General features: G+C 62.5%; 63 protein-coding genes and 2 tRNA genes (2 of these 65 cut by a window edge). 25 read left to right on the top strand and 40 right to left on the bottom strand.

Features of this window, described 5'->3' with window-relative positions:
- The 5 genes from cofG to ACNO8S_RS02095 all read right to left on the bottom strand — a co-directional run.
- Positions 1-743, bottom strand: the 5' portion of a protein-coding gene (gene cofG / locus ACNO8S_RS02075; RefSeq protein WP_014039498.1) for a 7,8-didemethyl-8-hydroxy-5-deazariboflavin synthase subunit CofG. It extends 364 nt beyond the left edge of the window; 743 of the gene's 1107 nt are visible here — the first part of the coding sequence; the start codon lies at positions 741-743; the stop codon falls past the left edge of the window.
- Positions 744-776: 33 nt separating this feature from the next.
- Positions 777-1400, bottom strand: coding sequence for a 2-phospho-L-lactate guanylyltransferase (cofC, locus tag ACNO8S_RS02080; RefSeq protein WP_014039499.1), 624 nt, complete (start codon positions 1398-1400; stop codon positions 777-779).
- Positions 1400-2176, bottom strand: coding sequence for a hypothetical protein (locus tag ACNO8S_RS02085; RefSeq protein ID WP_050007444.1), 777 nt, complete (start codon positions 2174-2176; stop codon positions 1400-1402). Before ACNO8S_RS02085 ends, cofC begins: the two co-directional genes overlap by 1 nt.
- Positions 2154-3335, bottom strand: a complete 1182-nt coding sequence (locus ACNO8S_RS02090) for a tubulin/FtsZ family protein (protein WP_005536054.1) — start codon at positions 3333-3335, stop codon at positions 2154-2156. Before ACNO8S_RS02090 ends, ACNO8S_RS02085 begins: the two co-directional genes overlap by 23 nt.
- A gap of 137 nt (positions 3336-3472) precedes the next feature.
- On the bottom strand, positions 3473-4372 hold the full coding sequence (locus ACNO8S_RS02095; RefSeq protein WP_050007445.1) for a complex I NDUFA9 subunit family protein: 900 nt from the start codon (positions 4370-4372) through the stop codon (positions 3473-3475).
- 139 nt (positions 4373-4511) lie between these two features.
- Here ACNO8S_RS02095 and tmk point away from each other — a divergent pair, with 139 nt between their 5' ends.
- Complete coding sequence (gene tmk, locus ACNO8S_RS02100) at positions 4512-5099, top strand: dTMP kinase (protein ID WP_050037539.1); 588 nt, start codon at positions 4512-4514, stop codon at positions 5097-5099.
- Here tmk and ACNO8S_RS02105 read toward each other — a convergent pair.
- Complete coding sequence (locus ACNO8S_RS02105) at positions 5096-5416, bottom strand: hypothetical protein (protein ID WP_014039503.1); 321 nt, start codon at positions 5414-5416, stop codon at positions 5096-5098. The genes tmk and ACNO8S_RS02105 overlap by 4 nt on opposite strands.
- 52 nt (positions 5417-5468) lie before the next feature.
- A complete protein-coding gene (locus ACNO8S_RS02110; protein WP_008310913.1) occupies positions 5469-5699 on the bottom strand; it encodes an Lrp/AsnC family transcriptional regulator in 231 nt (76 codons plus the stop codon).
- A gap of 140 nt (positions 5700-5839) precedes the next feature.
- On the opposite strand from ACNO8S_RS02110, the gene ACNO8S_RS02115 reads away from it, so the two are divergent.
- Both ACNO8S_RS02115 and ACNO8S_RS02120 read left to right on the top strand, forming a co-directional pair.
- On the top strand, positions 5840-6526 hold the full coding sequence (locus ACNO8S_RS02115; RefSeq protein ID WP_146417959.1) for a potassium channel family protein: 687 nt from the start codon (positions 5840-5842) through the stop codon (positions 6524-6526).
- A gap of 2 nt (positions 6527-6528) precedes the next feature.
- The gene (locus ACNO8S_RS02120) at positions 6529-6759 is read left to right on the top strand and encodes an Lrp/AsnC family transcriptional regulator (protein ID WP_014039505.1); all 231 of its coding nucleotides are present in this window, start codon (positions 6529-6531) and stop codon (positions 6757-6759) included.
- A 39-nt stretch (positions 6760-6798) separates the two neighbouring features.
- Here ACNO8S_RS02120 and ACNO8S_RS02125 read toward each other — a convergent pair whose 3' ends face one another.
- The 14 genes from ACNO8S_RS02125 to ACNO8S_RS02190 form a co-directional block, all read right to left on the bottom strand.
- Positions 6799-7311 (bottom strand): DUF5813 family protein, encoded by a 513-nt coding sequence (locus ACNO8S_RS02125; protein ID WP_420182401.1) that lies wholly within the window; start codon positions 7309-7311, stop codon positions 6799-6801.
- Between the two features lie 215 nt (positions 7312-7526).
- Positions 7527-7611: transfer RNA gene (locus ACNO8S_RS02130), tRNA-Leu, on the bottom strand.
- A gap of 148 nt (positions 7612-7759) precedes the next feature.
- Positions 7760-8284 (bottom strand): DUF7529 family protein, encoded by a 525-nt coding sequence (locus ACNO8S_RS02135; protein WP_050037542.1) that lies wholly within the window; start codon positions 8282-8284, stop codon positions 7760-7762.
- 37 nt (positions 8285-8321) lie between these two features.
- Positions 8322-8729: a DUF7555 family protein gene (locus ACNO8S_RS02140; RefSeq protein WP_420182402.1), complete on the bottom strand. Its 408-nt coding sequence runs from the start codon at positions 8727-8729 to the stop codon at positions 8322-8324.
- Entirely contained in the window at positions 8722-10059 is a 1338-nt protein-coding gene (locus ACNO8S_RS02145) for an ABC transporter ATP-binding protein (RefSeq protein ID WP_044951665.1), read from the bottom strand. Before ACNO8S_RS02145 ends, ACNO8S_RS02140 begins: the two co-directional genes overlap by 8 nt.
- Positions 10052-11272 (bottom strand): ABC transporter ATP-binding protein, encoded by a 1221-nt coding sequence (locus ACNO8S_RS02150; RefSeq protein WP_050037544.1) that lies wholly within the window; start codon positions 11270-11272, stop codon positions 10052-10054. The genes ACNO8S_RS02145 and ACNO8S_RS02150 overlap by 8 nt, the downstream gene beginning before the upstream one ends.
- The gene (locus tag ACNO8S_RS02155) at positions 11269-12726 is read right to left on the bottom strand and encodes an ABC transporter permease (protein WP_079891631.1); all 1458 of its coding nucleotides are present in this window, start codon (positions 12724-12726) and stop codon (positions 11269-11271) included. Before ACNO8S_RS02155 ends, ACNO8S_RS02150 begins: the two co-directional genes overlap by 4 nt.
- Positions 12726-13766, bottom strand: a complete 1041-nt coding sequence (locus ACNO8S_RS02160; protein ID WP_014039512.1) for an ABC transporter permease — start codon at positions 13764-13766, stop codon at positions 12726-12728. Before ACNO8S_RS02160 ends, ACNO8S_RS02155 begins: the two co-directional genes overlap by 1 nt.
- Before the next feature lie 111 nt (positions 13767-13877).
- Positions 13878-15728 carry an ABC transporter substrate-binding protein gene (locus tag ACNO8S_RS02165; RefSeq protein WP_420182780.1) on the bottom strand — a complete coding sequence of 617 codons (1851 nt, stop codon included), beginning with the start codon at positions 15726-15728 and terminating at the stop codon, positions 13878-13880.
- A gap of 265 nt (positions 15729-15993) precedes the next feature.
- Positions 15994-16335, bottom strand: coding sequence for a ferredoxin (locus ACNO8S_RS02170; RefSeq protein ID WP_008310891.1), 342 nt, complete (start codon positions 16333-16335; stop codon positions 15994-15996).
- 57 nt (positions 16336-16392) lie between these two features.
- A complete protein-coding gene (locus ACNO8S_RS02175) occupies positions 16393-17178 on the bottom strand; it encodes an MOSC domain-containing protein (protein ID WP_420182403.1) in 786 nt (261 codons plus the stop codon).
- 39 nt (positions 17179-17217) lie between these two features.
- Positions 17218-17766 carry a peptidylprolyl isomerase gene (locus ACNO8S_RS02180; protein WP_008310888.1) on the bottom strand — a complete coding sequence of 183 codons (549 nt, stop codon included), beginning with the start codon at positions 17764-17766 and terminating at the stop codon, positions 17218-17220.
- A gap of 166 nt (positions 17767-17932) precedes the next feature.
- A complete protein-coding gene (locus ACNO8S_RS02185) occupies positions 17933-18865 on the bottom strand; it encodes an alpha/beta fold hydrolase (protein WP_014039517.1) in 933 nt (310 codons plus the stop codon).
- A gap of 57 nt (positions 18866-18922) precedes the next feature.
- Entirely contained in the window at positions 18923-20008 is a 1086-nt protein-coding gene (locus tag ACNO8S_RS02190; RefSeq protein ID WP_014039518.1) for an anthranilate phosphoribosyltransferase, read from the bottom strand.
- A gap of 109 nt (positions 20009-20117) precedes the next feature.
- Between ACNO8S_RS02190 and ACNO8S_RS02195 the strand changes: the two genes are divergently transcribed.
- The 3 genes from ACNO8S_RS02195 to mptA all read left to right on the top strand — a co-directional run bounded on the left by ACNO8S_RS02195 (position 20118) and on the right by mptA (position 22863).
- Positions 20118-21155 (top strand): AsnC family transcriptional regulator, encoded by a 1038-nt coding sequence (locus ACNO8S_RS02195; protein ID WP_014039519.1) that lies wholly within the window; start codon positions 20118-20120, stop codon positions 21153-21155.
- Between the two features lie 72 nt (positions 21156-21227).
- Positions 21228-21827, top strand: a complete 600-nt coding sequence (locus ACNO8S_RS02200; protein WP_023843125.1) for a response regulator — start codon at positions 21228-21230, stop codon at positions 21825-21827.
- A 97-nt stretch (positions 21828-21924) separates the two neighbouring features.
- Complete coding sequence (gene mptA, locus ACNO8S_RS02205; RefSeq protein ID WP_050037546.1) at positions 21925-22863, top strand: GTP cyclohydrolase MptA; 939 nt, start codon at positions 21925-21927, stop codon at positions 22861-22863.
- 210 nt (positions 22864-23073) lie between these two features.
- Here the strand turns inward: mptA and ACNO8S_RS02210 are convergent, their stop codons facing one another.
- Positions 23074-23880 (bottom strand): TrmB family transcriptional regulator, encoded by an 807-nt coding sequence (locus ACNO8S_RS02210; protein WP_008310877.1) that lies wholly within the window; start codon positions 23878-23880, stop codon positions 23074-23076.
- A 76-nt stretch (positions 23881-23956) separates the two neighbouring features.
- A complete protein-coding gene (locus ACNO8S_RS02215) occupies positions 23957-25570 on the bottom strand; it encodes a DUF255 domain-containing protein (protein WP_420182404.1) in 1614 nt (537 codons plus the stop codon).
- Positions 25571-25651: 81 nt separating this feature from the next.
- Here ACNO8S_RS02215 and ACNO8S_RS02220 point away from each other — a divergent pair, with 81 nt between their 5' ends.
- The 5 genes from ACNO8S_RS02220 to ACNO8S_RS02240 all read left to right on the top strand — a co-directional run bounded on the left by ACNO8S_RS02220 (position 25652) and on the right by ACNO8S_RS02240 (position 30055).
- A complete protein-coding gene (locus ACNO8S_RS02220; protein WP_420182405.1) occupies positions 25652-27028 on the top strand; it encodes a cytochrome P450 in 1377 nt (458 codons plus the stop codon).
- A gap of 73 nt (positions 27029-27101) precedes the next feature.
- A complete protein-coding gene (locus ACNO8S_RS02225; protein WP_420182406.1) occupies positions 27102-27668 on the top strand; it encodes an FxsA family protein in 567 nt (188 codons plus the stop codon).
- Between the two features lie 81 nt (positions 27669-27749).
- A tRNA-Ile gene (locus ACNO8S_RS02230) sits at positions 27750-27823 on the top strand.
- Positions 27824-28240: 417 nt separating this feature from the next.
- Positions 28241-28990, top strand: a complete 750-nt coding sequence (locus tag ACNO8S_RS02235) for a class I SAM-dependent methyltransferase (protein WP_420182407.1) — start codon at positions 28241-28243, stop codon at positions 28988-28990.
- A 207-nt stretch (positions 28991-29197) separates the two neighbouring features.
- Positions 29198-30055, top strand: coding sequence for a hypothetical protein (locus ACNO8S_RS02240; RefSeq protein ID WP_420182408.1), 858 nt, complete (start codon positions 29198-29200; stop codon positions 30053-30055).
- Here the strand turns inward: ACNO8S_RS02240 and ACNO8S_RS02245 are convergent, their stop codons facing one another.
- On the bottom strand, positions 30056-30472 hold the full coding sequence (locus ACNO8S_RS02245; RefSeq protein WP_050037550.1) for a low molecular weight phosphatase family protein: 417 nt from the start codon (positions 30470-30472) through the stop codon (positions 30056-30058). It abuts the gene before it with no gap.
- Positions 30473-30662: 190 nt separating this feature from the next.
- Here ACNO8S_RS02245 and ACNO8S_RS02250 point away from each other — a divergent pair, with 190 nt between their 5' ends.
- The gene (locus ACNO8S_RS02250; protein ID WP_420182781.1) at positions 30663-30824 is read left to right on the top strand and encodes a DUF7560 family zinc ribbon protein; all 162 of its coding nucleotides are present in this window, start codon (positions 30663-30665) and stop codon (positions 30822-30824) included.
- A gap of 105 nt (positions 30825-30929) precedes the next feature.
- Positions 30930-31796 (top strand): DUF4013 domain-containing protein, encoded by an 867-nt coding sequence (locus ACNO8S_RS02255; RefSeq protein WP_129756029.1) that lies wholly within the window; start codon positions 30930-30932, stop codon positions 31794-31796.
- Positions 31797-31838: 42 nt separating this feature from the next.
- On the opposite strand, the gene nreA is transcribed toward ACNO8S_RS02255, so the two are convergent.
- On the bottom strand, positions 31839-33128 hold the full coding sequence (nreA, locus tag ACNO8S_RS02260; RefSeq protein ID WP_050037552.1) for a DNA repair protein NreA: 1290 nt from the start codon (positions 33126-33128) through the stop codon (positions 31839-31841).
- Between the two features lie 100 nt (positions 33129-33228).
- On the opposite strand from nreA, the gene ACNO8S_RS02265 reads away from it, so the two are divergent.
- The 3 genes from ACNO8S_RS02265 to ACNO8S_RS02275 are packed head-to-tail and all read left to right on the top strand — an operon-like array spanning position 33229 to position 34815.
- On the top strand, positions 33229-33624 hold the full coding sequence (locus ACNO8S_RS02265; RefSeq protein WP_050037553.1) for a hypothetical protein: 396 nt from the start codon (positions 33229-33231) through the stop codon (positions 33622-33624).
- A 47-nt stretch (positions 33625-33671) separates the two neighbouring features.
- Positions 33672-34268 (top strand): ribonuclease HI, encoded by a 597-nt coding sequence (gene rnhA / locus ACNO8S_RS02270; protein ID WP_014039529.1) that lies wholly within the window; start codon positions 33672-33674, stop codon positions 34266-34268.
- The gene (locus ACNO8S_RS02275; RefSeq protein ID WP_014039530.1) at positions 34261-34815 is read left to right on the top strand and encodes a DUF7108 family protein; all 555 of its coding nucleotides are present in this window, start codon (positions 34261-34263) and stop codon (positions 34813-34815) included. Before rnhA ends, ACNO8S_RS02275 begins: the two co-directional genes overlap by 8 nt.
- A gap of 83 nt (positions 34816-34898) precedes the next feature.
- Here ACNO8S_RS02275 and ACNO8S_RS02280 read toward each other — a convergent pair whose 3' ends face one another.
- The gene (locus ACNO8S_RS02280; protein WP_004518536.1) at positions 34899-35258 is read right to left on the bottom strand and encodes a PadR family transcriptional regulator; all 360 of its coding nucleotides are present in this window, start codon (positions 35256-35258) and stop codon (positions 34899-34901) included.
- A 297-nt stretch (positions 35259-35555) separates the two neighbouring features.
- Here ACNO8S_RS02280 and ACNO8S_RS02285 point away from each other — a divergent pair, with 297 nt between their 5' ends.
- The 3 genes from ACNO8S_RS02285 to ACNO8S_RS02295 all read left to right on the top strand — a co-directional run bounded on the left by ACNO8S_RS02285 (position 35556) and on the right by ACNO8S_RS02295 (position 37776).
- Positions 35556-36089, top strand: a complete 534-nt coding sequence (locus ACNO8S_RS02285) for an inorganic diphosphatase (protein ID WP_004593839.1) — start codon at positions 35556-35558, stop codon at positions 36087-36089.
- A gap of 131 nt (positions 36090-36220) precedes the next feature.
- Positions 36221-36346, top strand: a complete 126-nt coding sequence (locus ACNO8S_RS02290) for a hypothetical protein (protein WP_004593838.1) — start codon at positions 36221-36223, stop codon at positions 36344-36346.
- Between the two features lie 86 nt (positions 36347-36432).
- A complete protein-coding gene (locus ACNO8S_RS02295) occupies positions 36433-37776 on the top strand; it encodes an alkaline phosphatase family protein (protein WP_014039532.1) in 1344 nt (447 codons plus the stop codon).
- 47 nt (positions 37777-37823) lie between these two features.
- On the opposite strand, the gene ACNO8S_RS02300 is transcribed toward ACNO8S_RS02295, so the two are convergent.
- The gene (locus tag ACNO8S_RS02300) at positions 37824-38897 is read right to left on the bottom strand and encodes a tubulin/FtsZ family protein (protein WP_014039533.1); all 1074 of its coding nucleotides are present in this window, start codon (positions 38895-38897) and stop codon (positions 37824-37826) included.
- Positions 38898-39025: 128 nt separating this feature from the next.
- Positions 39026-39301, bottom strand: coding sequence for a MarR family transcriptional regulator (locus ACNO8S_RS02305; RefSeq protein WP_014039534.1), 276 nt, complete (start codon positions 39299-39301; stop codon positions 39026-39028).
- A 142-nt stretch (positions 39302-39443) separates the two neighbouring features.
- On the opposite strand from ACNO8S_RS02305, the gene ACNO8S_RS02310 reads away from it, so the two are divergent.
- A complete protein-coding gene (locus tag ACNO8S_RS02310; protein ID WP_014039535.1) occupies positions 39444-39974 on the top strand; it encodes a type II toxin-antitoxin system RatA family toxin in 531 nt (176 codons plus the stop codon).
- A gap of 15 nt (positions 39975-39989) precedes the next feature.
- Here the strand turns inward: ACNO8S_RS02310 and ACNO8S_RS02315 are convergent, their stop codons facing one another.
- Positions 39990-40658 carry a halocyanin domain-containing protein gene (locus ACNO8S_RS02315; RefSeq protein ID WP_014039536.1) on the bottom strand — a complete coding sequence of 223 codons (669 nt, stop codon included), beginning with the start codon at positions 40656-40658 and terminating at the stop codon, positions 39990-39992.
- Between the two features lie 127 nt (positions 40659-40785).
- Here ACNO8S_RS02315 and ACNO8S_RS02320 point away from each other — a divergent pair, with 127 nt between their 5' ends.
- Positions 40786-41535: a hypothetical protein gene (locus ACNO8S_RS02320; RefSeq protein WP_014039537.1), complete on the top strand. Its 750-nt coding sequence runs from the start codon at positions 40786-40788 to the stop codon at positions 41533-41535.
- A 47-nt stretch (positions 41536-41582) separates the two neighbouring features.
- Positions 41583-41765 (top strand): DUF7333 family protein, encoded by a 183-nt coding sequence (locus ACNO8S_RS02325; protein ID WP_014039538.1) that lies wholly within the window; start codon positions 41583-41585, stop codon positions 41763-41765.
- Positions 41766-41794: 29 nt separating this feature from the next.
- On the opposite strand, the gene ACNO8S_RS02330 is transcribed toward ACNO8S_RS02325, so the two are convergent.
- Positions 41795-42544, bottom strand: coding sequence for a hypothetical protein (locus tag ACNO8S_RS02330; protein ID WP_050007457.1), 750 nt, complete (start codon positions 42542-42544; stop codon positions 41795-41797).
- 78 nt (positions 42545-42622) lie between these two features.
- On the opposite strand from ACNO8S_RS02330, the gene ACNO8S_RS02335 reads away from it, so the two are divergent.
- Positions 42623-42928, top strand: a complete 306-nt coding sequence (locus ACNO8S_RS02335) for a nucleotide pyrophosphohydrolase (RefSeq protein WP_420182409.1) — start codon at positions 42623-42625, stop codon at positions 42926-42928.
- Here the strand turns inward: ACNO8S_RS02335 and dnaJ are convergent, their stop codons facing one another.
- Complete coding sequence (gene dnaJ / locus ACNO8S_RS02340) at positions 42929-44083, bottom strand: molecular chaperone DnaJ (RefSeq protein ID WP_050037554.1); 1155 nt, start codon at positions 44081-44083, stop codon at positions 42929-42931.
- A 246-nt stretch (positions 44084-44329) separates the two neighbouring features.
- Between dnaJ and ACNO8S_RS02345 the strand changes: the two genes are divergently transcribed.
- Positions 44330-44848 carry a hypothetical protein gene (locus tag ACNO8S_RS02345; protein ID WP_420182410.1) on the top strand — a complete coding sequence of 173 codons (519 nt, stop codon included), beginning with the start codon at positions 44330-44332 and terminating at the stop codon, positions 44846-44848.
- Between the two features lie 86 nt (positions 44849-44934).
- Here the strand turns inward: ACNO8S_RS02345 and ACNO8S_RS02350 are convergent, their stop codons facing one another.
- Entirely contained in the window at positions 44935-45243 is a 309-nt protein-coding gene (locus ACNO8S_RS02350; RefSeq protein ID WP_420182411.1) for a HalOD1 output domain-containing protein, read from the bottom strand.
- Between the two features lie 729 nt (positions 45244-45972).
- Between ACNO8S_RS02350 and ACNO8S_RS02355 the strand changes: the two genes are divergently transcribed.
- Entirely contained in the window at positions 45973-46686 is a 714-nt protein-coding gene (locus tag ACNO8S_RS02355) for a TrmB family transcriptional regulator (protein WP_420182412.1), read from the top strand.
- Between the two features lie 37 nt (positions 46687-46723).
- Here ACNO8S_RS02355 and ACNO8S_RS02360 read toward each other — a convergent pair whose 3' ends face one another.
- The 8 genes from ACNO8S_RS02360 to ACNO8S_RS02395 all read right to left on the bottom strand — a co-directional run.
- The gene (locus tag ACNO8S_RS02360) at positions 46724-47041 is read right to left on the bottom strand and encodes a DUF7344 domain-containing protein (RefSeq protein WP_008310829.1); all 318 of its coding nucleotides are present in this window, start codon (positions 47039-47041) and stop codon (positions 46724-46726) included.
- Positions 47042-47496: 455 nt separating this feature from the next.
- Positions 47497-49401 (bottom strand): molecular chaperone DnaK, encoded by a 1905-nt coding sequence (gene dnaK, locus ACNO8S_RS02365; protein ID WP_050037556.1) that lies wholly within the window; start codon positions 49399-49401, stop codon positions 47497-47499.
- 165 nt (positions 49402-49566) lie between these two features.
- Positions 49567-50253, bottom strand: a complete 687-nt coding sequence (locus ACNO8S_RS02370) for a nucleotide exchange factor GrpE (RefSeq protein ID WP_014039547.1) — start codon at positions 50251-50253, stop codon at positions 49567-49569.
- 75 nt (positions 50254-50328) lie between these two features.
- A complete protein-coding gene (locus tag ACNO8S_RS02375) occupies positions 50329-50520 on the bottom strand; it encodes a DUF1328 family protein (protein WP_014039548.1) in 192 nt (63 codons plus the stop codon).
- A gap of 44 nt (positions 50521-50564) precedes the next feature.
- Entirely contained in the window at positions 50565-51185 is a 621-nt protein-coding gene (locus ACNO8S_RS02380; protein ID WP_014039549.1) for a hypothetical protein, read from the bottom strand.
- A gap of 90 nt (positions 51186-51275) precedes the next feature.
- Positions 51276-52166 carry an RNA-guided pseudouridylation complex pseudouridine synthase subunit Cbf5 gene (locus tag ACNO8S_RS02385; protein ID WP_014039550.1) on the bottom strand — a complete coding sequence of 297 codons (891 nt, stop codon included), beginning with the start codon at positions 52164-52166 and terminating at the stop codon, positions 51276-51278.
- Positions 52167-52170: 4 nt separating this feature from the next.
- Positions 52171-52749, bottom strand: coding sequence for a (d)CMP kinase (gene cmk, locus ACNO8S_RS02390; RefSeq protein ID WP_129756038.1), 579 nt, complete (start codon positions 52747-52749; stop codon positions 52171-52173).
- Between the two features lie 45 nt (positions 52750-52794).
- Positions 52795-53365, bottom strand: the 3' portion of a protein-coding gene (locus tag ACNO8S_RS02395) for a DUF106 domain-containing protein (RefSeq protein WP_014039551.1). The gene runs 320 nt beyond the window's last position; only the last 571 of its 891 coding nucleotides appear in the window; its start codon lies off the right edge, out of view; its stop codon occupies positions 52795-52797.

The following is a 53365-nucleotide window of genomic DNA, read 5'->3' on the forward strand; positions in this document are numbered from 1 at the left end:
GCCAGGTCGGGAGAGCCGCCCTGCCAGCGCTCGTTCTCGACGACGGGCTGGACGATGACCTCCTGGATGTGGTCGTAGCGCTCGTGCAGTTCACGGATGGCGAGCAGGCTCTCGGCGCGGTGGTGCCAGTCCTCGCCGATGCCGACGAGGATGCCCGTCGTGAACGGCACACCGAGTTCGCCGGCCACGCGGAGGGTGTTCAGCCGCTGGCCGGGGTTTTTCGCCCGCGGACCGCCGTGAGCCTGCACCTCAGTGGTCGTCTCCAGCATGACGCCCATCGAGGCGTTCAGGTCGGCGACGTGGGCCATCTGTTCGCGCGTCTGGTCGCCCGGATTCGCGTGCGGGAGCAACCCCTCTTCCAGGGCGATTTCGCAGGCCTCCCGGAGGTACTCGTGGATGGAGTCGTGGCCCCACTCGGCGAGCTGGTCGTGGACGGCGGTGTAGCGGTCGTCCGGGTCGTCGCCGAAGGTGAACAGGGCCTCGGTACAGCCGGCGTCGGCCCCGCGGCGACAGGTCTCGCGGATCTCCTCGCGGTCCATCAGCTCCGCCTGCCCCGGCGGGTCGTAGTACGTGCAGTAGGTGCAGGTGTATCGGCAGGCGGTCGTCAGCGGCAGGAACACGTTCCGGCAGTAGGACAGCGCCGACGCGGCCTCGACGTCCCCGGGCATCACCGACAGCAGTCGCTCGATGTCGGCGTCCGGGATCTCGATGTCGATATCGTGCGCGTCCGTGCCGGGTATCACGTCCCGGGGTGTGCACCCCACGAACAAAAACCTTCACTCGCGGCTCACGGTGACACGGCCGTCTGTGAGCGACAGACTGAAACCGGCGTCAATGAGCCAGTCCGCGGCCGCGCCGTCGCTGTGTAGCAGCACTTCAGCGAGGTCGCCCGGTTCGTCGATGTCGGTCGCGAGCCGCCGAGAGTCAACTTCGGTAACGCTGGCTCCCACGTCCCGGGCAATCTGCCGGTGGTCACGTATCGACGCGCCGTGGTAGTCGACCCTGAACTCGGGGTGGCGACAGACGAAGGCGTTCGTCCCGCCGCCCAGACCCGGGGCCAGCACGACGTCGGCGTCGGGGGCGAGCAGTCGCTCGATACTTTTCGGCGTTACGAGCGGCAAATCCGCCATCACGACGGCAAGTGCGCCATCGCCGTCAGTCACTATCGACGCGAGCAGGTCGTTGACGAGCGGGTCGAGCCCGCGGTCGTCGACAGTGAGCGGTGCGGCACAGTCGAGCGGTGCCGTCGAGATAACGTCGGGTTCGTGGCCCGCCGCTGTCACTGCGTCGACGACGTCTGCAAGCATCGCTTCGGTAAAATCACGGCGCTCGTCGGGAGAAAGAACGGACGCAAGTCGCGTTTTGGGGTCAGACCCCGAGACGGGGACGACGAGACGCATTACAGCTTGGAGTACTCGTCCTCACTCATCTGGGTGTACGCGTAGTAGCCGCCACCGACCAGCAACAGGAGGACGATGAGTCCGCCGCCGACCAGCAGGAGCGTTCGCTGGGTCTGAGCGCTTTGCTGGGCCTGCTGTGCCTGACTTTCGGCCTCCTCGGCGAGGTCCTGGGCGTTCTGGAAGTTCCCGTTCTCGTAGGAGGAGATAGCGCTACTGACTAGGTCCTCGGCGTCTTCGTTCCCACCGGCTTCGTCGATTGCGGCCTGCGCGTCGTCGATTGCCTGTCTCGCTGACTGGCTCTCTTCAGTGTAGTGACGGGCGGTGTCGTTGCGGAACTCGTCCTCGTTGCTCCCGCTGATACGACTGAGAGAGGCGACCTGATAGTTCTGTGCCGGGTCGTACGTGTAGTTCGAGATGGCCGGCGTCGTGCCGACGAGCTCGACGCGAACCTGGTCCCCGTTATTGTCGATCTCCAGGTCCTGCTCGAAGGACTGGTCGCCGTAGGTTTCCTGGCTCACCTGGCTACCCGCACGCAACACAGTGACCGTCCAGCTAACGTCCTGGAGTTCGGTCGAGCCGGCGAGCGTCCACTCGTTCGGTGCGTCGGTGAACGGGTCGTCAATCGTGTACGTCACCGACACCTCTTCCTCGACGGCTGTCTCGCTCGGGACTCCCTCGGCAGAGACAGAGAACGCACTCGCTGTGCCGGCGGTCGCGAGCAGCGCGACAACACAGAGGAGTGCGGCGGTCTTGTTAGAACAGCGGATCAAGTTCATCTTCGTCGTCTTCGACTAAGTCCTCTAAGTTATCTTCGCTTTGGTTACGGATATCGTCGATATTGTCCTGGGCCTCGATGGCGACCTGCTGGAGTTCCTTGATGCGGGGAACGTTGTGGACGCCGGCCAGCAGGATGGACGCGGCCACTTTCGGGGCGTTGGTCGGATAGTCGCCACCGCGGACCTCCATCGAACCGGTCTGCTCCTCGAGCCACTTCCGGCCGCGCTCTATTCCCTTTCGATTCAGGTGCTCTGGCGGCCCTGCCATCACAAGCAAGGCACGCTCTGCACCTTCAATCTCACAGGGAAGTGTTAGCCGCCCGAGCGCGGCTTTCCGGACGAGCGACGTGATACGGTTCGTCGTGTTCGCCGTGTCCATCCCGTCGTCAGACGAGTCGTCGCCCTTGAACCGCGAGAGCAGGCCGCCGCCGCCGGAGGAGACCTCGACGTCCTCGGAGGCGTAGCCGACGGTGGACACGCCGCCGCCGTCGAGCGTGTTGATGATCTCGGAGGAGTCGACGACGCTTTCGGCGACGTTATCGCCGGCCTCGATCTCGCCGGCACCGAACAGCACGCCGAAGCGCCGGACGATCTCCTCGTTGATGTGGTCGTAGCCGCCCTCGACGGACTCGCCGGTCTGTCGCCAGGCGTCGTTGTCGAACACCATCAGATTGTCCACCTCGCGCACGAACGTCTGGAACGACCGAGCGGCGTTGAGGGTGTAGATGCCACCCTCGTCGCTGCCCGGCAGGACGCCCAGGCCGTACACCGGTTCGGTGTAGATGCGCTTGAGGTGTTTCGCGACGACCGGCGACCCGCCCGACCCCGTCCCGCCGCCGAGACCGGCGACGATGAGGAAGGCGTCGACTTCGTGAACAGGGATGTTGTCGATAGCGCCCTGTACCTCGTCGATGTCCTCTTCGGCGATTTCCGCGCCGAGTTCGTTGTCTGCGCCCACGCCGTGGCCCTTAACGCGGGCCTGGCCGATGAGCACTCGATTCTCTTCCGGAATGTGTTCTAGCCCAAGCAGGTCTGCTTTCGCTGTATTGACCGCAACAGCCGAGCGGACGATTCCCGAGCCGGTCTCCTTGTCGTACTCGAGGAATTTGTCCACAATTTTGCCCCCGGCCTGCCCGAAGCCGATCATCGCCAGTTTCATTATATAGTTCTCCGCTTAAAGGGTCAAAGAGCGATAGCGAGTATAAGTGTTTTGCCCGGATCTCAGCCCTGAAAGCCAGGATTGAAAATCAATACTATCCAACACAACACTCTTTAGGGGATGGCTACTGCCGGCGCTTATCCGCTGAGGTATCCGCTGAGTGTCGTTAGAGAGTCACTACTGACTCCGAACGCGTCGATTTCGTTCGTTGTCGGAGTGTTATCGAATTTGAGTGAGCGGTACTGGTCGGCACCCATCGGGAACCCGACGCTCCCCAGCACAGAGAGACCGACCTTCGCCAGCGGCATCGGGAGCGGGACGATGCTTACCGACGACCCGTCGGCATCATACACCTGATTGGTCACGTCTCTGAGCGTCAGCACTTCCGGCCCACCGATTTCGTAGGTCTCGCCGACGTGTTCTTCGGATTCGATACTGTTGACGAGCATCGGCACGAGGTCACCGACCCAGATGGGCTGGAACTTGGTTTGCTTTCCGCCGCCGGGGAGCGGGTACAGCGGGACGCCCGGCGCGAACATCCCCTTGAGGCGCTTCGTGAAGGAGACGAACTCTCCGCCCTCGCCGAAGACGACCGACGGCCGGAAGATGGTCCAGTCCAGCGAAGACTCCGTAACGACCTGCTCGGCCCGACCCTTCGACCGGATGTAATGCGTGTCGCCATTGGGGTCCGCACCCAGCGCACTCAACTGGACGAACCGGTCGACGTCGTGTTCTTCGGCGGCTTGCACGCTGTTTTCGGTCCCGCCGAGGTGGATGCGTTCGTGCATCTCGTCGCCGCCGTCCGGCTTGAACAGGGGCGACAGTGCGACCAGGAAATACACCGCGTCCTGGCCCTCGAACGCGCTCTCGATGCTGTCGTACTCCGTGACATCCCCGGCAACAGTTTCGACACCGCTGGGAAGCGTCGCATCTTCCGGTGACCGGGACAACGCAGTGACGGTGTGTCCCTGGTCGTCGAGTTCGCGGCACAGGTGTTGCCCGATGAATCCAGTCCCGCCGACGACAAGTACATTCATAGACTCCAGTACGGTCGGTAGAACCGTAAAGGTGGGCGTGTTTGTTCGGCTGACCGGTCCGCAGTCCGGCCACTTGTGTCAGCCTACGGATGCACTGTCCGGTCGGGGCGCTTACGTCCCCCCACACGGATTGTGAGGTATGCTCGTCACGCTCGAAGGATTGGACGGGAGCGGCAAGACGACTGTGTGGGAACGGCTCCAGAGCGACGACACTGTCCCCAGCGAGGCTGTGTTCACGCGCGAACCGACCGACACCTGGTACGGGGACGCCGTCCAGCGCTCTATCGACGACGACGACGCGGACTCGCTGGCCGAACTGTTCCTCTACACGGCCGACCACGCCGCACATCTCTCGAACACGGTCCGACCGGCGCTCAACGAGGACCGACTTGTCGTCTCCGACCGCTACAGCGACTCGCGGTACGCGTATCAGGGTGCGACACTCGAAGCTAGTGAGACGTTCGACGACCCGCTGTCGTACGTCCGGGAGGTCCACGCCCCCTGGACCCGTCCGCCGGACCGGACCGTGTATCTCGACCTCGATCCCGAAACCGCCGCACAGCGCAGCGGCGCGACGAACAAGTTCGAAACTGCTGACTATCTTTCGACGGTTCGTGACAACTACGAGCGACTCATCGACGCCGACCCGGAGCGGTTCGTACGCGTCGACGCGACCGCTGACCCGGACACCGTGTACGAACGCGTCCGAGCGGCGGTTCTCGATTAGTCCATCGACGCCGGCAGTTCGACCTCGTCGGGGGCAGGCATCCAAAAGTAATCGAACGTGATCCCGATAGCGAGCGGAATAACGACCGTCATGAGGATGACAGCCGTCTGACTCCCGAGATCCGCACCGAGTTTGAATACACCGCTCAATACGATGAGGATGACGACCATGACTACCGGACAGAGGAGCAGCGAGTAGACGATACTTCCCCACCGCGTGTGCAAACGGACGCGGAAAAAGCGCGTCATGAGCGCCGTCACAGCACTGTTGACCAGCACGATGACGAGCAGGCCGATAATACCGGCGACACTGACCATGTTCGACGTAGGGCGGCAAGTCCCTTTGCCGTGTCGGAACAACGTGACTCGCTCACTCTAAGCAGATGTACGTGCGCGTGTCAGCGACGCCGTTGAGATCACGGACGTGACCTGCGACCGACTGCATGATATCGTACACCTCCGTCCCGGTCGCTTCGGCGATGATATCGTACTGCCCGGCGACGATGTGTGCTTCGGTGATGCCCTCGGCGTCGCGAACTGCCGCAAGGAGTTCTTCGGATTTCCCGGCAGCGGTCTTGATCATAATGAACGCGCTAACCATGTTGTGGTGTGTCGTGTCATAGCACGAAAAAGCTTCCGTCAGGGGACAACAACGGCTTTGTTGTTTGATAGCGTGGTCAAGGCGTCCGGTGGTTCCACCGGGTGGGTACTTTTATTCACCCCCGTCCCATAGGAGCGTGTATGCGATTCGTTATCGTGGGTGCAGGTCGTGTCGGACTGCGGACGGCTCGCGTCCTGCAAGAGAGTGGCCACGAAGTTGTCCTCATCGAGCGCGATGAGAACGCGGTCGAGCGCGCGCGGACGGCTGGCTTCGAGGTGATCGCGGGTGACGGCGCTATCGAGGAGACACTCGGTGGCGCCGACCTCGAAGCCGCCGACGCGCTCGGCGCGCTCACCGGCGACTTGAACGACAACTTCGTCGCCTGTATGATCGCCAAGGAACACGGCTGTCGAACCGTTATGCGCATCGACGAGGACTACCGCGAGGAGATCTACCGACGCTACGCCTCCGACGTCGACGAGGTCATCTACCCCGAACGGCTGGGCGCTATCGCCGCGAAGAACGCGCTGCTGGGCGGGAACATCCGCGCAGTCGCCGACATCGCACAGAACCTCCAGCTCGTGGAGTTCACCATCCAGAAGCAATCGCCGATGGAGGGGTACTCACTGTCGGAGTTGGAGCTTCCGTCGAATTCCCGACTGATGGCGCACGGGAAAGGCGAAGCCCCGCTCGCCATTCCCGGCCCGGACGAAACACTGGAGGCCGGTGACCGGGTCGTGATACTGGCCGACTTCGAGACGCTCTCCGACGTCCGTAGTATCGTTGTCGGTGAATCAGAGCCTGCGACCGCGCTTGGAGGTGCCTGAACATGGTCATTGCGTACGTGATGGTCAAAGCCCACACCGGTGATGCGGATCGTCTGAAAAGTGATATCGAAGCCGTCGACGGCGTTGTCGAAGCCCACATCGTCGCCGGTGACGTCGACTTCATCGCAAAAGTGAACGTGGAGACACCCGCCGAAGTCAAGGACGTCGCAGCGACACATATCCAGGAAATCCAGGGCGTCGAAACGACACAGACCTACATCGCGATGGACTGAGGCTGGCTGTTACCCTGTTTCCATGCTCGACACGTACAGCTACAGCGGTGTCCCGCCGCGAGACCCCTCGCTCCCGCCGGTACTCGCCGAATTGAGCAGGTCAGCCACGACGCCGACATAGTCGTAGCCGGGAATGACGCCCTCGACGTACGTCCCCTCGACGTACTCGACGAAGGTTTTGGCGACGTCCGCGGCCTGCCGTTCGCCACCCATTGTGTACTCGAACGTGACCACGACCTGCTCGCCGGCCTCAACGACGCTGTAATCGTCCAGCTCGACAGCGGTTCGGGTCGCTTTCGGCGCATCCTCCAGCCGCCGCTCCAGTGTCTCGAACCAGCCGTCGATGACGGCGTCACCGACCTCGTCGCTTGTCGCGGCCTGTAGCGACGGCGCTCTGACCGTCACCTCGTAGTTCGTCCGCCACTTTTCGCCCTCAGTTGCAGTCACGCGGCCGTCGAAGTTCGTCGTCTCGACAGCGTAGCTATCCCCAGCCGAGACGAGCGCATCGTGTCGGTCGAACGCTTCGGCAACGTCATCTGGCACATCAGTCATTACGCCGGTATAGGCCACAGACGTGCAAAAACGCGTCGTGTCCGGTTCGTCTCCGTTCGAATTGCCATCAAAACGGTTCACACGCTCTCACATTGTTCGAGCGGATTCATGTGAGGGATGGGATTCGAACCCGATGCAAATCCTCACTTCGTTCGAATTTCCGTGATTCGAATCCCACGATGACATTCGTTGCTCACGGATTGTTCGCAACAGAATGCGAGGGATGGGATTCGAACCCACGGACCCCTACGGGAGCGGGTCTTAAGCCCACCGCCTTTGGCCAAGCTCGGCTACCCTCGCGCAGATTGAACTCTGCGGGGGCTAGTGAATGGTCCTTTCGGTCTCGGACTGCGAGGTGTCCTATCGCGTCCCACCACAGTCAGGTCGGCGGAACTCGATAGCGGCCGTGACACACTGGTTCAGCTGTCACTTCTCCTCTGACGCCCGTCTACTCCTCGACCGGGAGCCTGTCGGTCGGAAGGAACTTCGTCCGGTCGGCGTGGTCGAACGTTGCGACCGGCGTCCCGTCCAGTTTCCTGAGCAACGTCTGGAACGTCGCACCGTCGTTCGCGGCGGTAACCGTGTTCCCGGCATCCTGGAGTTTGTACGCGCCAGCGATGAACAGCGAGGCGGCGTCCGGATCGAAGTACTCGACGGCCAGAAACACCTGCTCCCCGACCGTCCGCCGGTACACGTCGTACGCTTCGAGTGGGTTCGATTCGACCAGTCGCGTCACTTCCTCGGCCTTGTTACCCGGAATGACGAACACGAGTTCGAGTCCGTCACCGTCGTCGACTGTCTGCAGGCCCGCGTCCCCGGCCGGGACGACGACGGCCTCGCGGCCGTTAGCGCGCCGCTGGTCAGCCAGCGCCTGTGTCTCTTCCAGCGTCTGTTTCCACGATGCTTTGCGGTCGTCCGAACCGGCGGCAAGCCGTTCGAGGTCGTCTGTCCCTTCGCCACCTGTCTTAACCATATCCTGTCGTTACGCCCGCGGGAGGTAAATGGTGGTGTCACTGGACGCCGAAGACGACCTCCATGCTCAGTGAAAGCCCGAGGACGAACAGACTCGCTACGAATAGCTTCACCGGCGGTGAGAGCCGGTCTTCGGGCGGGGCGAGCGAGTCGAGTGGCGGCACGACGCGGGCCAACACCGACTCGAACGGCGTCCGCTCCCGCGCTGATACGCCGAACGACACGCCGGACTCATCAGACTCGTCGGAATCGAGGGACGGCGCGCGCCACAGGGTGATCGATGCGTAGCCGAACAGCGCGAAGCCGATAAAAAACAGCACGAACTTCACCGTCACCCAGCCACCGCCACGGAGCGGCGAGAGCACGCCACCGATAAGCGTTGCTGTGAGTGTGACGCCGAGGGCGTACCACAGCAGATCGAGTCCCTTCCCCGCCAGGTTATCCATCGTGCGTGTCGTAGCCACGGCGACGCAGTTCTTCTCCGGGAGCGTCGTGGTCCGTCGCGTGCCGGTGACAGAAGCTCGTCCGTCTGTCGTCGACATCGTAGTACTGCGGCGTTTCGGTGTCACACCGACTGCCGAACGCTTCCTTGAGGTAGGCCCGTGCAGCGTCGGGGTCTCCATCACTGAGATACGTCACAGCCTGTTCGACGTGCTCTCGCACGTCCGGCGGGAGATCCACGTCACTGAACTCCTCCTCGACGATTTCATCGCCGTCGGCCAACGCGGTATCGAACCCGAGCCGTTCCTTGAGCCGCTCACCGATCGACTGTTCCGCGCGGGACCGCTCGCGAATGACGTCACGGAACTCCCGGATACGGTCCCACACTTCGTCGCTAGCGTCTATGTCTTCGGGCCGAATCCGGACGGGACACCGCGTTGCGAAGGGACACCCCTCTGGCGGGTCTCGTGGACTCGGCGGTGAGCCAGGCAGGGTAATCCGGTCCGCTTGAGCCGTCGGGTCCGGTTCCGGAATCGCGGACAGCAGTGCGCGCGTGTAGGGGTTTTCCGGGTTCTGGAACAGCTGTTCCGTCGGCCCGACCTCCATGAGGTTCCCGAGATACATCACCCCGACGCGGTCACAGATGTGCCGGACCACGCTCAGGTCGTGCGCGATGAAGAGGTACGTGAGACCGAACTCCTCCTGAAGTTCCTCCAGCAGATTGAGTATCTGGGCCTGGACGGACACGTCGAGTGCTGACACGGGTTCGTCGAGGACGACGAACTCCGGTTCGAGCGCGAGTGCCCGAGCGATGCCGATACGCTGTCGCTGCCCGCCGGAGAACTGGTGGGGATACCGGTAGTAGTGCTCCGGCATGAGCCCGACCTCGTCGAGCAGTGTCCGCACCTTCTCCCGACGCTCGCGGGCCGTCCCCTGTTCGTGGACGTCCAGCGGCTCGCGGATGATCTCGCCGACAGTCATCCGGTCGTTGAGGCTCGATTCGGGGTCCTGAAACACCATCTGGGCGTTGCGGCGCCACTGCTTGAGGTCGCCGCCGCTGAGTTCGGTTATATCGGTTCCATCGAAGGAGACCGTCCCGGACGTGGCGGTCTCCAGTTGGATGAGCGTCCGACCGAGAGTCGTCTTGCCACAGCCGGATTCACCGACCAGCCCGAACGTCTCGCCGCGCGCGATCTCGAAGTTCACGCCGTCGACGGCTTTCACCGGGTCCCCACCGAACAGTCCACCGCCTTCGTAGTACGTCTTCAGGTCCTGCACATCGAGCAACGTCTCGCCGGTCTGGTGTGACACAGTATCGACGATTGATTCACTCATCTGTGTCACCTCCCTCCAGCTGTCCGCCGGTGTCTCCGGCACTGTGGCCGTGGCCACCGTCAGCCCGGGCATCGCTGTCTTCGGACCCGGCCGGGCCGGTATCCTCACCGGCTTTTCGGCGCTCAGCCGGCCAGTCGTCCGCCGACAGCGCTTCGCTTGCCTCGGCGCCCGTCTGGTCTGCGTTCTCTTCGTGGTGTGTCACAGTGTCGTCGGTAGGCATATCTTCGGGATACAGGAGACAGGCGGCGGTGTGGTCTGCTGATTCGCCGACCTCCACATGGGCGGGATGGACCCGCTCACACTCGTCGAAGCCCTTCGGACATCGGCTGACGAACCGGCAGTACGACGCCGATTCGTGTGGCGTCGGCACGTCCCCTTCGATAGTGGGCAGCCGATCCGTACTGGGGTTCCGACCGGGAATACTCTGCAGTAGTCCCTGCGTGTATGGGTGGTGTGGGTTCGCGAACAGTTCCTCTACGGGTGCTTTCTCGACGACTTCGCCGGCGTACATCACGGCGACGCGGTCGGCGACCTCCGCGATGACGCCCATGTCGTGCGTAATGAACATGATACCGATGTCACGCTCCGTCTGAATTTCCTGTAGCAGGTCCAGAATCTGGGCCTGAATGGTGACATCGAGTGCTGTCGTCGGCTCATCACAGATGAGCAGGTCGGGGTCACAGGCTAGTGCCATCGCGATGACGGCTCGCTGGCGCATCCCGCCGGAGAACTCGTGGGGGAACTCGTCGACACGCCGTGCCGCGTCGGGGATACCGACTGCACGCAGCAGTTCGATGGCTTCCGACTTGGCTTCGGTGCCTTCCATACCGCGGTGGAGCTCCAGCGCCTCGATGATCTGGTTCCCGACAGTGTACACCGGGTTGAGCGAGCTCAGCGGGTCCTGAAACACCATCGCGATGTCCCCGCCACGAACTGACCGATACTGCTTTTCGGAAAGCGTCGTCAGCTCTCTCCCGTCTAATCGGATAGACGACTCCTCGCGGATTTCGCCCGGACTGTCGACCAGTCCCATTATCGAGCGTGCGGTGACGCTCTTGCCAGAGCCGGATTCGCCGACGATACCGAGCGTCTCGCCGCGTTCGATGTCGAACGAAACGCCGTCGACAGCGCGGATCTCCTCTCGGTCGCTGTGGAATACGGTTCGGAGGTTGTCAACGGCCAGCAGCGGCTCGCCGTCGTCGGTGTGGCTCATCCGCCACCACCTCCGGCGGCCGCGCCAGTCGCACCGCCTTCGGCACCCTCGCTCTGTGGGTCGATAGCGTCACGAATCCCGTCGCTGAATGCGTTGAAGCCGGTGACAACCAGCGTAATCAGGATACCCGGGATGAGCGAGATGTGCCAGGACTGACTGGCGATGTACTGTTGTCCGATGTTGATCGCCCGCCCCCACTCAGGAGTCGGGGCGGTGATCCCGAGTCCGAGGAACGAGAGTGCAGAGACGGAAATAATCACGCCACCGAGCGTCAGGGAGGCGTAAACCAGGAGATAACCGAGGATATACGGTGCCATATGTTTCCGCATAATCACAGTGGGTCGCTGGCCGTAACTCTTTGCCGCGTCGACCCACTCCTGTTCACCGACCTGTAGTGCAGGGCCACGGACCGCTCGCCACAGCCCCGGCCAGCGTATCAACGCGAACAGGAGGATGAACAGCATGGCCCCGCTGTATAGCTCTGCTATCCAGTGGTTCCTGAACACCACCGTCGCAAGAATCACCAGCAGCAATGCTGGCATTGCCTGGACGGAGTCGCTGGTCAGCACCACGATGAGGTCAGTCACCCCCTTGTAGTAGGCGGTAACTAATGCCAGCGTCGTTGCGATAAAGCCCGCAATCGCCATCGACCCGAGCCCGATGAACAGTGACACCCGTGCGCCGAACGCGAGGAAGGTGAACAGGTCCTTGCCGCTGACGAGCGTTCCGACAGGGTGGAACCGCCCGAAGTCGTCGTAACTCCAGACTCCGACGTTGCTGTCTCCGCTACCGCGGGAAGCGGAACCGAGGTTCGCTTCACCGATGGTAATCGTCTCGACCGTCTCCGTGTCCTCGTCGTAGTACTTCATATCGTGGGAGTACGGTCCCTCGATATTCTCTTCGGCCGTGGTTGGGCCGACAACGGGCGCGAACGCGGCCATCGTGACGAAGAAGACGACGACAGTGAGCCCGAACAGGCCCCAGTAGTGGCTTCGGAGTCGGTCGATGACGTCGTCAGTCGGCGTCCAGTCAGCAGCGCGGTAGTGCCGACGGAAAAGGACGTAGCCGTACCACAGCCAGCCTAGCAACGCTGCAACGTATGCATACACAAGCAGGAAGCGGATGAGCCACGCGTATTTCGGCTCAAGGCCGAGGAAGGTCCCCTGCCAGGCGCTCCCGTCGTAATACCCTCGGTTGGGTACCAGTTCCCGGCTCAACAGATGCGGCAGTTCGCTGAAGAAGGCTGACGCACTGGCGAACGCCTCGGCGCCGGGTGCTCCCGGGAGCAACCCGAGTCCGGCGCCTATCGCGCCAAGCAGCCCATCGAGGTATGTCGGTCCTTCAAGCAGCAACAGGATACAGAGTCCTGCTCCCCACAGTAGTGCCGGTCTGGGGTGTGCCCTGAGTCGGTCCTTCAACGGCTGATCGATGTCATCGGTGAGTTCTGTTTCCATCATCCGTCGTACCCCACACGCGGGTCGATAATCGTGTACGCGAAGTCCTGTACGATATTCAGGCCGACAATAAGCAGGATGAACAGGTACATCAGCGTCCCGACAAGCGGGAGGTCACCCTGCTTTGCCGCCTTGACGAACAGCAGGCCGATACCGTTGATAGAGAAGACAGTCTCGACGAGCACTGATCCGCCGATCAGGATGAACGCTTCCGCAGTGATGACCGGCACGAGCGGAATCAGGGCGTTCCGGAAGATGTGCTTCCACACCAGCACTCGCGGTGAGACGCCTTTGGCCTTGGCCGTTTCGACGTACTTCGAGTTGATTGTCTCAAGGACGGCGGTTCGGCCGATACGCATCTCTGTGCCCATCGACGCGGACCCGAGCACCAGTGCGGGCGGCAGTATCTGTTTTGTCGCTTTCGCCAGATTTGTCCATGCCTGCCCGGGATCAGTTATCAATCTCGTCGGGCTCCTGAGCACGGCGAGGTTCGGAGAGGTCACGACATTGGTCTCCACGATGAAGCTGGTCCAGCTGAACCCGAACAGCTGCTCTGTCTGTGAAAGCACCGTAACCAGAATCACCGCAAGCCAGAAGTTCGGCATCGCTCGCCAGACAATTCCACCGAAGGAGGCGAAGTAGTCAGAGAACGTATTGGGATTCAGGCCGGCGTAGAAGCCGAGTGGAATTCCGATTCCGAGGGCGATCAGGACCGCCCAGAACCCGAGCCAGATCGTCCGTGGGGCATAGCTGATGATGAGGTCGATGGCCGGCGTTCCGGAGTTGACGACCCACGATTGGCCCAGATCAAACAGGAACAGATTACCCATGAAATCGAAGTACTGCTCCCAGAGGGGCTCGTTCAATCCCAATCGTTGCTCGATCTGTCGAATCGCACGCGCATCGCCTTGCGGTCCGAGGATCGCTGCCGCGGGGCTAAGCGGCCCCAGCCGGATGATTGCAAACGTTACTGTCGTCCCGAAAATGATAACGGGGATTGACAGAGCCACACGCTTGAACAGGTATGTGAAGCGGCTCATGGCTTGTCTTGTCTCGGTTGTACGGGTATTTGTGAGTTCATAATCTTTGAGGGCTGCGAACTTGGTACCGTCACCGGGTATGACGGAAACGAAACGCTAGCGGGAGCGGGACTACTCTCTCTCTCCGAGAGACACAGTGTTCATCTTCTGGCGGCTCGGCCCCATCCCAGCCGGCGGGGTAAAGTCGACGTGGTCGTACCAGAACAGCTCCCTCAGTTCGTGATACACCGGCAGCATTGCGACGTCTTCCCAGTTCGCGTTCTCCAGTTTGATGTACGCGTCGTTCCGGGCGGCCTGGTCTTCTTCTGTCGGTGCCGGGTTATCGCTGAGCGACTGGTATGCCTCCTCTGCCTGCTGTGCGGCGTCGCCGTTCTCCGGCTGCCAGTTGACGTAGGAAATCGGGAAGTCGAGGCTCGTATCGGTCTGTGGCGGGTTCAGCAGCTGGAGGAAGTTGTCCGGGGCGGGCCAGTCGGCGACCCAGCCAAGCGAGTACATCTCTAGCTCGCCGTTGCGGCCACGTTCGAGCAGCGTGTTGAACGGCGCCTGATTGACTTCGAGGTCGATGTAGACGCTCTGAAGCTGGTCCCGGAGGATGCTTGCCGTTTCGCTCCAGACACCGGACTCGTAGATCGTCAGCTCGATGGCGACACGCTCGTTTTCGCCGTAGCCGGCCTCTTCCATCACCGAACGGGCCTGGCCGAGCTGGCTGTCGTCGTAGCCGTACGGGTACTCGTTTTCGGCGCGGTCGTTGTAGTTCTGGGCACCGCCGGGGAAGATGGACTTCGGCGTGAAATTGTACGCGGGCTCGCCGCGCTGCTTGAAGACCTGCTCGACAACGGTGTGCTGGTTCATCGCGTACGCGACCGCCTGACGGACGGGCTTGGGCACGTTGGCCATGTTAAATCCGAGGTAGAACACACCGATGGTCGACACACCGGAGTAGTTGGCCGTCGCGCCGTTACGCAACTCGCCGTAGGTCCCGATCTGACGACCCTGGTCGTCTTCTTCCTCAACGGATACCTTCCCGGGGTCGTACTGCGCCGTGGGCAACTCGAAGATGTCGGCATTGCGGTTCATCGCGTAGTTGTAATTGGCCGAATCGCTCTCGATGACCGCAAAGTGGACGCCGTCGACGCTCGGGCTCTCGCCGTAGTAGTCGTCGTATGCGCCGACTCTGGCTTCAGTTCCGGAGTCCCACGTATCGAACTCGAAGGGGCCGTTCCCGATGGGGTTCGAACTGGAGAACTCGGCCTGGGTCATCTCGCCGTCGTACCCTTCGATGTCGCCAACCAGGCCCTCGGGAACCGGTGAGAAGGAGGAGTACGCGAGCATCTCCAGCGTGGAGGCGAACGGCGCGTCTAGCTGGATCTCGAGCGTTGTTTCGTCAACGGCCGTGACGCCGAGTGTCCCGGGCTCGTACACTTCCTGTTCTTCGCCGTCGACCGTCTCGGTCGTCGTTTCGTGTGTGACGCCCAGCGAGTCCAGAACGAAGTAGGCACGACTGGAGTTGTCAGATGCAGTCAGCCGCTCGAACGCGTAGACGAAGTCACTGGCGGTTACGGTGTCCCCGTTGTGGAACGTCGCGTCCTTCAACTGGAACGTATAGGTCGTGAAGTCGTCGGATACCTCGTAGTCCGCAGCCATAAGCCCCTCTACAGCGGGCTGGCTGTTGGGATAGTTCATCAGCGGATCGAACATCTGCTGGATGACGATCCCCGACTGGGTGTCGGTCGCCTCAATCGGGTCCATCGTCGTCATCGTCCCCGTATTGACTCGCCAGAGGTCACCGTCCTCTTTCAGGTCGGTCCCGACATCGCCCCCACTGCTGTCCGTCGAGTCCATACCGTCTCCGGTCCCCGCCTCGTCCTCAGTTCCGTCACTGTCACTATCACTTGAACATCCCGCCAGTGCTGCGGCCGCCGCAGCACTGCCCGTCGCTTTCAGAAACGATCGACGCTCCATGCTACTTGAACGTGGCATATTGATACCCAAATTGCCCCCCATAAATAGAAGTTATGTCATACAGTAGCTTGAAATATTAAACTGCTTGCATCAAGAAATTCAGTTTATTATCTATAGTAATCTTACATGATATATCCTGTGGTGGCTGATTTCTGGGGGCGGAGATTCACCCCCGCAGAACCGAGTTCTCGGTGTCGCTGACCGCGCGCACGGGATACTACTGGACTGATAGGTGGCAGTAAAGCTGTCGCTATCAGAAACTGCGCTACCAGTCGACGGAGAGTGACCCGTCGCCGTTCGGGTCCGGGGCGATCTCTTCGTTCGTCCGCCGGTCGACGACGTGGATGATGCCCCGGTCTTTCTTCGCCGGGCAGGCCTCCGCGGCCGCGATGTTGTGATCGAGGTCCTCCTCGTCGATGAAGTAGGCCTCGGGCTTGGCGATGCCGGTGTCTAAGTCGAGCGTCCAGTTGCGTGACTTCTCGGCGCACTTGCCCGCGCCGAAGCACTTGTTGGCCTCGAAGATGATCTTGTAGGGCTTCTCCTCGACCGGGGGGCCGTCCTGTTCGCCGAACTCGCTCGGGTCGACGGGGTCGTCCGCGTCTGCCATTACTCCTCGTTCGAGGCGGACCGCCTTTCGATTGTCGGTCTCGGCCGCGTTCGCCCGCTACGTCTCGTCCGTCGACACGACCTCGACGAGGTCCCCGACGGCGAGGTCCGTACCGCGGTCGCCCTCGGGAACGCGGGCGATGAGCATCAGGGTGTAGAAGTGATCGAAGGCGTCCCGGTCGGCCCACTCCGGAAACGTCTCTCGCCGGCGTTCGATGAACCGCTCCCGGAATTCCGGGGTTTTCCTACCGGTGTCAGGGTCCCGCTGGGGGACGACACAGCGACCGCAAGGTGTCACCCCTTCGAAGCGGACGCCGCCGGCCCGGAAGGCAGGAGCGTCCGTACCGACGAAGCGGTCCTCCCAGAACGCCGGAACGCCGCCGATTTCGACGTTCGCGCGGAGTCGCCGTCGCAGCCCTTCGACGGTCACGTCGTCGAACCACGATGCCACGGTCTCAAGCGTCGCAGTGCTGATAACCGACGGTCCCATCTCCCGCCGGTCGACGTATCCGAGCGTTTCGTCGCGCTCGACGGTCAGGTCCACGTCGAAGAACGCGCTGAGCCACTCGGCTGCTCGGGCGCGGTCATCCGCATCCCGGAGTTCGAACGACACGCTATCGCCACCAGTGGTGACCGACAGCGTTCCCGTTCCAGTGTCGTAGCTGGTGTCGGTGTCGTGGACGCGGTCGGTCCGCTTCCCGTTGACCACGTCGCCGTCGGCATCGAACATGGCGAACTCGCGGTCGTGCGCCAGCGTCCCGCCCGGGCGGATCGATACAGAGTCGCAGTCCATGCCGTCCAGTGCCTTGACGGGGTAGACGGTGAGTCGCTCGACGTGTGCCACTATCGGTTGCTCGCTCGGAACAACGAAAACGTTGTGTGGTTACCGGTGAATCTCGACGGATTCGAGCAGCATCTCCTCGGTCGGTGCATCGTTGCGGTCGGTGTCGACGCTGCCGATGGACTCGACGACCTCCATCCCGTCGATGACCTTCCCGAAGACGGCGTGTTTGCCGTCGAGGTGGGGCTGGGCGTCGAGCGTGATGAAGAACTGCGAGCCGTTGGTGTTCGGGCCGCTGTTGGCCATGCTGAGGACGCCCGGGCCGTCGTGGCTGAGTTCGTCGTGGAACTCGTCGTCGAAGGAGTAGCCGGGGCCGCCGCGGCCGGTGCCGGTCGGGTCGCCCATCTGGATCATGAAGTCCTTGATGATGCGGTGGATGTCGATGTCGGTGTACAGTGGGTCGATGCGCTTCTCGCCGGATTCGGGGTCTTCCCACGCACCGGTCCCCGGACCGACTTCGGTCCCGTCGTAGTCGTCGGCACCCTCGGCCAGGCCGACGAAGTTCTCAACGGTGGTCGGTACGCGCTCGTCGTACAGTTCAACTTCGATCTCGCCCTCTGTCGTGTGGAGGGTCGCAGTCAGGTCACTCATACTCAATCGGAGGGAAGCCCGGCAGAAAAGCTTGCCCACTGACCGAGAGTTCAAGTACCGATACGAGGCCATCGCCGCCATGATCTGAGTAGCCGTCGCGTGGCGGGTCGCGGGAGCCCGACACGTCGCCACGCGAGCGGGAGTGTCGGCTGTTCGCTATTCCGGGCTACGGCAGGTGTGACAGTAGCAGCTTCGACACCTGCTCGGGGGCGTCGAACTGAACCCAGTGGCTCGCCGCCGGGAGCCGCTTGACTCGACAGTCCGGGACCCACTCGTCGAGGTCCTCAGTCAGGGCGAGCGAGAGCGCGTCGTCCTGAACACCCCAGATAAGGAGCGTCGACGCTGTCACCGGCTGGTCGCCGATGCCGCCTGCTGTGAGCGTCAGCTTTGCGTTCCGTCGGCCGAGTGCCCGGTAGTAGTTGACTGCGGCCGTGCGCGCGCCCGGCTGCCCGAGCGCCCGCTTGTACCGCGTCACGTCGGTATCGGTGAAGGCGTCGGGGCGGGTCGGCCCGTCAGCGAGGATGCGCTCCAGCACGGTGCAATCCTTCCAGCGGAGGCTGGCCTCGGGAAGGACGGGAAGCTGAAAGAACAGCACGTACCAGGACCGCAGAACCTGGTCGAACGAGCGGCGGAGCTCTCGCTCGTACGCCGACGGGTGGGGTGCATTCAGGACCGCTAGCTGGTCGACGATATCGGGACGGTCGATGGCGGTCTGCCAGGCGATGACGCCGCCCCAGTCGTGCCCAACAATGTGGGCCTGTTCGCGGTCGAACGCCGAAACGAGACCCGCGACGTCGGCGACCAGCTCGTCGATGTGATACGCCGCGACGCCGTTGGGCTTGTCGGAGTGATTGTACCCCCGGAGGTCCGGCGCGACCACGCGGTAGCCGGCGTCGGCGAGCGCCGGGATCTGGTGTTTCCATGCGTACCAGAACTCCGGAAAGCCGTGCAACAAGACGACGAGGTCGCCGTCCGGCGGCCCAGCGGTCACGGTGTGGAGCCTGATACCGTTGGTGTCGACCAGCTCGTGGACGCCGGGTGTTTCTGATGCGGGTACTGTCCACGCAGTGCTGTCGCGAGCGCTGGCGTGTTGTCCCATTAGAATCACTTCGCCCGCTCGGTAGAAGTGGGTTCCGCTCCGTACCCCGTCGCCGGATTAGAAGGCCCGGAGGTCGTCGAGTATCTCCGCTGCGCTGCCGTCGGCAATCGCTTCACGGGCCTGTTCGAGGCCGTCCTGAATACTGTTGGCGTCCTCGCGGGCGTAAATGCGGAGGGCGGCGTTGAGCGCGACAGCGTCGGCGAAGCCGTCCTCGCGCTCGCCGGCCAGCACGGCCTCGGTTATCGCCGCCGACTCTTCGGCTATGTCGTCGACCTGCAGGTCCTCGCTTTCGATGTCCATTCCGTACTCGCCGGTACGGATTTCGAAGTCCGCGATGTCCTCGTCGTCGGACTCCTCGCCGGTGACGGGCCATTCGGCCACGACCGTCTCGCCGGGGCGAACGTCGTCGTAGCCTTCCATTCCCTGGAAGAACAGGGCACGCTCGACGCTGCTGGTTTCAGATCGTGCGAGCGTTCGGACCATCTTCTTCGCGAAGGCCAGATGGTAGAAGCTGCCGAGATGTACGCTGGCGTTGGCCGGGTTCGCGAGCGTCTCGACGGTGTTGACGAAGGTCCGGACGCCCATGTTGTCGCGGCGCTCGAACAGGGCGTCGATGCCGGGATTGAACGCCGGCTGGTAGTAGAAGCCGAAGCCGACCTCGTCGACCATATCGGCGCTTTCGCTCGGTTCGATCTCCGTTCGGACGCCCAGTTCGTCCAGAACGTGCTTGTAGGCGTCCTGTTTCTGCGTGGGGACGCGGTCGCCGGAGTGAACGACAACGGGCGTGCCCGCGGCGGCGGCGACGACGCCCGCGGCGACGCCAAGAATCGCGGACCGACCTTTGCCGTCGTAGTTGGCCCCGCAGTCGACCGGGTCGGCGTCCGGAGCGGCTGTCTCGACCGATTCCTCGGACATCACGTCGACATAGGCAGCCAGTTCCTCTGGGGTGTTGCGCTTCCAGCGGTTGGCGAGCCAGAACGCGCCGAGCGTCGTGTGGTCGGGTTCGTCGCCGAGGATGCGTCGGAACGCCTCCCGGGCCTGCGTGCGGGACATATCGTCGGCCGATTTGTGACCGGAGCCGACGACTTCCGTCATGAGTCGTTTGAGCGGCCATTCGCCGTACTCCCGGGTCGCTTGCGCCATGGAAACGTGTTCGGGCCAGAGTTCAAAAGCCCCTGCGTTTCGTTCTCAATTTGCGGGAACTGGCTGCGGTCCCGAAAGGGATACACGACTACACTCCTAACCGAATACAATGAGTCTCCAGTCGGGCGAGTGGCGCGAGCAGATCGATGAGGTAGACGCTGCGCTCATCGACGAGTTCCAGAGTGACTTCCCGATTCAGGAACGTCCCTTCGAGGCTGTCGGTGAAGCGCTGGGGGTCTCAGCAGGGACAGCACTTGACCGGGTCAAAACGCTCCGTGATGACGGCATCTTCCGCCGCTTCGGCCCGGTTCTGAACCCGCCGGTCATCGGCTCTTCGACGCTTGCTGCTGTCAGTGCCCCGGAGGATCGGTTCGACGAGGTCGCCGAAATAATCAACGAGTACCGGCAGGTGAACCACAACTACGCTCGCGACCACGAGTGGAACATGTGGTTCGTCGTCACTGCAGGGTCCCGAAAGCGACGCGACGAGATTCTGGCCGAGATCGAGGAGCAAACCGGCTGCTCGGTGCTCGTCCTGCCGATGCTGACAGACTACTACATCGATCTGGAGTTCCCGGTCGTCAATGGGGACCGGTTCGCCCGGGAGAGTCTGGAGACAACTGACGCCAGTGCAACGCGAATAAGCGAGGACGCCGCCGTCGACCTCTCAGAACTGGACCGGCGATTATTGCTCGAAATCCAGAGTGGGTTCCCGCTCGTCGCGACGCCCTACCGGGACGTGGCGGACGCTGTCGATGCCGACGTGTCCGAAGTACTCTCGGCTATCAAGCAACTCCAGCGGACCGGCTGTATCAAGCGCATCGGCTGTGTCGTGAACCACATCGTTACCGGGTTCGACAACAACTGTATGGTCGTCTGGAACGTGCCGGACGACGCCCTCGACGAGCGGGGACAGGCAGTCGGGGAACTCCCCTACGTCACGCTCTGTTATCACCGGCCACGCCGCCCGGAGCAGGACTGGCAGTACAACCTCTTTACCATGATTCACGGGCGCGAAGCGAGCGTGGTCGACCAGAAGATAAACGAACTCGCCACCGAACACCTCCCCTACGAACACGACCGGCTCTACTCGACGGCGACGCTCAAACAGACCGGAGCGCGGTACGACGATATCGTCGGCCAGTAGGGCCTGGATAATAAGGCAGCCAGTTGGGACAGCCGGAATCCTTTTGCAATTCTGTTCTAAACATGCTAGCTAATGACAATGGGTCGGCAAGCGACAATCCTCGTCGTTGACGACGAACCAGCCGTGGCCGACGTGTACGCGGAACAGTTGCGGGACCGGTACACAGTCGAGACGGTATACAGCGGTGAGGCCGCCCTTTCGAAGCTTGATTCCGCAGTCGACGTTGTCTTGTTGGATCGGCGGATGCCGGACCTTTCCGGCGACGAGGTGCTGTCGGCGATCCGTGAGAAACGCTACGATACGCGCGTAGCCATGGTGACCGCGGTAGACCCCGACTTCGACATCATCGAGATGCCTTTCGATGACTACGTCCTCAAACCGGTGTCGAAGGAGGACCTCTTCGGGACAATCGAACAGTTGCTCCTGTACGCCGATTACGAGGAACGCCTGCGTGAGTGCTACTCGCTCACGGCGAAATACGCGGCACTGGAATCGTCGAAACCACAGGCCGTCCTCGATGAGAGCGAGGAGTTCTCCGAACTGAAGGCCGAACTCGCGGAGGTCCGGGCGGAGCTTGACGATATCACCGATTCCTTCGACGCCACTGACTTCGAGTTGCTGTTCCGGGACTTCGAGACGGGCGAATCGATGCCGGACAACACACAGCTCTGACCCGGTTCGGAGCGGGTCGTTTCTACGGTGGCGATGCTCACGGCGACCCGCCCACCCTTTCGAAAGCACTAACCGATTCTCTTCCATAGGAAGGGCAATGAGTCAGCAACTCCCGGACGTGCAGGCGTCGAGTCCGGACGTAACGGTCGGTCTCAATCGCGTCGGTGTGACGGGCGTCGAGAAACTCGTCAAACTGGGGCGTCGTGACCGCGACCCCATCGTACTCATGGCGGAGTTCGAAGTGTTCGTGGATCTGCCGTCTTGGCGCAAGGGGGCCGATATGTCCCGCAATATGGAGGTCATCGACGAGACGCTGGAAACCGCCGTGTCCGAGGAAGCCTATCGGGTCGAGGATGTCTGTGGCGACGCCGCCGAACTTCTGCTGGAGAAACACGACTACACGACGAAGGCGGAGGTCCGGATGGAAGCGGAGTACGTCACCCACGAGTCCACGCCGGCCTCCGGGATGCCGACGCAGTCGACCGCCGATATCATCGCCTCGGCGACGGCGACCGAAGACGGGACGAGCGAGGAGATCGGCGCTCGCGTCACCGGGATGACTGTCTGTCCGTGCTCCCAGGGGATGTCAGCCTCCCGTGCCCGCGAGACGCTCCAGCAACTCGACGTCGACGACGACGTCATCGAGGAGTTCCTCGAAACGAACCCGCAGGCCGGCCACTCACAGCGCGGCCACGCCACGCTCACAGTCCAGAGCGACGGCGCGCCCGAAGTCGACCTGAACGAACTCATCGAAGTCGCCCGCGACTCGATGAGCGCCCGCATCTACAACCTCGCAAAGCGGCCCGACGAGGACCACATGACCTACGAGGCCCACAAGGACGCCAAATTCGTCGAGGACTGCGTTCGTGCGCTCGCCGAGGGCGTCGTCGAGACGTTCCCGGACTTGCCGGACGATGCCGTCGTGACGATGAAACAGTCCAACGACGAGTCCATCCACCAGCACAACGCCCACGCCGAGCGTGTGGCGCAGTTGGGCGATCTGCGGCAGGAAGTTAGCGAGGACAGCGAGGACTGAGCGCAGCGAAGTACTCGGAACGTCGGAGCGGGGAGCATAGCGACCCGCGAGACAGCGGTAGTTTTTGAGCACAGCGAAGTCATCAGGACGTTGAGCGAGGAGCGCGAGACGCAACACGTCTCGGTTACGAACGGCGAAGCCGTAGGCGTAGCGACTCGCGAGATTGCGGTCGCTGTCTGTGACGCTGTTTCTAACTCTCTGCTGACCCAGCTACGGCGGGCCGACCGGCTTCGCTTCGGCCCAGTGTTCTTCAAAGGCCTGGCTGATATCGGCAGTGAAATCGGAGTCCTTCATGTCGATGACGCCGAAGGTTTCCTCGCGGCCGAGAGGGTGTGGGACCTCGATACAGACCTCGACGCCGTCGAGTAGCTCGAACGTGGTCCTGATGTTCGGGCTAGCGCGGGCGCTGTAGTTGTCGTAGTGGAAGAGGCGCTCGTAGTACTCGCGGTTGGCCTCCTCGGGAAGGCTCTCGAACAGATCCGGTCGGACGAGCAGGGACACCTCGACGCCCCGTTCCAGCGCCGCTTCGAGTTCATCGACGATCCGCTCGGTGCCGGAAAGAATGTCCACTTGCCGGGCGGGTGCCGAGCCGACCATGATGATCTCGTCGTCGGCGGCAGCCAGCCGTTCGAGCAACAGGTCAAGCGAGTCGTTGGGGCCGACGGCAGCCGTCCAGAACGGCTCCTCGACGGGGTCTGCCGACTCCAGTTGTGACGAGAGGTCGTCGACGATTTCCTCGTACTGGCCGACCTTCTCCTGGAGTTCGCGCTTCTTGTCTTCGAGCAGGCGGTCGAGGGCGGTGTCCGGCTCGACGGCGACGTATTTCTTGGGTCGGCTGGCGGTCTGGCTGCGGACGAGATTGTACGTTTCGAGGCTGTTGAGCACGTCGTAGATGCGGCCCATCGGGACGTCGCTGGCCCGCGATAGTTCCTTGGCCGTTGTCGGTCCCGTTTCCAGTAGCGACCGGTATGCTCTAGCTTCGTACTCGGAGAGGCCGAGATCTCTGAGACTGGACATACCCATACATCAGGGTACGTGTGCAAAAACTTGTCGGGGGTTTACCGTTTGTCCACGTTTGCTGCCGTTGTTCGTGTCAGCGTTCGCCAGTTATCGAGGCTTCGAGGTCGGTCGGCGTCGTCCCCTCGGCGACGATAGCGTCCCCGTCGAGGAGTCGCGCCGTGCCGTCGCCGTCCGGCTCCGGGACGACGGTGGTCTCGTGGTCGGCCAGCCGAAGTGCCGCGCGGTGGAGGTCCGTTCCCGCTTCGGCCCCGACGGTGAGCGTCTGGGGTTGCTGGAGGCGGGCCGCGACGCCGGCGTAGCCGGCCACCTCGACGCCCATCCGTTCTGCTGCGCCGGCGAAGGACTCGACGGCTGAAAGCGCCGCGTTGCGGTATCGGTCCTCGCCGGTGAGTGCCGCGAGGTCGACAAGGGCGTCAGCCAGTTCCACTGTCGCGTCGAGCGGATGGAGCGAGCGGTTACAGAGCCCCGCCCCGCTGGCGGGACCGTCGCGGAACGCGCCGCCGTCCTGTTGACGGTTCTCGATGGTCCAGTCGGCGACAGCTCTGGCCGGCCCCGGCTCACCGAGGACCTGCCAGCTCGTCGTCAGGCCCTGGAGGAGCTGGGCCTGGTCAAGCAGCAGACCGGTATCGCTGTCCGCGCCGTCGTAGTGGGCGACTTCGCCGTCGTCGACGAGTGACTCACAGACAGCGTCCCGGGCGCGACTGGCATACTGCTGGGCACGCTCGTCGTCCGTGTAGGCAGCGACCCACAGCAGGGCATCGATGGCGAGCCCGTTGCGGTCGGCGAACACCGTCTCATCGACGTTGGGCGACACCGTTCCTTCACGCTCTGTCGGCTCCAGCCGGTAGTACTCGTCCGAACCGGCCTGACTCGCCGCGAACGCGTCGCCGGCCCACAGCGTCGTCGTGAGGTAGTCGACGGTCCGCTGGGCGGCGTCCCGGTACGCCTCAGTTCCGGTGTACCGGTAGCCGTGCGCGAACGCCCGGACCAGGGCGGCGTTCTCGTCGAGCAGTTTCTCGCGCCGGGGGTTCCCCCAGTTGCGCTCCGTCGAGTATCGGAAGAAGCCGCCGTCGTAGGTATCGAGCAGGTGCGTGTGAATCGCTTCGAGTGTTCGGGTGGCCTGGTCTCGCGCCCGGACGAGAGCGAACTCGACGGTCCGTGGCAGCGGGAACTTCACGTCGGTTCCCCAGCCGCCGAACTCGTCGTCGAACGCGCCAAGCAGTTGCTCGACCATGTGTTCCTCGATGCGCGGCCGGAGCTCACCGGCCGGCGGCGATTCGTCCTGAAGCTGTCGGGGAACCGAGCCCGCCGCCGAGCCCTGTGCGTCCCACGATTCTCGCACGGAGTCCAGAATGCCGCGGAACCCGTCCGGCCCGAGGAACGTCGCGCCGGTGATAACCTCGCCGTCAGGAGTCAGAAACACCGTTGACGGGAACCCACCCATCGTGTACCGCTCGCGGACGCGCGGATTGCGGTCGGCGTCGACACGAACCGGAATGAATCCATCGTTGATGTTGGCCGCGATGCGCGGCTCGCCGTACGTGCCCCGGTCCATCGCTCGGCACTCGGCGCTCCACGGGACCGTCAGCGCCAGCAGCACCGGCTTCCCCGACTCGGCGGCGTCCTCGAACGGGGCTGTGCCCCACTCGCGCCACTCGACCTTGGTGTCGCGTGCGTATTCGTCCATACCAAGCCTGGGCGGTGGGCGTACAAAGGCCCTCTCACTCCCGGCGAAAGACCGATTGGCGGGGCGGCCCAAACGTCGGCGATGGATACCCAGCAGGCGATTCCCGAACCACCGGAGCCGGTCACGCCGGGCGACCGGCCGCCCCGTCTCGGCCGTGTCCCGTTCGTCGACAACACCGCCGCGATGTTGCGTGACCCGCTGGGGTTCTACGACCGCGCTGGTGGCCACGAGGCCGACGTAGTGGGGTACAACGTTGCCGGGACGACGGGCTGTTTCGTCTGCCATCCAGACCTCGTCGAGCAGGTGCTGGTAACCGATGCTGACGCCTACGAGAAGGGGCGACTCCTTCAGGACACCCTCGGACAGTTCATCGGCGAGGGACTGTTCTTGCTGGAGGGCGAGGAGTGGCAGCGCCAGCGGACGGCGCTCCAACCGGCGTTTTACCGGGAGCGCATCGCCGCCTACGGCGACACGATGACTGAGTTCGCTGACCGGACGGCGGCGGGCTGGAGCGACGGCCAGCGCATCGACGTGCTCCCGCACATGCAGTCGCTGACGCTGAACATTCTCGGCAAGACGCTGTTAGACGTGGACATCGAGACCACCGCTGACGCGCTGGAGCCGCTACTCGACGCGCTTCGCAAGCGGCTGGACCCGCGGTCGCTGTCGGCGTACCTCCCGCTGTGGGTCCCGACGGGAACGAACCGCGCCGTCAATCGCTCGCTGGCCGAGTTCCAGGCCACGCTCGACGACGTTATCGCCGCCCGCCAGCGCGAGAACGAGAGCGCCCGCGAGGCGCGCGACGACGTGCTCTCCCTGCTGCTCTCGCTCGACGACGAGACGATGGACCGCGAGCGACTGGGTCACCAGCTCTTGACCTTCCTCGTCGCCGGCCACGACACGACGGCGCTGACGCTCACGTACGCCTGGTTCCTGCTGGCGAACAACCCCGAGTGCCAGCAGCGCCTGCACGAGGAACTTGACGCGACGCTGGGGAACAGCCGGCCGACGCCCGATGACCTGTTCGAACTGCCGTATCTCGATGCCGTGCTGAACGAGGTCCTGCGGCTGTACCCGCCCGCGTTCACGGTGTTTCGCCAGCCGACGGAGCCGGTGACGCTCGGCGGGTACGAACTCTCGACGGACGCACAGCTCACCCTCCCGCAGTGGCTCGTCCACCGGGACGAACGATGGTACGACGCACCTGACGCGTTCCGTCCCGAGCGATGGAACGACGACCTCGAAGCGTCTCTCCCGGACTACGCGTATTACCCCTTCGGCGGCGGCCCGCGCCATTGCATCGGCATGCGCTTCGCCCGGATGGAGGCCAAACTCGCGCTGGCGACCATCGCCCAGCAGTACGCTGTCGAACCGGTCACCGAACCGCCGCTGTCGCTGGCGATGCAGATTACGCTGAGCCCCACAGAGCCCATCGAGGTCCGACTACGGGACCGCTGACCCGCTACCCCGGTGGCCGACAGCCGGGTCCCGCTCTCGAAAGGCGTTTGGGGGCGGGCCTGCAAGCAGTGGTATGCTCCGGGTCATCGGGCTGTTGCTGCTCATCCCGCTGTTCGACATCGTGTTGCTGGTGGCACTTGCAACAGGAGTTCTATTTCCTGTTCCACCGCTTGTTCTCATCGCGCTCGTCGTCCTGACGGCGCTCGTCGGCATGCTGCTGGTCCGCGCCGAAGGCCGTGCGACGCTTCGGAAGATCCAACAGCGGCTCGCCGTCGGCGAACTCCCCACCGACGAACTCATCGACGGCGGGCTCCTCATCGCCGCCGGCGCGTTCTTCCTCACGCCCGGCCTGGTTACGGACTTCGTCGGCCTTCTGCTTGCGGTGCCGTTCACCCGCTACCCCGTCCGTGCCGCCACACGCCGCTGGGTCGTCCGGCCCTACATCGACGCCAAGACCAGCGGTTTCGCCAGCGGCCAGGTGTACGTCGGCGGGTTCCCTAACGACGAGAACGGCCCGGCCGGCCCCGGTGCGACCGGTCCAGATGGCGGCCCCAGTTCGGGGTCCGGTTCCGGCTCCGGCACCTCCTTCGACCCCACCGAAGCCACTGACGTCGACTTCGACGATAGCGACGAAAACTGAAGCCCTGACGCGGTTTCACATCCCTAACCGGCCGCGAAACGTTACCCTTTTCAATACCCCTCGGGTACAACTGAATGCGTCGGGCCAATAGCTCAATCAGGTTGAGCGCTCGGCTGATAACCGGGAGGTTCGCGGTTCAAATCCGCGTTGGCCCATACCGAGTTCTTCCCGTTCTTTGCTTTACCAGAATCAAAGCTACAGCGTTGTAGCTTGACGATTTCGGCGGCATGAAAGATGTCGTTGAAGGAATTCTCTGTCAACTCGCAAGGGAACCTTGCGGACCCTGCCGCCGTCTGGCGTTTACTACGGCTCAGGCTGTTCTCACGAGGTGGTTCCGGTGACCGACTCGGAGTACCGAGAGACGTACGCCAACAAAGCTGCGACGTGGAAGCTGCACCCTATTAGACGGTAAACCGGCGCTTCTGGCCTTGCTCGGAACTGGTGACGGAAGGAATTGACCAGACGACCACACACAGTGTTGAACAGCTACGGGTGCGTTCGGCGTTGTCTAAAGAGACATCACATGACATACCACCGATAATACCATGAAGCCGTCCCACCGTGACGAACGTATGGACCTCGCAAAAGACTTTTTCGACGAGTGGGCGGGCTTTTACGATGCTAATTACGAGGATCAGGAAATCGGCGATGTTGAGTTCTACGTTGATCTGGCCGCAGAGACCGATGGCCCGGTTCTCGAAGTCGGTTGTGGAACAGGCCGCATCTATCTTGAACTCCTCCGGGCTGGTGTAGATGCGGACGGTATCGATATCTCTGCGGAGATGCTTGAGGTTCTAGAGCAGAAAGCCGACGAAGCTGGCCTCACACCCGCTGTCAGGCAAGCCGATATGACTGGCTTTGCTACTTCCCGGAAGTACGAACTCATTATCGTCCCGTTCCGCACCTTTCTCCATAACGTCACAGTAGCGGAGCAGAAGGCGGCGCTCCGACAATTCCGCGAGGCTCTCGCGCCGGATGGACGACTTGTCCTGAACTTCTTTGTCCCGAGTTTCGATCTGATCTCCCAATCCTATGACGAGCCACAAACACGGTCTGTGACATATCAGGGCGAGGAATACGTTGTCACCAACATATCCCGGCTTGTCGACGAAGTTGCGCAGACTGTCGAAACGGAGCGAACGATTGCACACGACGGAGATGTGGTTCGACGGGCAACGTTTCAACTGGCCCTCCTTTCGAAGTCAGAGTTCGAGCTCCTTCTGGAGACAACCGGATGGAGCGACTGGACTGGCTATGGCGGCTTTGACCGGCAACCGCTGAAAGACGGGGCAAAAGAGATGGTCTGGGTTGTGAAAAAATAAGCTGGTCCCTCGGCTCCGTTTCGGCGAACCATCCACACCGATTTCATCATATTCGCGGTATTTCACACGGGGGAACGACCACTAGCAGAAGTGAGTAGACATCCTGCCAGTCAGTGCGCACGCTCACTCTGTTCATAGCGATTACCGGGGGTGACACAACAGGCCCGGCCCGGAAGGCTTTCCTTCCAGTTGTCTGTCAGTAGCTGTATGCGACGACGCCAGTTCCTCGCGGGCGGCACAGCCCTCCTCTCGGCTGCTGTCGCTGGTTGTGGCCATCCCTCCGTCGTGCTGGACATGGACGACGGGACAGCGACCGATATTGCCGACGAAGTTTCGATATCGCCTGACTCCGAATCGGCGGAATACACGGTTGTCTCAGCGGCCATCGAAAACGGCTCCGCGACGCGCCGGGGCCGAAACGAACTGTTCGACCAGATAGATACCGTCCGGATCGATGAGACCTTCTACGAAGTTTCGGAGACGCCACTTGAGAGCAACGAAGTGACGGTGTACGAGGTGCGAATCGATTTCGACCCGGCTGATTCGACGGCTGAAATCGGTGAAATCGCCTATGAGGAGCTACCGGCGGTGGACCGCCAGCGACTTGACCCGATTATTTCAGACGACAACCCGCCCACCGGGGACGGGTACGACGTGGGTGTCGGGTACGGAACCGCCGAGGAAGTCGGCGACGGGTCGGTGTTCGTTCCGGAGCGCCAGTACGATATTATCGTCCACGACGGCGACCGCTATCGGGTTACGGTCAGTACACGAACGACAACAGAGACCGAATACCGGTACGAGGCGACGGAAGTCGCGTCGGGTGTCGCCTCGTTTGCTGACCAGATTCGAGACCAGTACTTGTTCACCCTCTCAGGCCTTTCCGACGCCGAACGAGAGGTCGTCGAGGAGGCCATCGACGGCGGATACTTCGAGGACAACGAAGCCTTCCAATCGGTCACTGACCGCATTCGGGAGCACGAGGGAATCGAGGTCACGGATAGCTACGGGACGTGGCTTCTGGCCTACGAACAGGGCGAGTATCTCACGTACGTCGAGTGGTAGCTATCCGGTGTACTCGTCGAACAGGTCGGCGACACGCTTCTCTATCTCGTCGCGGATTTCCCGCACCCGCTCGACCGACTGCCCGTGCGGGTCCTCTAGCGCCCAATCACGCACTGCGATGTCGGCATCGAGTTCGAGCATCGAACACCCCATCGTCGCAACGACGGTGCAACTGTTGAGTTCGTCGTCCGAGACCGGTCGTGGGGCCCGGTCAGACAGATCGATGCCCAGTTCTTGCATGGCTTCGACGACTTCCGGATGCACTTCGTCCGCGGGGTCTGTGCCGCCGGTCAGGATTTCGACCTCGTCTTCGAGTCCGCGTCGGGTGCGTTCTCGCTTGGCAAACGCTGTGGACATCTGACTTCGGCCCGCGTTCTGGACACAGACGAATCCGAACTTCAGGGGCGTATCAGTCATCGCGTAATAGTTCCGAGCGAGCGGAATAACCCTTCCTAAGACCGCTATTGTGGTCTATATATCCGAGACTCTCCACCGGCCGGTAGCAGCGGCTGGCGGGCCGACCGTGGGTGGAACGCCCCCACGTACGTATAGTCCCTCCACATTGAGGGGGCAGTTCCTTCGGCTATCCCAGTCCGTGCCTGAGTACATGCCGGAGTACCGCTTCACGTGCCCGAACTGTGATGCGTGTGCAACGGTCGACGGTGGCGTTCGAGAGCGCCTGTTGGTTGTTGGATGCCCAGTCTGTGCCGGGCCAGTCGATACCCCGGCGTTCGTCGAGGTTTCGCCACACAGCACCGATCGTACCTGAGCCACGCCGTTGCCCGCACTGAATTGGTCCGAGAGCTGCGATGTCTGGATCGCAGCTTTCACTGATTACACAACTTATTTGAACCTATCTTAAGACTGACTGAACATGATAGAAGACGCACTTCGCTACCAGACACAGGGCGATGACTGGGTCAAACGCGTCGCCCTCGGTGGCGTCGTACTGTTTTTCGGCTTTTTGCTCGTTCCGCTGTTCACGTTCCAGGGATATATGCTCGAAGTGATGCGCCGGGTCCTCAGGGGCGAGACTGACGCTCCACCCGCCTGGGACGAACTGGATCTGGTCGACATAACTGTCGACGGAGTCCGGCACGCGGTCATCGTTATGGGGTACGGTCTCTTGCTCACCCTCGTGCTCGCTCTCCCGGTCCTGCTGATTATCGGCGGTGGACTCGGCGACTCAGGGGGGCTGCTGCTCCTTGGCTTTCTCATTGCTGCCTTGCTCTACTTTATTGGCGTTCTCGCAATGGCAGTGATACTGCCCGTCGCGACAGGGAACTTCGTCCGGGCTGATAGTATCGCTGCGGGTTTTGACCGGGATGTTCTCTCGTCTGTCGGGACAAGTCGAACGATGCTGATGGCCGTGGTGATGGCGTTTGCGGTCAACGTCATCGTCTCCGTTGGAGCGACCATTCTGGGATTCACCATCGTCGGCTACCTCGCGGTTCCGTTCCTCGCGTTCGTCGGCCAGTCGGCCATCATGTACGTCTGGGGGCGTGGCTTCGCGGACGCATACGAGGAGGAGTACGGCGAACCGCCGCTCGCACCCACGACTGCGACCGGCGGGACACACGGGTCCGGGCCAGCCACGACAGGGACCACTCCGAGCGTGGATGAACCGATAGGAGACAGCGATACTGACCAACCGAGTTGGAGCGACGACACCGACGAGAGCGGATTCGGCACTTCAGCCTGGGACGACGCCGGTGACGGTGACAGCGGGCGACGCCGATAACGGTTGCTGGATACGGGTCGTTTACCGCAACGCGAAGCGCTGTTAGAAATCGCTTAACTGCGACTGGAGCCCGGCGACCAGTTCGGACTTGCGCCGTAATTGCCCGAGGGTGACGGGGAGTTGGTCGGCGATGGCCGTCAGCGTCTCCTTGAAGGACTGGGCGGTCCCGGGTTCGCCGTCGAACGCGTTGCGGACACCCTCGCGTACCTGCCAGACGCCGACCGGGGCCCAGTAGTCGTCGGTGATCTCCCGCAGCACCAGACACTTCGCCTGTCTGTCGCGCTCCTGCAGGTGTTCGAGGACGCCGAGTCGAGCCGCGTAGTACGCCCCTGCAGTCTCCTCAACGTAGGCGGTCCGTCCCTCGTAGCCCTCGTGAGCACTGGACATGTAGTAGCCCGTCTCGGGACGGGGGTTCCAGACGCTCTGGGGGGCTTTCATCTCGACGAGTTCGAACTCCCAGCGGCCGGGCGCAAGCACCACCCAGTAGCGGTTTCCCATGTACTCGTTGTACCACAACTCCGGCTTATCGATGGTGTCGGCGTTGCGGAGCGTCCCGCGGACGTACTGCCCGACCGTGTCGTCGACGGCGGTGATCGACCACCGCGTCGGCACTAGCGACCGCTCGCTGGCCTGCCCGAGCGCACCCGCCGAGAGGATGGTGTTGATGTCGTACACGTCGAACCCACGGCGGTACAGATACGCCATCGCACCCTCCGCGCGCCAGTCGTCGTCCGACAGCGTCTTTTCGACGGGTCGGGGAACGTGGGGGTTCTCCGCCAGATCGGCACCAGTCGCGTGGGCGCGCGGCCCCGTCGGCGTCCCGACGTCGTCGAAGTTCACATCCATCTCGGGAGTGCCGTCGAGACCCACCTCCACATCGACGGGATGGTCCGCGATAGCGACTTCTCGCTGGACGCCGACGAAGCCGTTCCAGACGTCGTGAACCCCGCCACCGCCCCGCCCGCCGCCGGCGCTGACGGAATCGACTGATGTCGTCTGGGTGGAGTTCACCATGCCGGTCCGGCGCTGGAGGACGTCCTCGATACCAAGTCCCTCCTGGTACCAGTCGCCGCTGGTCGCGAACCCGGCAGCGGCGGCGTCGGTATCGACCGGGGAGAGCAGGCCCGTCGAGACATTGGGATACCCCGACCGGCCGACGAATATCTCCGGGGCTGTCGATCCGAACAGCGAATCGCCCTGCACTGCGGCCTCGAACTGCCGCTCGACGTCTTCGAGGTGGTCCGTGATGGCGTAGGACTTCTCCGCCGCGAGGCGGCGCCGCTGTGCGGCTTCGTCCTCCTCGAACCCCTCGATGAACTCGTCGAGTTGCATCTGTCACGCCTTCGGTCCTCCCCGATAAGAACCTTTCCGGCGGTCCGTGGGAGAGCAACTCTTACAGGGTTGGATTGAGTAACAACAGGTGATATAAATCATGGTAAATACAACGAAGTGGTTCCTCCTCGGCGCGACGCTGGTCAGCATGGTCGTCGTATTCGTCTCTGCCGTCATTCCCGTCGCGTACCAGCAGGCGCTCGTCAACCTTCTCGTCGGAGAACTCGCGGCCCTCACGCTCGCACACTCCACCTACCGCGTCTCGTCGGGGAAACAGGTAAGCCCCGTTGCAGCGGCGATAGCCATTCTGTCCGGGATTGTCCTGTTTCTCTCACCCATCCTCATCGAGCCTGTCGACCCAATCCTGTCGATAATGTTCGCCGCCGGAGCCGTTGTCACCGTCGGCGGGCTGGTCGGTGTTCTCGGTCGGGTACTCGGCGGTGAAGAGGGTCGACAGACCGGTGCCGAGCGAATCAGCAGAAACGCCGGAAACTGACGGGCCGACCACAACGTCTATACCGACGGGTCAGCCACCCTCGGACAATGCCGGTCATCGAATGCGACGAGACGACGGCCCGCGAGCGTCTGGCGGATGCGGGACTCGACATTGACGCGGGAAACACCGACCACGAGCGCTGGCGCGTCGAATACGGCGGCGCGACGGCGGTCGCCTACGACGGAAAAGTCGTCGTACAGGGTGAGGGGACTGCACGACTTGAGGCCCTGCTGCGCGGCACTGACGGCGGGCGCGTCCATGCATATTTTGATGGCGCATCGCGGGGAAACCCGGGACCGGCCTCAGTCGGCTACGTGCTGGTTGACGACAGCGGGATTGTCACGGAGGGTGGAGAAACGATAGGAACGGCGACAAACAACCAGGCGGAGTACAAGGCGCTCATCCGCGCGGTTGAAGTCGCACGCGATTACGGATTCGACGATGTCCATATCCGGGGTGACTCAGAGCTTATCGTCAAACAGGTTCGTGGCGAGTGGGATACGAACGACCCAGACCTGCGCGAAAGCCGTGTCCGCGTGCGCGAACTGCTGACCGACTTCGACGACTGGCAGATCGAGCATGTTCCGCGGGAAATAAACGACCGTGCAGACGAACTAGCTAACGACGCACTCGACGATGACTGACCTGCCGACAGATGTGACCGAACAGGCCGAACGGCTGACCAGGCTCGCTCGCGAAGTAGTTGATGATGCCGAGGCCGACGCCTACAGGACTGAACGCGACGAAATCCTCGCGGAGTACGACTACACTGCCCGTATCAGAAACGACGAGACGGGTGACGTACTCGTCTGCCATCCCGTCGAATGGGTCGATGACGGCGTCATCCGTCCGGAGCGGGTCGACGACATCGACCGTGGCGTCGAGATACGGCTTTCGGGCCCCGGCGACCCGGACGAGTGGGCGGAAATCGACGCTGCAAACCGAGCCGTCGTCGAAGCTGTGACCGAAACACACGGTGAGACACACGGCGCCAACGCGGAGCTGCTCGCCGATTTCATGGGTAACCACTACGCGAAGCCCATCTCGGAGGCGACACCGGACGAAATTCAGGAGTTTCGGGACGACTACGTCCGACGGAACGCGTGGCCAACTGCGGAACAACAGTCGGCCCTCGACCAGTCGATCCGTCTCACTGTGGAAGAAGCCGGTGGCCGCGTCCCCGACGCGTAACCGTTCGGTATACCCGCCGGTAGCCAGGTTTGGTTCGCATTAAGAATTGATTAACAGTAGTTCGCAGGTGCCCAGATGCGAGTCTACTGCTGCGCCGCGATCAGGTCACGGAGTTCGTCGGCTCGACCGTCATCGGAGATGAACTTCCCGAACACCCATCCGAGCTGGTCGAGGACTGCGTCCTTGCCCGACTCGGTCAGGGAGTACTGGTTCGTTCGCTTGTCGAGTTCGCTCTTCTCGACGAGCCCCATCTCGACGAGGTCGTCGAGGTTCGGGTACAGGCGACCGTGGTTGACTTCGTCGTCGTAGTATTCTTCCAGTTCGCGCTTGATAGCGAGACCATACCGTGGCTCTTCAGCGAGTATTACCAGGATATTCTGCTGAAAAGCGGTAAGCTCTTTTGCGATGCCCGGACTGTCAGTAACTGTTTGTGCCTCTGACATAGTTGAGTAAATGTCAGCAAGCTATTTAACACTTGTTAACTCTGGCGCACAACGCCTGCTGTGGGGCATTAACCACCACACAACTAGCAGGTACAATAATATCGAGAAAATTATATTATATGGGTTCAGTTAAATTGAGTTTCCGATTAATCTGCTTTCAGATTGTCGTTTACAGGTAGTAAGTGTAATCTAAGAATATATCTATAGTTAGATATTATTGGGTTATATAGCGCATAATACCGAATAGCTGTGGCTATTACGAAAGGATTTTTTGACGGCGTCGCGCAGTCGCCGGTGATGACGAACCTCTGGGAAGACCTGGAAACTGGACCGAACCCGCCCGAAGAGATCTACGCTGTCGTCGAGTGCCTGAAAGGCGAGCGTAACAAGTACGAATACGAGAAGGACATCCCTGGTGTCGTCCTCGACCGTGTTCTCCACTCGAACGTTCACTACCCGTCTGACTACGGTTTCATCCCGCAGTCGTACTACGACGACGAGGACCCGTTCGACGTGTTAGTCCTCGTCGAAGACCAGACGTTCCCCGGCTGTGTCATCGAGGCCCGTCCCGTGGCCCTGATGAAGATGGACGACGACGGCGAGCAAGACGATAAGGTCATCGCAGTTCCGATCGAGGACCCGCGCTACGATCACATTGAGGACCTCGACGACATCCCGCAGCAGACCCTCGACGAGATCGACGAGTTCTTCTCGACCTACAAGAACCTCGAAGAAGGCAAAGAAGTCGAAACGCTGGGCTGGGAGGACAAAGAAGCCGCAAAGGACGCTATTGTCCACGCCCAGGAACTGTACGACGAAGAGTTCAACTGACGCTTCCGGGACCACATTTTTGCGGTTTTGTTCCACCGCCGCCGTATTTCCAGAAGTAATACCGGCAGGTGTCTCCGATTATGTATGAGCATGGGTAATTTTTTGTCCGTGTAACTACTATCGATATGTGTATGGCTACTGATGACACCGACGCGGCGCTGGACCACACGACTGTCGTTCCGCGAGTCGAGCGGCGGTCGACACCCGGAATCGCACATCTGACCGTGGTTCCGGAGAACGCGGACCAGTCGTCCTGAGCGTGGGCTGTATCGATGGTTTTGCCGCTTTCGGTGACGCGGCTCCGAAAAGAAGTTTCTTGTTCCTGACCTGACTAACGGGTCGTATGGGATTATTCGACCGATTGAAGGGAGACGACGCACCGCGTGTTGCCTTCTTCGGCATTGACGGCGTACCGTTCAGCCTCATCGACGAACACCCCGACGTGTTCCCGAACCTCACGGAGATGGCATCGGACGGAAGCGCCGGCCCCATTGACAGCATCGTCCCGCCCGAGTCTAGCGCCTGCTGGCCGGCTCTGACGACTGGCGTTAACCCCGGACAAACGGGTGTCTACGGCTTTCAGGACCGCGAGGTCGGGTCATACGACACCTACGTCCCGATGGGGCGTGACGTGCAGGCGACGCGCCTCTGGGACCGCGTCACCGACGATGGCCGCAATGCCACGGTTCTGAACGTGCCGGTTACCTTCCCGCCACAGCGGAACGTCCAGCGGATGGTGTCGGGCTTCCTCTCACCGGGCGTGGACAAGGCCGCCTACCCGGACGAACTCCGAGATCACCTTCAGGACAGCGACTACCGGATCGACGTCAACGCCAAACTCGGCCACGACGACGACAAGAGCGATTTCGTCGAGGACGCCCACAAGACGCTAGAAAAACGCTACGAAGCGTTCAAACACTACGTCGAGCAGGACGACTGGGACCTGTTTTTCGGGGTGTTCATGACCACTGACCGGGTCAACCACTTCCTGTTCAAAGACTACGAGCGCGACGGCGAGAACCAGGAGGCGTTCTTCGAGTTCTACAAGCAGGTCGATGCCTATCTCGGTGACCTACGCGACCGACTCCCCGACGACGTGACGATGGTCGTCGCCTCGGACCACGGCTTCACCTCCCTCGACTACGAGGTTCACTTCAACGAGTGGCTCCAGCAGGAGGGGTGGCTCGACTATGCGACCGACGACCATTCCGAACTCGGCGACATCAGCGAGGACACGAAAGCCTACTCGCTCATCCCCGGTCGCTTCTACATTAATCTGGAGGGCCGCGAACCGAACGGCAGCGTTCCCGAATCCGAGTACGAGTCCGTCCGTGCGGACCTCAAGGAGAAACTCGAATCGCTGGAAGGCCCGGACGGCAAGAAGGTCGCCGACCGTGTCGTGACCAAGGAAGACGCCTTCCGCGGCGACCACGACGACATCGCGCCGGATCTCACCGTCGTCCCGAACCACGGGTTCGACCTGAAGGCCGGATTCAAGGGCTCCGATGACGTCTTCGGTGTCGGGCCGCGAAACGGCATGCACAGCTTCGACAACGCGACGCTCCTGGTTGATGACCCGGACGTTCGCATCGAAGACGCCGACCTCTACGACATCGCGCCGACCGTTCTCGACCTGCTCGACCACGACTTCGACCGCGCGAAGTTCGACGGTAGCAGCCTCGCCTGAGGCTGCCGTCTCAGTCGAGTGATTCCGGTATCTGCGCCGAAAACAGCTTAGAACAGTCCGTCCAGTTTGTCGTTTGTGAACTCGTCCGGGTCGGTCGTCCCGCCCTGGGAGTCAGCCGCCTCGCGGGCGCGCTTCATGAACTCGTCGACCCGTTCGGACCGTTCGACGCCCGAAAGGACGATGAGTGACGCGATTTTGTCGGAGCCGAGCGGGAAGTCCCCGCCCCGGACCTCCATGCTCCCGGTCTGGTCTTCCACCCAGCGGCGCGCTCGTTCGACGCCCTTCCGCGAGAGGCGTTCGGGGTCGCCCGCGACGACGAGGAGGGCCGAGTCGGCCTTGACCGCGTTGGGCAGGCTCATGCTCGTGAGGAGGGCTTTCCGGGTGACGCTGGTGATGGTGTTGACGTTCTCGCCGGCGTCCTCGCTGGCCTCGGCGCTGGCGTAGCCGATGGAGGCGATGCCGCCGCCCCTGAGCGTGTTGATGATCTCTGAGGAGTCGACGACGCTCTCACCGACTCCCTCGACAGCCTCGCCGGAGGCAAACAGCAGGCCGACCCGCTGGGAGATAGCGTCGTTGACGCGTTCGAACCCGGCAGCGACGCTGTCGCCGCTGCCCCGCCAGGCGTCGTTGTCGACGAGGAGGAGGGAATCGGCCTCGCGGGCGGCGGTCTTGAGCGAGCGACCGGCGTTTGCCTGGTACAGACCGCCTTCGTCCCGGCCGGGGAGGATGCCGAGGACGTACACCGGCTTCTCGTAGATGCGCTTGAGTTCGCGGGCGAGCATCGGTGCGCCGCCGGAGCCAGTGCCACCGCCGAGTCCGGCGACGACGACGATGGCCTCGGCCTCGGTCGTGATGCGCCCGTCGAGTTCGTCGAGCACCTCGGTGGCGTTCTCCTGCATAATCTGGGCCCCGAGTTCGTTGTCACCGCCGACGCCGTGACCTTTCACGCGGTCCTGTCCGATGAGGGCCGTGTCGATATCGAGGTCCTGGAGGTCGGCTCGCGCCGTATTAACGGCGAGGGCCCCCCGGACAGCGTCGAACCCCATGTCGTAATCGAACTGGGCAAGCGACTGGGTTACTTTCCCGCCAGCCTGCCCGACACCAATCAGGACGACTTTCATACCAGATGTCTTGTGAGGCTGACTAATCAACGTTGTCCTCACACTGTCAACGGGCGACAAGGAGCGGTAAAACGGTTCTTGGCGCGGAATACAGGGTTCGATTACTCGACGTGAGTCGTGTCGGGTGGCTACTCGACCTGCAGCGTGTAGATCCGTTTTCGCGCGTCGGCGAAGGAAAACCGGGAGTCGATAACGCCGACATCTTCGAGGCGGGAGAGTGCGTACCGGACCGTCCGCGGTGGCAGCAGCGTCTCCTCGGCGAGTTGGCTCTGAGTCAGAGTCTCGTTGTACTCCAGGACTTTCGCGACGAGTTTCGCGCTCGGCGGGAGATCGCGGACGGCGTCCCACCCGCTGGTCTCGTGCTCGCTGTCGGTATCAGCGGACTGGATATCGGATGCACTCATGGTACTGTCACCATATCCAATACAGAGTGATAATATTTTCTGTTCGTAATTATGCTCTGTGGAAATGTTTCGGCAAAAAGCGCGGCCACGGCCGGGGTTCGATGCCCGAAAGTTTACCTTCAGTACATCCGGTGTCACAGACGTGGACGAAGTCGAGGTCAGCACGGTCGTGTACGTCCCACCCGAAGAGGTCTACGAGTTTCTGTTGGACTTTCCGGGCTACGCGCGATACTCGGAGTATCTCGATCGCGTGGTACAGGACGGCGACGGCTCGCCGGGGACGAACTACGACCTCGTGTTCTCGTGGTGGAAGCTCTCCTACACCGCTCGGTCGGCGGTGACTGACGTTTCACCGCCGACGCGCATCGACTGGCGGATCGTCAAGGACATCGACGCCGAAGGGTACTGGGCAGTCGAGCCTGACCCGGACGGCGTCCCGGCGGACGTGGAGACGGCGTCACGGGTGCGGTTTCACGTTGCGTTCGACCCCGGGTCGGCCTCGGACAATGCCGTCGACCTCCCCAGACTCGTTTCGATGGACTGGGTCATCGAGAAAGTCAAGCCGCTCATCCGCAAAGAGGCGACCAAAATCGTCGAACGTGTCGTCGAGGACCTCGAAGGGCAGGAACGGGACGTCGATCTGGAGATTCACGCCGGTCCGGATTCGGTGTAACGCGGCGACGGAGCGTTACTCGGGCGTCTCGTAGTCGCCGCCGTACCGGATGAAGAAGTACGCGAGTCCGAGCGTCGCGACCATCACGAACGAGGTTGCGACGCCGAGCGTTTTCGCGCTGTTTGGCACTTCCGGCGGGCCGGAGCTCCCACTACCACCACCGCCGCCGGAGGACTTCGCTGGGTAGTCCGTCCCGACGACGACGGCCCCCTTCATGCCGAGGCTCTCGTGTGGCACGCAGACGTAGGGGTAGATGCCGTCCTCCTCGAAGGTGTGCTCGTAGTTGACGCCGGCGCTTGAGACAGCGCTACCGGAGTCCAGCGGCCCGTCGCCGTCCGAGACGACGTTGTGGCCGCCGCCGTTACCTGTCCACTCGAACTGGACGGTCGCGCCGTTGTCGACGTGAATTGCGGGCGGGCCGAAGCCGAAGGCTCCGCCGTTGGCCTGCACGCCGACCTCCACCGTCGCTGTGTCCTGTCCGGTTGCGTCGACGGTCGACCCGTCGAAGTTCCCTACCTGGTCCAGGAAACCGCCGTAGTCCGGCTCGCCGCCGCCTCCACCGCCGTCGCCGCCCTCGGTGCCTTCCTGTGCGGTCGCGGTGCCTGCTGCGGCCGACGCAGCCGTGGCCCCTGCCGCCGTCCGCAGGAAGCCCCGACGGGACACGTCCGCTCTACCGTCTGTCATACCTGACCGTTTGTGACTCCCCGTCCTGAATATGTCGGTTTCGAATCGGGGCAGTACTCTTCACAGCATATCACAACTGCCACGGCTGCCGTGAAACATTTAACGCCGGTAGAACGAAACCACCGGTATGTCTACCGGAAGCCACGGGGTCGTCGGCGGGATCCGTATCGACCTCAATAGATTACACGAAACGTGGATGGAACTCGTGTATCCACGTCAGCGAAACGCTAACGACACCGTCCTCGGGACGTGGACGCCGGACTCCTCGGTTGGGTTGGCCCTCTATCGCCTCTGGTCTGCGCTCGGGGTCCCAGTCATCGCGCTGGTGTATCCGCTGGTACTGTGTGGCGTCGTCCTGCGCTACCAGACCCGTCGCATCGACGGCACGGCGACCCGCCTGGGCGTCGTCGGCGTCGTTCTACTCTCCGTCGTCGCCTGGGGTGGCCTGGCGGCTCTTGCGCGACTCGAACCGGGGAGTATCGACCTCGTGTCGGGTGGGTTCACCGCCGTGGTTGTCGCCGGCGGCGTTGCGACGCTATCGAGCGCGCTCGCGGTCACGTTCCGGCGGGTCGGCGGCCGTGGGACGACGGTCGCGCTGGCATATCCGTTCGCTATGACGGCCATTTTCCTGCCGCCGGTCGTCGCAGCGCTGTACTCGACGACCGTCGCCTCGGTCGTCATTCCAGCGAGCGACTCGCTGTCGCGGTGGTTCCTCTACGAGGTGCTGGCCTCCGTCGGCGTCGCTGAGTTCTTTATCGAGAACTTCGACCGGGAAGGTATCGCCTACGTCATCATCTGGCTCGGCATCTCTATCCCGCTGGGGTGGGTGCTCGGCCTACTGGTGACGCTTGCGGACTTCGTCCGCCCGACAGAGTAACCGCAAAGCCAACGTTTAGACGACCCGGGCTCCAATGATCGGCTGTTATGGAATTCGATACGACAAAGACTGCAATCGCCTTTCTCGTCCTTGTCGGGGTAATGGTGAGTGGCTCGTTCATGGGAATGCCTTCGAGTATCGCACTTCCCGTCAGTGTCGGGCAGATAGTCGTCTTCGCGCTAATTCTAGCGCTCGGCGTCAAACACGGCGAGTACCGCGCGACTCGCTAAACGGCCCCGTAGCGGACGATTAAAAGGAGCTACGACGGCGTCGTGTCGTCTGGCCGAACAACGGTTTCTTCCGGCGCATCCCCGTCAGCAACAGCGATATCCCCAGTCTCGTCGCCACCGAACACCACCGTCGCGCCGGCCCGCATCGGCGCAAGCAGTCCGGCGACGATTGCCCCCGCCGTCGTCATCGGTGCCCGGAGCGCGACAGTCGTCTCCGCGCCGATATCGTAGTCTGCGACGACACGACCGCTTTCGGCCATGAGCTCGCCGTGCGTGTACGTTCTGTCGGCCGCCAACACGTCGTCCTCGGGCGCGACTTCGCCCGGCGGCTGGAGCGGGTTCTCGCTCCACAGCTCCCGCTCGAACTGGGCGATGGTGGGATCATCGACTGGGCCGCCGTATGCTAATCCCTTCGTCCCTGGCCCCTGCGTGTAGCGGTCGAGCCACGCCGCTGGTGCGATAAGCGCCGTCGCATCGACCGCATTCGGCGGGTCCATATCCACGACCGCGCCATCGAGCGCGGCCGCGAGGAAGGCAAGCAGCGCGTCCGGCCCGTCCCGAAGGTAGCCCGGCTGGTCCTCGTCAGTTGGCTCTTTCGGGCCGACGACGACGGCAACCCGCGTCCCGTGCCGGACGCCGTAGTGTCGCAGCAGATTTCCTCCTTTCCAGGCGTTCGTGGCGAAATCGGAGTAGCTGTACGGTGTCGACCGCTCCGGCGAGCGAAAGAGAACGCCGTCGCGGTCGCGGGCCTGCGCGACAAGGTCACCGAGTACCTGCATGTGTCGTCGTTCGGCCCCGCCGATGAAAAACAGCGCGGCCACAAAGCCGATATAAGTGGCCTCCTCCACGCTCTAGAAATGAAAAGACAACAACAAGTCGCCGACGTACTCAGATACAATGACTTCGACACACCGCCCGCCCACCGGCTGCTCGACGTGGTGGCTGAACTCGGTGACATCGCGGCCGAAGTCAACGAAACGACCGGCTACGGTACCGACTCGACGGCGCTGTCGATACGGGAGGAGGAACTCGGCGACGCCCTGTTCGCGCTGCTCGCGCTGTGTGAACAACTCGATGTCGATGCCGACGCCGCGCTCTCGACGGCGCTTGCGAAGTACGAGGGTCAGTCCGGCTCAGACGGGACGCCGGCGAGCGGCGACTGACTACAGCGAGTTCTTCAGTTTCTCGAAGAAGCCTTCCTCGACGTCGACCTCCTCGCCACCGGCCTCCGCGAACTGTTCGAGGGCCTCCTTCTGTTCGGCGTTGAGGCTGTCGGGCGTGACGACCTGCACCTGTACGTAGAGGTCACCCTTGCCGCGTCGGCGGAGTCGCGGCATTCCTTTGCCCTCCAGTCGGAACACCTCGCCGCTCTGGGTCCCGCTGGGCACGTCGACTTCGACTTCGCCGTCCAGCGTCGGGACAGTGATGGTGTCGCCGAAGACGGCCTGCGGGAACGAGATGGCCTGCTGGTGTTGCAGGTCGTCGCCGTCGCGCTCGAAGTCCGGGTGGTCGCGCACGCTCACCTCGATGAGCAGGTCGCCGTTCGGGCCGCCGTTCTCGCCGGGCGCGCCCTCGCGCTCCATCCGGAGCGTCTGCCCGTTGGCGATGCCGGCCGGGATCTCGACTTCGAGGCTCGCGTCGTTCTGGACGACGCCGTTGCCCCGACAGGTCGAACACGTCTCGTCGTACAGCGTTCCCTCGCCGTCACACCGGCGGCAAGTCGTCCGCTGCTGAACCCGGCCCATCGGCGTCTGCTGGACCTGCGTCGTCTGGCCCTGCCCGTTACACTCCGGGCAGGTCTCCGAGTCGGCCCCCGGCGGATGCCCGGCCCCGTCACAGTCGTCGCAGGCTTCCGGCCGGGTGACGTTCAGCTGCTTTGTCGCGCCGTTGTACGCCTCTTCGAGGTCGATTTCCAGTCGCGTCTGGAGGTCCTGGCCCTGCCGCCGTCGGCTGCCACCGCGCCCACCGCGGCCACCGCCGCCGAAGAACTGGTCGAAGATATCCTGCATATCGAAGCCGCCAGCGCCGCCGCCAAAGGGGTCCCCGCCCATGCCGCCGCGGCCGCCGCCACCGCCAGCGCCGCCGCGCTTCTCGGCCTGCTCGAAGCGCTCGTGGCCCATCTGGTCGTACATCTGGCGCTTCTCCTCGTCGGTAAGGACCTCCTTGGCTTTCTTGGCTTTCTTGAACTTCTCCTCGGCGTCGGGGTCGTCACTTACGTCCGGGTGGTATTCCCGGGCTTTCTCTCGATAGGCCTCCTTGATCTCGTCTTCGGAGGCGTCCCGAGAGACACCCAGTATCTCGTAGAAATCCTGACTCATTCGTTGTACGAGGCTTAGACGATTGAGCTACTTCAAAAGAACGGGTTGCCGACTAGTAGTGTTTGACTGTACTGCTTACACACTGATCACACTGCTGTCGTGCGATCAGGTGTGCATTGCTGTTCAATGGCTACTATAGCTCTTTACCGTGGTCCAATTGAACGGGTCCTCGAACATTCAACTAACGACTCCAGCGTTCGGACCGTACCGGGGCGCTTATTTCCGTGCCGGGGGAGGATTCGGGCAATGAATCCTGAGTCGTCGCGTGGTCACCGGGGTCTCGTCACGGTCGAGCGAGTCGCAGTCTGGGGGCTCGCGGCGCTGGCCGCTGTCGGGCTGGCCGCACTCGTCGTCGGCCCCGGTGCGGACCTGCGGACGGCGTCCCCGTCGGTCACCATCGACGGCCAGTTCGAGGTCGAGGCAGGGGCGGTCACGCTTACCCACGCTGGCGGGGACAGACTCACGGACACCAGCACGCACGCGCTGGCGCTCGTCGTCACTGATGCCGACCGGAACCGCTCGACCACGCTGACGTGGGCTGAGGCGGACCAGCTACCCGTCGAATCTGACGATACAATCGTTCTTGACGACCCGCGCGTGGACTCAGACGGTGACGGTAACTACCTTGACGGCGACGTCTCCGTCGGCTTCTTCCTCGACAGCGGCGATACGATTGCGGTTCGCTGGACCGGCCGCCCACTCGGTGCGCCGGGCGAGCGGACGACGACGCTCGACACAGTGACGCTCGGTAACGAGACTGGCTGACTGTTTGCACCTCACGGGCGGGTCCGTATAGCGTCTCCGGGAAGCGTCACCGGCCGCTATCGGTGGTGTGCCTGTCCTGCAAACGGTCACGAACGGACGGGCCCGGTGCGGACATACACGTCCCCGGCTCCGGTCACGGTCACTGCGTAGTCGTCCAGCTGAAACGAGAGCGAGACGGCTCTGTCCGGACCTGATGCATGGACAAATAGCTCGTCAAGCGCGTCCGGATCGAGCGTTTCGATGAGGGGCGATAGCTCTATGGCCTCTCGGTCAGCCGCGGTCGCGACCGTTTGCATCACTGCGACTGACGGTGAGACAACGTCCCAGTCGAACTCCGCGTGGAGGGTGTCCGGGTCGTCAGATGTCCGGTCGGGCCGCCTGTCGGACCCACTCATTACTGGAAATATGTCTATCTATCATATTAATTCTACTGTCAATTCATCAGTTGGATATGTGATGTATAATATAGCTATCTAATATCGGAGTGAACACCGGTTACATGTCTGTGAATACACGGTGTTGGTTACATTTTATAACCGTAGGCTGATACAATAGCTATCCGATGAACTTGCTTTTCGGAGTGAACTGTTTCCACCGAGAGTGAACACTGGGGTCGAAATACGGGCAGCGAGATGACTGCTGAGTTCCATCTTACAGCGATCTGCTTCGGGGAAACCACGTTCTGGACGCGCCGCTCAGAGCCTGTCGGACCGATCTTTTGAAAATAGCACGCAGCAGATGTGGTTGGGACACATAGATTGCTGCGTGCCAACTACTCATAGTCAGGACCCATGTATAACAGTTGTGTGATTAATTGAGTAAACATAGATGTCACGTTGAAATAACTTCGACGCAGATCGTCGATTACAACCGCTGGAGGCTCCTTCAGTCACAATACGCTATGGATCGTTCGTCGAACAACGCTCACTGAGACGAGAGCCGACAGTGTTACAGTAACAACGTCTTTTACCTGTGGGCGTCATCTCTCTACACATCCTCGGCTTCCACCGAGATGAAGGTTGGGACACATGACATCTGATGCAACACACGAAGAAGCAGTAAGTTTACTCCAGGAGTTGGGCCTGAAAGAGTATGAGGCGAAATGTTTTGTCGGACTCTCTCGGATGTCCAGCGGTACAGCGAAGGGACTGAGCGAGGTGACGGAGGTCCCGAGAACGCGGGTCTACGACGCCGTCCGGATTCTCGAAGCGAAGGGGCTGGTCGAGGTCCAGCATTCCAGTCCCCAGCAGTTCCGGGCCGTCCCGCTCTCCGAGGCCACCGAAACGCTCCGCGATCAGTACGAAGAGCGCGTCGAACGCCTCCAGTCCGCGCTACGCGAGATGGGAAGCATCGAGTCCGACGACGACGAGGCCGAGCTACAGGAGGTCTGGTCGCTCACCGGGTCCGAAGCTATCGAGAACCGTGCCGCGGCAATCATCGGCGACACGACCAACGAAGTGGTCCTCGTCATCGGTTCCGACGCGGTCCTCACCGAGCCACTGATCGAGCAACTCAATTCCATCGACTCGGATATCGACCTTATCGTCGGAAGCGGGTCCGCTTCGATACGGGACCGCGTGGAACAGGAAATCCCACGCGCGACCGCGTTCCTGTCGGAACTGGACTGGCTCCGCGGCGAGATGACACCGCAGGAAGACGCTGCTGTCGGCCGGCTCCTGCTCGTCGACCGGTCGGCAATGCTCGTCAGCTCAATCGACCCGCAGAATGGCGACGAACAGGCCATCTTCGCGACCGGACTCAGAAACGGACTCATCGTCATCGCGCGCCGCCTCCTCTCGCAGGGCGTCGTGGAAATGACGCCACTCAAACAGGATTAGCGAACAACGCAGTTCGGGATTTTGCCCACCCTATCTCTCACTCGTCGTAGTTCTCGGAGAGGAACGCAAGGAGCGGTCGGACCTGCTCGTACTCCGGGCCGCGTGTTACCCAGTGGGTCTCCCGGTCCCATTCGATGAGCCCTATCTCCGCTAACTTCGGGAGATGCCGGTGATAGAGGTCCGCCGGGATTGCCGGCTCGCCCACTGGTGTCCGACCGCCGTCGAACTCCGAGATGGACGGCCGCCACCGCTCCGTGTCACGTATCGCTAAGAGTATCTGCCGACGGTCTTCGTGTCGCACCGCGTCGAGGTGGGTGCTCAGCCGCTGCGCTTGTATCTGTTTCTGGTTGCTCACTGTGCGGCCGTACGCTCGACTATCTGATATATATGCGCTATTTTCATTATCTTATACTGTTTTGATTATCAGGGTTACCTGCGCTAGGCGATCCCTACTAATACTCCGATTCCTTGGTTAGGAGGATCGGAACAGCGATGTGCCCGCTCACAGCGATTGTCAACTCAACATGATGGAACGCAGCCATGTACTGAACAGATACTCCTACTGACCCAATCCGACCGCTTCGTGAATCCGACAACGCTCCCCAGACCCGTGGATTCAGCTTCAGCACTTCCGGCACTCAAAAAATATGTGCCGTTCACCGTTGCGAGCCCGCCAGACACGTCTAACGAGCTGGTGAAAACGACTTATTCTTCGTCATCGTCTTCGAGACGTTCGCTCCGCTCACGTCTCGAAACACCGGAAGATATCGCTTCGCTCATCTTCCGAGCCGACGACTCGGCCTCGTCCTGTTAGTCCTCGTCCTCGTCGTCGACGTCTTCGAAGTCGGCGTCGACGTACTCCTCGCCCTGCTCTGCAGCGCCGCCTGCTGCGCCACCTGGCCCAGCGGCTCCGCCGGCCCCGGCTGCGCCGCCCGGACCAGCGCCCGCGGCACCGCCGGCGGCCTGCTGGGCCTGGTCCTGGTACATCTGCTTGCCGATCTCCTGCAGTTCCTCGCTCAGGGTTTCGGTGACCTCCTCGTAGTCTTCCTTCGTGGCGTCCTCGTCTTCGAGGACTTCCTCGACGTCCTCGATTTTCGCCTCGATGTCGGACTGGAGGTCCTCGTCGATCTCCTCCTCGTTCTCGTCGAGGAGCGTCTCGGCACGGCGGACCGAGGCCTCGGCCTCGTTGCGCGCTTCGATGCGCTCGCGGCGCTGCTCGTCCTCTTCGGCGTGCTGTTCGGCCTCCTGTTGCATCTCCTCGATCTGGTCGTCGGAGAGGCCAGCACCGCCTTCGATGGTGATATCCTCCTTGTTGCCCGAGCCCTTGTCCTCGGCTTCGACGTTGACGATCCCGTTCTCGTCGATGTTAAAGGACACTTCAATCTGGGGCGTGCCCGCGGGGGCCGGCGGGATGCCGGAGAGCGCGAACGCGCCGAGCAGTTCGTTCTCCTCGGCAATCTCACGCTCGCCCTGGAAGACGCGGATCTGGACCTGCGTCTGGTTGTCTTGAGCGGTCGTGAAGATCTTCGACTCCTCGGTCGGAATGGTCGTGTTCTTGTCGATGAGTCGCTCGAACAGGCCGCCCTTGACCTCGACACCCAGCGATAGCGGCGTCACGTCGAGCAGGACGATGTCGTCCACGTCGCCCGAGAGGACGCCGGCCTGAATGGCCGCGCCCAGCGCGACGGCCTCGTCGGGGTTGACGTTCTTCTTCGGCTCCTGCCCGGTCATCTCTTCGACCTGGTCTTGCACCTGGGGCATCCGCGTCGAACCGCCGACGAGGATGACCTCGTCGATGTCGCTCTTGGTGTAGTCCGCGTCGGCAAGCGCCTGCTCCGTCGGCCCGACGGTGCGCTCGATGAGGTCCTCGGTAAGGGACTCGAACTTCGCGCGCGTGATCTTCTGTTCGAGGTCCAGCGGCCCGTCGTCGGTGGTCGCGATGAACGGGAGATTGATCCGAGTTTCCTTTCGCGAGGAGAGTTCGATCTTGGCTTCCTCGGCGGCTTCGGTCAGCCGCTGGAGGGCCTGCCGGTCGTCGCGCAGGTCGATGCCGTGTTCAGCCTCGAACTCGTCTGCGAGGTAGTCGATGATGGCGTGGTCCCAGTCGTCGCCACCGAGGTCGTTGTCCCCGTTCGTGGCGACAACCTCGTAGACGCCCCCACCGAGATCGAGGATGGAGACGTCGAAGGTGCCGCCCCCGAGGTCGTACACGAGGACGGTCTGGTCGGACTCGTCGTCGAGGCCGTAGGCCATCGCGGCCGCGGTCGGCTCGTTGACGATGCGCTCGACCTCGAAGCCGGCGATCTCCCCGGCGTCCTTGGTCGCCTGGCGCTGTCGGTCGTTGAAGTACGCCGGGACGGTAATGACGGCCTTCTCGATCTCGTCGCCGAGGTACTCCTCGGCGTCGTGTTTGATCTTCTGCAAGATCATCGCCGAGACCTGCTCCGGCGTGTACTCCTCCCCGTCCAGTTCGACCGAGTAGTCGTCCTCGCCCATGTGGCGCTTGATCGACTGGATGGTCTCGTCGGGGTTCTTTACCGCCTGGTTCTTCGCCGGTTTCCCGACGAGTCGCTCGCCGTCGTCGAACGCGACGACAGAGGGTGTCGTCCGCTCGCCTTCGCCGTTGACAATGATTTCGGGGTCGCCACCTTCCATGACCGCGAACGCGCTGTTCGTGGTCCCAAGGTCGATACCCAGAATCTTGTTGCTCGCCATCTTACCCGCTCATAGCGGATTGCGCCGGTTAAAAGTTGCTAGATGTACTGACCGGAAAAACGGACAAAGGGGCCTCCTCCGGGCGGTTTTATACTCGGTGGCGTTCCCTGACCGGTGATTATTTAATGTACCGCAATACGACCGCTATACCATCGTGGTCGCCCGCTACTCCTCGCTCTCGCTGACGGTGACCTGTGCCTCGCGTAGCACTTTGTCGGCCATCTCGTAGCCCGGCCGGTGGACATCGGCGATGGCTCCGTCCGGCTGGTCGCTGTCGACGCGGGCGAGCACCTGATGCTGTGTCGGGTCGACGTCTCCGCCGGGCTCGGGGTCGATGACCTCGACGTTCTCGGCGTCGAGCACGTCGTCAAGCTGCCGGAGCGTGGACTCGACTCCGCCCCTGATATCGGTGTCCTCGTCCTGTCCGAGCGCGCGCTCCAGATTGTCCCGAACGTCGAGCAGGCGCGTCACGAGGTCTTCGGTGGCGCGCTTCTGTTCCTGTTCGCGGCGCTTGTCCATCCGCTTTTTGTAGTTCTGGAACTCCGCTTGCTTGCGCTTGAGCTTCTCCTCTAGCTCCTCGATGTCGTCGTCCTGCTGTTCGACCTGCGATTCGAGACTGTCTACGCGTGTCCGCAGTGCGGAGAGTTCCCGAGCGACGTCTTCGGGGTCCGATTCGGCGACCCGGTCGACCAGATCGTCGTCGACGTCGAACTCGCCCAGGTCAACCTCGTCCGCGGTGACGTCCTCGGGGGCGTCTTCGAAATCCGCGTCGACGTTGCCGTCCGCTTGCGCCTCGCTCGCGGTCGACTCCTCCGTCGCGGCCGTGTCGTCGGCTGCGTCCTGCTCGGTCATACCCGATAGAAGTCGTCACATGGATAAAAGGATTCAGAAACGGTGTGGCGGTGACACTACCCACCGAAGCCGGCGTCACAGGAGGAAGCTAACGACCATCAGGACGAGGAACACGACGACGAGTATCTTCGCTATTCGCATGCTGAGCCCCGCCACGCCCCCCAGGCCGGCCAGCCCAGCAACGACGGCGAGGACGAGAAACAGCAGCGCCAGTTCGAGGAACCCGCCACCGGGCTGAAGCGGGACCGCAGTTAGTAGGTGCTTCATGCCGTTGTGTACCACCCCATCCTGATTTATTATAGATCCCCTAATCAGGGACCGATGGCGAACGCGCCGGGGTCGTACTGGAACCGCGTTCGATAGGCAGTCCACTCACCGAGTTCTTTCAAGCGGTATTTCGCGAAGGAGGGGTTCCGAACCAGTTCCAACTCTGCGAGCCGTTCCCGGACCGGGTCGAAAAGGGTCGCCCAGTCGAGTTCCCGGAGCGATTCGTCCGGGTTCGCCTCGCTCTCAGTGAACGTTAGTCCGTCGTCTGTTCGCTCGATGGTCCCGTACTGGTACCGGGTCCAGACGGTATACTCACCGAACGGAACGGTCTCAGTGGGTGGCGGCGGTCGACGGTACTGCGCCTGAAACCGCTGGTGTAGTTCGTCGCCACCCCACAGCACTCCGCGGGTAAGGAGCTTGATCCGTCGGTTGGCGTCAACACCGCTGTTGTAGACGATACGTGCGTGTTTGTATTCGCTGGACCGGAACTGCTCGGCGACGTCGTCGTCATGGTGGATATCGATCTCGTACTGATACGGCAGTGGCGTCCGACTTGCGCGTTCGAGCACTGAGACCGTCTCCTCGCCCCGGCGCAGGTCGTCGTACGGTCCCGTTCCACGCCACTGCGCCGGGTCGGCCTCGTCGGGGTCGACCCATCGGTCCATACTAGTACTATGCGTGAAGCGTTCTTAGCTTTTCCCGCGGCTCATGAGTCCCTGACCCGGAATTATCGACGTTGGCCCCGGAACGACGACCTACACCAGCACGCGGTCGAGTTCGACAACGAGGCCGCTGTCGGCGTCCGGGTCGCCGACGAGCGTTCCCAGACAGACCGCAGCGCCGTCGGGCGTGACACAGACAACCTGCGAACCCGTCTCGGGCGTCGCGTCGCCGGCTTCGGCCGGCCCAGTTTCGATGACACCCGGCGCATACACCGGCGCACCGTCTTCGACTTCCCGAGCAGCACTCGGTGCAATCGTGACCCGCGGCAGGTGGACCAGCGCGCGCTCCGCCGGCTGGACAATCTCGCGGAGTTTCCCCTCGTCACCCTCGTCGGCAAACGCTAGCGCGTCGACGAGGTCGTGCATCGTCGACAGCGACGCGTCGTCGAAGGTACCGGTCGCCGTCCGGCGGAGATCGCCCATGTGTGCGCCGGTCCCCGCCGCCAGCCCGATATCGTGACACAGTTTCCGGATGTACGTGCCCGAAGCGCACCGGACGCGCAGGAGCAGCCGACGCTCGCCCTGTTCGAGGATGTCCAGCGAGTGAATCCGCCGCGCGCGCAGTTGGCGCTTGACCGCGCTCTTCCGGGGCGGCTTCTGGTAGACCTCGGTCTCGAACTCGGCGACGATATCCGCGATGTCGGCGGGGGCCTGGTCGTGGAGTTCGAGCACCGTCACGTACTCCTTGACGGCGTCGTCGAACACCTGCGCCATCCGGGCGGCGTCGCCGAGCAACACGGGGAGACAGCCGGTCACCTTCGGATCGAGGGTCCCGCCGTGGGCGACCCGGTCCTGGTCGGTGGCGTTGCGGATCCAGGCCGCCACCTGGTGGGCCGAGGGTCCCGGTGGCTTGTCGAGGTTGACGACGCCGAACGAGCGAAGCGAATCGAGGTCCCGTTCGCCGGGCGGGGCACGGAGTGTCATCGGCTCAGAACTCGTACCGGACGTTCTCGACCGGTGCCTTCCCTTCGTCGCCGTCCGGGCTGTACGATTCGACGGCGTGCAGGGTCACGCTCAGAACGCCCTGCGGGTCCCAGCGAGCGGTGTTGACCGCCAGATCGTAGATAGAGAGGTCGTCGAAATCGATGTCGTAGTAGTCGCTGTAGCGCTGGGCCTCGCTCTCGCCGCGCTCCCGGGTTTCGGTCTTTGCCTGCTCGAAGGGCTTGTTCTCCCGCGTCGCGATGCGGTCAGCGCGCACATCGAGCGGCGCGGTCAGCCACAGTTTCATGTCGGCGTACTCGCCCGCCATCCAGCCGGCGAGACGGGACTCCAGTACGAGGTCGTCGCGCTCGGCGGCGATATCCCGGAGCCGGCGGTCCAGATCGCGGTCGATCTGATCGTCCTCCTCGGCGGCTTTGTTCAGTTCGAGCGGCGTCATCCCGCGCTCTTCGGCCAGCGAGCGGAAGATATCGCCGCCGCTGACGTGCTCGTAGCTCAGGGCGTCGGCCAGGCTCTTGGCAAGCGTGCTCTTGCCGCTGCCGGCCGGGCCGGAGACGGTAATCAACATAGAGGTGTTCGGGGGGCCCCGATAGAAAGGGCTGTCTCTTCGCGCCTACCCGGTCGGCGTCGTCTCGACGTTGAGCGCCTTCCGGATGATCTGGGTGAACGACAGCGAACACAGGAAGTACCAGACAATCCACGCCTGGACTGGGCCGGCGACGCTGTTGCTCCACGCTTCGACCTCGCCGAAGATGGGGAGCGTAATCACCGGGCTCGCGTCGACGCCGGCTCCGAAGACGATCCAGTAGAGCCAGAGGAACAGCGGAATGTTGACCAGCATGATCCACACCATCGGGCGGAACTGCTGTTTGAACATCCCCATCTGGTCGGTCATCAGCTCCATCTGCTCCTCTTCCAGACGGTCAAGCGCCTCTTGGTCGTCGCGTTCCTTCGCGGCTTTGCGGCGCTCTTTCAGGTCCTCCATCTTCTCCTGATGGTCGCCCATCCCCGACATATCCATGAGGTTGTCCTGGAGAATCGTCGAGGTGGTGCCGGTGATGATCGCAAGCACCAGGATGACGACATAAAAGGGAAGCATATCGTTGAGCGGCCCGAGGACAATGTCGATCACCCCGCCTGCGATAACGTCACGGACCGAGGTCATCGAGTAGCCTGCAAACAGG

Source organism: Haloarcula sp. KBTZ06 (assembly GCF_048595605.1).
Lineage (GTDB): Archaea > Halobacteriota > Halobacteria > Halobacteriales > Haloarculaceae > Haloarcula > Haloarcula hispanica.

Coding starts and splice junctions, on each gene's coding strand:
- ACNO8S_RS02110 (WP_008310913.1), bottom strand. CDS start 5,699: ATGGTTAGCGCGTTCATTATGATCAAGACCGCTGCCGGGAAATCCGAA.
- ACNO8S_RS02170 (WP_008310891.1), bottom strand. CDS start 16,335: ATGGCAGACGCGGACGACCCCGTCGACCCGAGCGAGTTCGGCGAACAG.
- ACNO8S_RS02315 (WP_014039536.1), bottom strand. CDS start 40,658: ATGACAGACGGTAGAGCGGACGTGTCCCGTCGGGGCTTCCTGCGGACG.
- ACNO8S_RS02320 (WP_014039537.1), top strand. CDS start 40,786: ATGTCTACCGGAAGCCACGGGGTCGTCGGCGGGATCCGTATCGACCTC.
- ACNO8S_RS02265 (WP_050037553.1), top strand. CDS start 33,229: ATGGTAAATACAACGAAGTGGTTCCTCCTCGGCGCGACGCTGGTCAGC.
- cmk (WP_129756038.1), bottom strand. CDS start 52,749: ATGTTGATTACCGTCTCCGGCCCGGCCGGCAGCGGCAAGAGCACGCTT.
- ACNO8S_RS02355 (WP_420182412.1), top strand. CDS start 45,973: ATGTCCAGCGGTACAGCGAAGGGACTGAGCGAGGTGACGGAGGTCCCG.
- ACNO8S_RS02225 (WP_420182406.1), top strand. CDS start 27,102: ATGCTCCGGGTCATCGGGCTGTTGCTGCTCATCCCGCTGTTCGACATC.
- ACNO8S_RS02385 (WP_014039550.1), bottom strand. CDS start 52,166: ATGACACTCCGTGCCCCGCCCGGCGAACGGGACCTCGATTCGCTTCGC.
- ACNO8S_RS02380 (WP_014039549.1), bottom strand. CDS start 51,185: ATGGACCGATGGGTCGACCCCGACGAGGCCGACCCGGCGCAGTGGCGT.
- ACNO8S_RS02090 (WP_005536054.1), bottom strand. CDS start 3,335: ATGAAACTGGCGATGATCGGCTTCGGGCAGGCCGGGGGCAAAATTGTG.
- ACNO8S_RS02115 (WP_146417959.1), top strand. CDS start 5,840: ATGCGATTCGTTATCGTGGGTGCAGGTCGTGTCGGACTGCGGACGGCT.
- ACNO8S_RS02350 (WP_420182411.1), bottom strand. CDS start 45,243: ATGAGTGGGTCCGACAGGCGGCCCGACCGGACATCTGACGACCCGGAC.
- ACNO8S_RS02245 (WP_050037550.1), bottom strand. CDS start 30,472: ATGACTGATACGCCCCTGAAGTTCGGATTCGTCTGTGTCCAGAACGCG.
- ACNO8S_RS02275 (WP_014039530.1), top strand. CDS start 34,261: ATGACTGACCTGCCGACAGATGTGACCGAACAGGCCGAACGGCTGACC.
- ACNO8S_RS02250 (WP_420182781.1), top strand. CDS start 30,663: ATGCCGGAGTACCGCTTCACGTGCCCGAACTGTGATGCGTGTGCAACG.
- ACNO8S_RS02085 (WP_050007444.1), bottom strand. CDS start 2,176: ATGAACTTGATCCGCTGTTCTAACAAGACCGCCGCACTCCTCTGTGTT.
- ACNO8S_RS02180 (WP_008310888.1), bottom strand. CDS start 17,766: ATGAGTGACCTGACTGCGACCCTCCACACGACAGAGGGCGAGATCGAA.
- tmk (WP_050037539.1), top strand. CDS start 4,512: ATGCTCGTCACGCTCGAAGGATTGGACGGGAGCGGCAAGACGACTGTG.
- ACNO8S_RS02335 (WP_420182409.1), top strand. CDS start 42,623: ATGAAAAGACAACAACAAGTCGCCGACGTACTCAGATACAATGACTTC.
- ACNO8S_RS02280 (WP_004518536.1), bottom strand. CDS start 35,258: ATGTCAGAGGCACAAACAGTTACTGACAGTCCGGGCATCGCAAAAGAG.
- ACNO8S_RS02215 (WP_420182404.1), bottom strand. CDS start 25,570: ATGGACGAATACGCACGCGACACCAAGGTCGAGTGGCGCGAGTGGGGC.
- ACNO8S_RS02300 (WP_014039533.1), bottom strand. CDS start 38,897: ATGAAAGTCGTCCTGATTGGTGTCGGGCAGGCTGGCGGGAAAGTAACC.
- ACNO8S_RS02105 (WP_014039503.1), bottom strand. CDS start 5,416: ATGGTCAGTGTCGCCGGTATTATCGGCCTGCTCGTCATCGTGCTGGTC.
- ACNO8S_RS02330 (WP_050007457.1), bottom strand. CDS start 42,544: ATGCAGGTACTCGGTGACCTTGTCGCGCAGGCCCGCGACCGCGACGGC.
- ACNO8S_RS02135 (WP_050037542.1), bottom strand. CDS start 8,284: ATGGTTAAGACAGGTGGCGAAGGGACAGACGACCTCGAACGGCTTGCC.
- ACNO8S_RS02240 (WP_420182408.1), top strand. CDS start 29,198: ATGCGACGACGCCAGTTCCTCGCGGGCGGCACAGCCCTCCTCTCGGCT.
- cofC (WP_014039499.1), bottom strand. CDS start 1,400: ATGCGTCTCGTCGTCCCCGTCTCGGGGTCTGACCCCAAAACGCGACTT.
- ACNO8S_RS02120 (WP_014039505.1), top strand. CDS start 6,529: ATGGTCATTGCGTACGTGATGGTCAAAGCCCACACCGGTGATGCGGAT.
- rnhA (WP_014039529.1), top strand. CDS start 33,672: ATGCCGGTCATCGAATGCGACGAGACGACGGCCCGCGAGCGTCTGGCG.
- ACNO8S_RS02095 (WP_050007445.1), bottom strand. CDS start 4,372: ATGAATGTACTTGTCGTCGGCGGGACTGGATTCATCGGGCAACACCTG.
- dnaK (WP_050037556.1), bottom strand. CDS start 49,401: ATGGCGAGCAACAAGATTCTGGGTATCGACCTTGGGACCACGAACAGC.
- ACNO8S_RS02295 (WP_014039532.1), top strand. CDS start 36,433: ATGGGATTATTCGACCGATTGAAGGGAGACGACGCACCGCGTGTTGCC.
- ACNO8S_RS02235 (WP_420182407.1), top strand. CDS start 28,241: ATGGACCTCGCAAAAGACTTTTTCGACGAGTGGGCGGGCTTTTACGAT.
- ACNO8S_RS02210 (WP_008310877.1), bottom strand. CDS start 23,880: ATGTCCAGTCTCAGAGATCTCGGCCTCTCCGAGTACGAAGCTAGAGCA.
- ACNO8S_RS02140 (WP_420182402.1), bottom strand. CDS start 8,729: ATGGATAACCTGGCGGGGAAGGGACTCGATCTGCTGTGGTACGCCCTC.
- ACNO8S_RS02255 (WP_129756029.1), top strand. CDS start 30,930: ATGATAGAAGACGCACTTCGCTACCAGACACAGGGCGATGACTGGGTC.
- ACNO8S_RS02325 (WP_014039538.1), top strand. CDS start 41,583: ATGGAATTCGATACGACAAAGACTGCAATCGCCTTTCTCGTCCTTGTC.
- ACNO8S_RS02155 (WP_079891631.1), bottom strand. CDS start 12,726: ATGGAAACAGAACTCACCGATGACATCGATCAGCCGTTGAAGGACCGA.
- ACNO8S_RS02145 (WP_044951665.1), bottom strand. CDS start 10,059: ATGAGTGAATCAATCGTCGATACTGTGTCACACCAGACCGGCGAGACG.
- ACNO8S_RS02375 (WP_014039548.1), bottom strand. CDS start 50,520: ATGAAGCACCTACTAACTGCGGTCCCGCTTCAGCCCGGTGGCGGGTTC.
- ACNO8S_RS02345 (WP_420182410.1), top strand. CDS start 44,330: ATGAATCCTGAGTCGTCGCGTGGTCACCGGGGTCTCGTCACGGTCGAG.
- ACNO8S_RS02165 (WP_420182780.1), bottom strand. CDS start 15,728: ATGGAGCGTCGATCGTTTCTGAAAGCGACGGGCAGTGCTGCGGCGGCC.
- ACNO8S_RS02195 (WP_014039519.1), top strand. CDS start 20,118: ATGAGTCTCCAGTCGGGCGAGTGGCGCGAGCAGATCGATGAGGTAGAC.
- ACNO8S_RS02285 (WP_004593839.1), top strand. CDS start 35,556: ATGACGAACCTCTGGGAAGACCTGGAAACTGGACCGAACCCGCCCGAA.
- mptA (WP_050037546.1), top strand. CDS start 21,925: ATGAGTCAGCAACTCCCGGACGTGCAGGCGTCGAGTCCGGACGTAACG.
- nreA (WP_050037552.1), bottom strand. CDS start 33,128: ATGCAACTCGACGAGTTCATCGAGGGGTTCGAGGAGGACGAAGCCGCA.
- ACNO8S_RS02220 (WP_420182405.1), top strand. CDS start 25,652: ATGGATACCCAGCAGGCGATTCCCGAACCACCGGAGCCGGTCACGCCG.
- ACNO8S_RS02185 (WP_014039517.1), bottom strand. CDS start 18,865: ATGGGACAACACGCCAGCGCTCGCGACAGCACTGCGTGGACAGTACCC.
- ACNO8S_RS02150 (WP_050037544.1), bottom strand. CDS start 11,272: ATGAGCCACACCGACGACGGCGAGCCGCTGCTGGCCGTTGACAACCTC.
- ACNO8S_RS02290 (WP_004593838.1), top strand. CDS start 36,221: ATGGCTACTGATGACACCGACGCGGCGCTGGACCACACGACTGTCGTT.
- dnaJ (WP_050037554.1), bottom strand. CDS start 44,083: ATGAGTCAGGATTTCTACGAGATACTGGGTGTCTCTCGGGACGCCTCC.
- ACNO8S_RS02370 (WP_014039547.1), bottom strand. CDS start 50,253: ATGACCGAGCAGGACGCAGCCGACGACACGGCCGCGACGGAGGAGTCG.
- ACNO8S_RS02190 (WP_014039518.1), bottom strand. CDS start 20,008: ATGGCGCAAGCGACCCGGGAGTACGGCGAATGGCCGCTCAAACGACTC.
- ACNO8S_RS02160 (WP_014039512.1), bottom strand. CDS start 13,766: ATGAGCCGCTTCACATACCTGTTCAAGCGTGTGGCTCTGTCAATCCCC.
- ACNO8S_RS02200 (WP_023843125.1), top strand. CDS start 21,228: ATGACAATGGGTCGGCAAGCGACAATCCTCGTCGTTGACGACGAACCA.
- ACNO8S_RS02125 (WP_420182401.1), bottom strand. CDS start 7,311: ATGACTGATGTGCCAGATGACGTTGCCGAAGCGTTCGACCGACACGAT.
- ACNO8S_RS02305 (WP_014039534.1), bottom strand. CDS start 39,301: ATGAGTGCATCCGATATCCAGTCCGCTGATACCGACAGCGAGCACGAG.